General features: G+C 60.1%; 54 protein-coding genes and 2 pseudogenes (1 of these 56 cut by a window edge). 34 read left to right on the top strand and 22 right to left on the bottom strand.

Translation table 11 applies throughout. The annotated features are described in order from the left end of the window. The first annotated feature begins 108 nt into the window (after positions 1–108). A complete protein-coding gene (locus tag M5B97_RS08460; RefSeq protein WP_248731244.1) occupies positions 109–2,304 on the top strand; it encodes a hypothetical protein in 2,196 nt (731 codons plus the stop codon). A gap of 221 nt (positions 2,305–2,525) precedes the next feature. Here M5B97_RS08460 and M5B97_RS08455 read toward each other — a convergent pair whose 3' ends face one another. Then, positions 2,526–2,828 carry a DUF2288 domain-containing protein gene (locus tag M5B97_RS08455; RefSeq protein ID WP_123714947.1) on the bottom strand — a complete coding sequence of 101 codons (303 nt, stop codon included), beginning with the start codon at positions 2,826–2,828 and terminating at the stop codon, positions 2,526–2,528. A 354-nt stretch (positions 2,829–3,182) separates the two neighbouring features. Between M5B97_RS08455 and M5B97_RS08450 the strand changes: the two genes are divergently transcribed. The 9 genes from M5B97_RS08450 (at position 3,183) to M5B97_RS08410 (ending at position 10,863) form a co-directional block, all read left to right on the top strand. Further along, positions 3,183–4,310, top strand: coding sequence for a branched-chain amino acid ABC transporter substrate-binding protein (locus tag M5B97_RS08450; protein WP_123714946.1), 1,128 nt, complete (start codon positions 3,183–3,185; stop codon positions 4,308–4,310). A 228-nt stretch (positions 4,311–4,538) separates the two neighbouring features. Then, positions 4,539–5,462, top strand: a complete 924-nt coding sequence (gene livH, locus M5B97_RS08445) for a high-affinity branched-chain amino acid ABC transporter permease LivH (RefSeq protein WP_123714945.1) — start codon at positions 4,539–4,541, stop codon at positions 5,460–5,462. Next, complete coding sequence (locus tag M5B97_RS08440) at positions 5,459–6,712, top strand: high-affinity branched-chain amino acid ABC transporter permease LivM (protein ID WP_248731243.1); 1,254 nt, start codon at positions 5,459–5,461, stop codon at positions 6,710–6,712. The genes livH and M5B97_RS08440 overlap by 4 nt, the downstream gene beginning before the upstream one ends. Continuing rightward, positions 6,709–7,476: a high-affinity branched-chain amino acid ABC transporter ATP-binding protein LivG gene (livG, locus tag M5B97_RS08435; RefSeq protein ID WP_248731242.1), complete on the top strand. Its 768-nt coding sequence runs from the start codon at positions 6,709–6,711 to the stop codon at positions 7,474–7,476. Before M5B97_RS08440 ends, livG begins: the two co-directional genes overlap by 4 nt. Position 7,477: 1 nt before the next feature. Next, positions 7,478–8,179, top strand: coding sequence for an ABC transporter ATP-binding protein (locus M5B97_RS08430; protein WP_123714942.1), 702 nt, complete (start codon positions 7,478–7,480; stop codon positions 8,177–8,179). A 221-nt stretch (positions 8,180–8,400) separates the two neighbouring features. Beyond that, a complete protein-coding gene (locus tag M5B97_RS08425) occupies positions 8,401–8,706 on the top strand; it encodes a DUF2282 domain-containing protein (RefSeq protein ID WP_123714941.1) in 306 nt (101 codons plus the stop codon). A gap of 26 nt (positions 8,707–8,732) precedes the next feature. Next, positions 8,733–9,608 carry a DUF692 domain-containing protein gene (locus tag M5B97_RS08420; protein ID WP_248731241.1) on the top strand — a complete coding sequence of 292 codons (876 nt, stop codon included), beginning with the start codon at positions 8,733–8,735 and terminating at the stop codon, positions 9,606–9,608. Beyond that, entirely contained in the window at positions 9,605–10,381 is a 777-nt protein-coding gene (locus M5B97_RS08415) for a DNA-binding domain-containing protein (RefSeq protein ID WP_248731240.1), read from the top strand. Before M5B97_RS08420 ends, M5B97_RS08415 begins: the two co-directional genes overlap by 4 nt. After that, positions 10,378–10,863 carry a DoxX family protein gene (locus M5B97_RS08410; RefSeq protein ID WP_123714938.1) on the top strand — a complete coding sequence of 162 codons (486 nt, stop codon included), beginning with the start codon at positions 10,378–10,380 and terminating at the stop codon, positions 10,861–10,863. Before M5B97_RS08415 ends, M5B97_RS08410 begins: the two co-directional genes overlap by 4 nt. Here the strand turns inward: M5B97_RS08410 and M5B97_RS08405 are convergent. Next, complete coding sequence (locus M5B97_RS08405) at positions 10,854–11,768, bottom strand: LysR family transcriptional regulator (RefSeq protein WP_248731239.1); 915 nt, start codon at positions 11,766–11,768, stop codon at positions 10,854–10,856. The genes M5B97_RS08410 and M5B97_RS08405 overlap by 10 nt on opposite strands. Before the next feature lie 105 nt (positions 11,769–11,873). On the opposite strand from M5B97_RS08405, the gene M5B97_RS08400 reads away from it, so the two are divergent. The 3 genes from M5B97_RS08400 (at position 11,874) to M5B97_RS08390 (ending at position 14,961) form a co-directional block, all read left to right on the top strand. After that, a complete protein-coding gene (locus M5B97_RS08400) occupies positions 11,874–12,473 on the top strand; it encodes a short chain dehydrogenase (protein WP_134658063.1) in 600 nt (199 codons plus the stop codon). 96 nt (positions 12,474–12,569) lie between these two features. Then, positions 12,570–13,241 (top strand): hypothetical protein, encoded by a 672-nt coding sequence (locus M5B97_RS08395; protein ID WP_248731238.1) that lies wholly within the window; start codon positions 12,570–12,572, stop codon positions 13,239–13,241. Positions 13,242–13,347: 106 nt separating this feature from the next. Next, on the top strand, positions 13,348–14,961 hold the full coding sequence (locus tag M5B97_RS08390) for an NAD(P)/FAD-dependent oxidoreductase (RefSeq protein WP_248731237.1): 1,614 nt from the start codon (positions 13,348–13,350) through the stop codon (positions 14,959–14,961). 78 nt (positions 14,962–15,039) lie between these two features. Here the strand turns inward: M5B97_RS08390 and M5B97_RS08385 are convergent, their stop codons facing one another. Beyond that, positions 15,040–16,134, bottom strand: coding sequence for a PLP-dependent cysteine synthase family protein (locus tag M5B97_RS08385; RefSeq protein ID WP_248731236.1), 1,095 nt, complete (start codon positions 16,132–16,134; stop codon positions 15,040–15,042). A gap of 215 nt (positions 16,135–16,349) precedes the next feature. On the opposite strand from M5B97_RS08385, the gene nhaA reads away from it, so the two are divergent. Next, positions 16,350–17,525, top strand: coding sequence for a Na+/H+ antiporter NhaA (nhaA, locus tag M5B97_RS08380; protein ID WP_248731235.1), 1,176 nt, complete (start codon positions 16,350–16,352; stop codon positions 17,523–17,525). A 269-nt stretch (positions 17,526–17,794) separates the two neighbouring features. Further along, the gene (locus M5B97_RS08375) at positions 17,795–19,417 is read left to right on the top strand and encodes a methyl-accepting chemotaxis protein (protein WP_248731234.1); all 1,623 of its coding nucleotides are present in this window, start codon (positions 17,795–17,797) and stop codon (positions 19,415–19,417) included. Positions 19,418–19,489: 72 nt separating this feature from the next. On the opposite strand, the gene M5B97_RS08370 is transcribed toward M5B97_RS08375, so the two are convergent. The 6 genes from M5B97_RS08370 to dinG all read right to left on the bottom strand — a co-directional run bounded on the left by M5B97_RS08370 (position 19,490) and on the right by dinG (position 27,974). Continuing rightward, positions 19,490–19,954, bottom strand: coding sequence for a glycine zipper 2TM domain-containing protein (locus M5B97_RS08370; RefSeq protein WP_060753814.1), 465 nt, complete (start codon positions 19,952–19,954; stop codon positions 19,490–19,492). A 256-nt stretch (positions 19,955–20,210) separates the two neighbouring features. After that, positions 20,211–20,858 carry a pyridoxamine 5'-phosphate oxidase gene (gene pdxH, locus M5B97_RS08365; RefSeq protein WP_248731233.1) on the bottom strand — a complete coding sequence of 216 codons (648 nt, stop codon included), beginning with the start codon at positions 20,856–20,858 and terminating at the stop codon, positions 20,211–20,213. A gap of 27 nt (positions 20,859–20,885) precedes the next feature. After that, positions 20,886–22,064: an OmpA family protein gene (locus M5B97_RS08360; RefSeq protein ID WP_248731232.1), complete on the bottom strand. Its 1,179-nt coding sequence runs from the start codon at positions 22,062–22,064 to the stop codon at positions 20,886–20,888. A 142-nt stretch (positions 22,065–22,206) separates the two neighbouring features. Further along, positions 22,207–23,352, bottom strand: coding sequence for a serine hydrolase domain-containing protein (locus tag M5B97_RS08355; RefSeq protein ID WP_248731231.1), 1,146 nt, complete (start codon positions 23,350–23,352; stop codon positions 22,207–22,209). A gap of 82 nt (positions 23,353–23,434) precedes the next feature. Further along, complete coding sequence (locus tag M5B97_RS08350) at positions 23,435–25,732, bottom strand: beta-galactosidase (RefSeq protein ID WP_248731230.1); 2,298 nt, start codon at positions 25,730–25,732, stop codon at positions 23,435–23,437. Between the two features lie 97 nt (positions 25,733–25,829). Continuing rightward, a complete protein-coding gene (gene dinG / locus M5B97_RS08345) occupies positions 25,830–27,974 on the bottom strand; it encodes an ATP-dependent DNA helicase DinG (RefSeq protein ID WP_248731229.1) in 2,145 nt (714 codons plus the stop codon). 99 nt (positions 27,975–28,073) lie between these two features. Here dinG and M5B97_RS08340 point away from each other — a divergent pair, with 99 nt between their 5' ends. Next, on the top strand, positions 28,074–28,541 hold the full coding sequence (locus M5B97_RS08340; RefSeq protein ID WP_248731228.1) for a CopD family protein: 468 nt from the start codon (positions 28,074–28,076) through the stop codon (positions 28,539–28,541). A 129-nt stretch (positions 28,542–28,670) separates the two neighbouring features. Here the strand turns inward: M5B97_RS08340 and M5B97_RS08335 are convergent, their stop codons facing one another. Together M5B97_RS08335 and M5B97_RS08330 are read right to left on the bottom strand one after the other, a co-directional pair. Then, on the bottom strand, positions 28,671–29,429 hold the full coding sequence (locus tag M5B97_RS08335) for a collagen-like protein (protein WP_123714926.1): 759 nt from the start codon (positions 29,427–29,429) through the stop codon (positions 28,671–28,673). A 141-nt stretch (positions 29,430–29,570) separates the two neighbouring features. Then, positions 29,571–30,266, bottom strand: coding sequence for an OmpA family protein (locus tag M5B97_RS08330; RefSeq protein ID WP_134658079.1), 696 nt, complete (start codon positions 30,264–30,266; stop codon positions 29,571–29,573). Between the two features lie 190 nt (positions 30,267–30,456). Here M5B97_RS08330 and M5B97_RS08325 point away from each other — a divergent pair, with 190 nt between their 5' ends. The 4 genes from M5B97_RS08325 to M5B97_RS08310 are packed head-to-tail and all read left to right on the top strand — an operon-like array spanning position 30,457 to position 32,130. Next, positions 30,457–30,954: a DUF6231 family protein gene (locus M5B97_RS08325; RefSeq protein ID WP_248731227.1), complete on the top strand. Its 498-nt coding sequence runs from the start codon at positions 30,457–30,459 to the stop codon at positions 30,952–30,954. 4 nt (positions 30,955–30,958) lie between these two features. Then, positions 30,959–31,429, top strand: a complete 471-nt coding sequence (locus tag M5B97_RS08320) for a YchJ family protein (RefSeq protein ID WP_123714924.1) — start codon at positions 30,959–30,961, stop codon at positions 31,427–31,429. Between the two features lie 21 nt (positions 31,430–31,450). Further along, positions 31,451–31,933 (top strand): LEA type 2 family protein, encoded by a 483-nt coding sequence (locus M5B97_RS08315; protein WP_134658083.1) that lies wholly within the window; start codon positions 31,451–31,453, stop codon positions 31,931–31,933. Beyond that, complete coding sequence (locus M5B97_RS08310; protein ID WP_026136698.1) at positions 31,930–32,130, top strand: SEC-C metal-binding domain-containing protein; 201 nt, start codon at positions 31,930–31,932, stop codon at positions 32,128–32,130. The genes M5B97_RS08315 and M5B97_RS08310 overlap by 4 nt, the downstream gene beginning before the upstream one ends. 149 nt (positions 32,131–32,279) lie before the next feature. On the opposite strand, the pseudogene M5B97_RS08305 reads toward M5B97_RS08310, so the two are convergent. Beyond that, a pseudogene (locus tag M5B97_RS08305) lies at positions 32,280–32,504 on the bottom strand (ATP-binding protein); the annotation flags it as partial. Here M5B97_RS08305 and M5B97_RS08300 point away from each other — a divergent pair. The 12 genes and pseudogenes from M5B97_RS08300 to pdeM all read left to right on the top strand — a co-directional run. Beyond that, positions 32,502–32,690: pseudogene (locus M5B97_RS08300) on the top strand (ABC transporter ATP-binding protein); the annotation flags it as partial. The pseudogenes M5B97_RS08305 and M5B97_RS08300 sit on opposite strands and share 3 nt — an antisense overlap. 105 nt (positions 32,691–32,795) lie before the next feature. After that, positions 32,796–33,440, top strand: a complete 645-nt coding sequence (locus tag M5B97_RS08295) for a glutathione binding-like protein (RefSeq protein ID WP_123714922.1) — start codon at positions 32,796–32,798, stop codon at positions 33,438–33,440. 281 nt (positions 33,441–33,721) lie between these two features. After that, complete coding sequence (locus M5B97_RS08290) at positions 33,722–36,163, top strand: penicillin acylase family protein (RefSeq protein WP_248731226.1); 2,442 nt, start codon at positions 33,722–33,724, stop codon at positions 36,161–36,163. 131 nt (positions 36,164–36,294) lie between these two features. Next, positions 36,295–37,299, top strand: a complete 1,005-nt coding sequence (locus tag M5B97_RS08285) for a ligase-associated DNA damage response exonuclease (RefSeq protein ID WP_134658089.1) — start codon at positions 36,295–36,297, stop codon at positions 37,297–37,299. After that, a complete protein-coding gene (locus M5B97_RS08280; protein WP_248731225.1) occupies positions 37,296–38,930 on the top strand; it encodes an ATP-dependent DNA ligase in 1,635 nt (544 codons plus the stop codon). The genes M5B97_RS08285 and M5B97_RS08280 overlap by 4 nt, the downstream gene beginning before the upstream one ends. 235 nt (positions 38,931–39,165) lie before the next feature. Then, a complete protein-coding gene (locus M5B97_RS08275; protein ID WP_123714918.1) occupies positions 39,166–39,945 on the top strand; it encodes a transporter substrate-binding domain-containing protein in 780 nt (259 codons plus the stop codon). Positions 39,946–40,004: 59 nt separating this feature from the next. Beyond that, positions 40,005–40,733: an ABC transporter permease gene (locus M5B97_RS08270; RefSeq protein ID WP_060754068.1), complete on the top strand. Its 729-nt coding sequence runs from the start codon at positions 40,005–40,007 to the stop codon at positions 40,731–40,733. Continuing rightward, complete coding sequence (locus M5B97_RS08265) at positions 40,730–41,440, top strand: ABC transporter permease (protein WP_123714917.1); 711 nt, start codon at positions 40,730–40,732, stop codon at positions 41,438–41,440. The genes M5B97_RS08270 and M5B97_RS08265 overlap by 4 nt, the downstream gene beginning before the upstream one ends. Before the next feature lie 23 nt (positions 41,441–41,463). Further along, positions 41,464–42,582 carry a succinylglutamate desuccinylase/aspartoacylase family protein gene (locus tag M5B97_RS08260; protein WP_248731224.1) on the top strand — a complete coding sequence of 373 codons (1,119 nt, stop codon included), beginning with the start codon at positions 41,464–41,466 and terminating at the stop codon, positions 42,580–42,582. Between the two features lie 13 nt (positions 42,583–42,595). Then, positions 42,596–43,360, top strand: coding sequence for an ATP-binding cassette domain-containing protein (locus M5B97_RS08255; protein WP_123714915.1), 765 nt, complete (start codon positions 42,596–42,598; stop codon positions 43,358–43,360). 55 nt (positions 43,361–43,415) lie between these two features. Beyond that, positions 43,416–45,896 (top strand): ligase-associated DNA damage response DEXH box helicase, encoded by a 2,481-nt coding sequence (locus M5B97_RS08250; protein WP_248731223.1) that lies wholly within the window; start codon positions 43,416–43,418, stop codon positions 45,894–45,896. Further along, complete coding sequence (gene pdeM / locus M5B97_RS08245; RefSeq protein ID WP_248731222.1) at positions 45,896–46,546, top strand: ligase-associated DNA damage response endonuclease PdeM; 651 nt, start codon at positions 45,896–45,898, stop codon at positions 46,544–46,546. Before M5B97_RS08250 ends, pdeM begins: the two co-directional genes overlap by 1 nt. A 16-nt stretch (positions 46,547–46,562) precedes the next feature. Here pdeM and M5B97_RS08240 read toward each other — a convergent pair whose 3' ends face one another. Continuing rightward, positions 46,563–46,769: a hypothetical protein gene (locus tag M5B97_RS08240; RefSeq protein ID WP_060754062.1), complete on the bottom strand. Its 207-nt coding sequence runs from the start codon at positions 46,767–46,769 to the stop codon at positions 46,563–46,565. Positions 46,770–46,876: 107 nt separating this feature from the next. Then, positions 46,877–47,443, bottom strand: a complete 567-nt coding sequence (gene dcd, locus M5B97_RS08235; protein WP_016973172.1) for a dCTP deaminase — start codon at positions 47,441–47,443, stop codon at positions 46,877–46,879. Between the two features lie 401 nt (positions 47,444–47,844). Here dcd and M5B97_RS08230 point away from each other — a divergent pair, with 401 nt between their 5' ends. Continuing rightward, the gene (locus tag M5B97_RS08230) at positions 47,845–48,054 is read left to right on the top strand and encodes a cold-shock protein (RefSeq protein ID WP_002554837.1); all 210 of its coding nucleotides are present in this window, start codon (positions 47,845–47,847) and stop codon (positions 48,052–48,054) included. A gap of 205 nt (positions 48,055–48,259) precedes the next feature. Here M5B97_RS08230 and rpoS read toward each other — a convergent pair whose 3' ends face one another. From rpoS to M5B97_RS08190, 8 genes are all read right to left on the bottom strand, one after another. Further along, entirely contained in the window at positions 48,260–49,264 is a 1,005-nt protein-coding gene (gene rpoS / locus M5B97_RS08225; protein ID WP_123714912.1) for an RNA polymerase sigma factor RpoS, read from the bottom strand. Positions 49,265–49,370: 106 nt separating this feature from the next. Next, complete coding sequence (locus M5B97_RS08220) at positions 49,371–50,213, bottom strand: peptidoglycan DD-metalloendopeptidase family protein (RefSeq protein ID WP_123714911.1); 843 nt, start codon at positions 50,211–50,213, stop codon at positions 49,371–49,373. Positions 50,214–50,421: 208 nt separating this feature from the next. Beyond that, complete coding sequence (locus M5B97_RS08215) at positions 50,422–51,057, bottom strand: protein-L-isoaspartate(D-aspartate) O-methyltransferase (protein WP_169850588.1); 636 nt, start codon at positions 51,055–51,057, stop codon at positions 50,422–50,424. A 41-nt stretch (positions 51,058–51,098) separates the two neighbouring features. Next, positions 51,099–51,848: a 5'/3'-nucleotidase SurE gene (gene surE, locus M5B97_RS08210; RefSeq protein ID WP_123714910.1), complete on the bottom strand. Its 750-nt coding sequence runs from the start codon at positions 51,846–51,848 to the stop codon at positions 51,099–51,101. Next, positions 51,836–52,894, bottom strand: a complete 1,059-nt coding sequence (gene truD, locus M5B97_RS08205) for a tRNA pseudouridine(13) synthase TruD (protein WP_248731221.1) — start codon at positions 52,892–52,894, stop codon at positions 51,836–51,838. Before truD ends, surE begins: the two co-directional genes overlap by 13 nt. Then, positions 52,891–53,364 carry a 2-C-methyl-D-erythritol 2,4-cyclodiphosphate synthase gene (gene ispF / locus M5B97_RS08200; protein WP_248731220.1) on the bottom strand — a complete coding sequence of 158 codons (474 nt, stop codon included), beginning with the start codon at positions 53,362–53,364 and terminating at the stop codon, positions 52,891–52,893. The genes truD and ispF overlap by 4 nt, the downstream gene beginning before the upstream one ends. Positions 53,365–53,418: 54 nt before the next feature. Beyond that, positions 53,419–54,270, bottom strand: coding sequence for an S-formylglutathione hydrolase (fghA, locus tag M5B97_RS08195; protein ID WP_248731255.1), 852 nt, complete (start codon positions 54,268–54,270; stop codon positions 53,419–53,421). Between the two features lie 82 nt (positions 54,271–54,352). Continuing rightward, positions 54,353–55,465 carry an S-(hydroxymethyl)glutathione dehydrogenase/class III alcohol dehydrogenase gene (locus M5B97_RS08190; RefSeq protein WP_248731219.1) on the bottom strand — a complete coding sequence of 371 codons (1,113 nt, stop codon included), beginning with the start codon at positions 55,463–55,465 and terminating at the stop codon, positions 54,353–54,355. 108 nt (positions 55,466–55,573) lie between these two features. Between M5B97_RS08190 and M5B97_RS08185 the strand changes: the two genes are divergently transcribed. Continuing rightward, positions 55,574–55,828, top strand: the 5' end (the start) of a protein-coding gene (locus M5B97_RS08185; RefSeq protein ID WP_248731218.1) for a LysR substrate-binding domain-containing protein. It continues 642 nt past the right edge of the window; only the first 255 of its 897 coding nucleotides appear in the window; its start codon is at positions 55,574–55,576; its stop codon lies off the right edge, out of view.

Raw genomic sequence — 55,828 nt, 5'->3', positions numbered from 1 at the left:
GGGCTGAACCCCGCCGCCCCGGACTCAGACGCACTGTAAAGTCGCGAACTCTCATTCCGTGATGGCTCCTCGATTTTTGCGGCCATCCGTCCAGGTACATGGCGCCCAATGACTTCCAAAAACAGCTCCGCCACCGTAATCCCCGACGTGTTGCCTACAGCGCCTGCGGAAAAGCCCGCCGGTTACAACCCCGTGAGCAGCGCCCGCCCGCTGGCCACCCAACAGTACTTGTACTTCACCGAGACCAATACCGATCGCATCCTCGACAACCTCGACGGCCTGCGCGACATGGTGTTCCCACGCCCGCCCCAGCAGGAAGGTGACGGTGCCCCGGGCCATGAGCAGGAATTCCCGTCGGTGTGCCTGATCGGCCTGGGCCGCTGCGGCTCGAACATTGCCCTGGACGTGGCGGAGTTGGTGTACAACGCGCGCAAGTTTTACTTGAACGAATTCAGTGCCGAGGATAAGCCTCAATTCAAAAAGAGCCCTGTGGACAAGGGTTACAGCCCAACCCAATGGATTCGCAACAACCTGCGCCTGGGCGGCGGCAAGACCACCAAGCCGGTCTTCCTGGTGGAACCCTTGGTGATGCTGGGCGACCTGGACAAAGACATTGCCGGGCGCATCCGTTTCTCGCGCAAAGGTGAGAAAAGCGGCTTTTTGCGCGACTACAGCAAGATGAAAATCATGGACCTGTCGGAAGTCCATGCCGGTGGCGCCGGTAACGCGCCGATCCTGGGCCAGTACCTGGCCAAGATCATCCTCAACAAAGACACCCAGCGTTTCTCCAGCCCCGACTGGAAGATGATTCACTCGTACCTGATCGACTCCTGCGGCATCAAGGCCAACCAGTCGCGCCTGTACTTCTCGATCTTCAGCGCCGGCGGTGGCACCGGCTCGGGCATGGCTTCAGAGTTCGGCCTGGCCCAGCAACACTCGTACATGAACAAGACGTTCGACACCAAGCCCGCCGACGAACACGACAGCAAGAGCGGCCATGCGTTTGTGTTCGAGCCGATCTTCACCAGTGGCATCTGTGTGCTGCCGAATATCTCCGACCACCGCAGCGAAATGTCCGAAGCCCTGCACATCAACGCCGGCCGGCTGCTGTGCAAGTATCTGTCAGAAGAGTGGGATTTCTCGTACAACTTCGCCAATGAAGACAGCAGCGAAGCCAGTGTGAAAGGTCGCATCCGCCCATGGAACGCAATGATGCTGATCTCCAACGACATCATGCGTTACGCCGAAGAGAGCGATGACGGCAATATCCAGAACATTGATGTCAATGCCATGGAAAAACATGCCAACCAGTACATTTCCCAACAGATCTTCAACATTCTCACCGCGCAGGCGGTGACCACCGACTACGACCAGAACTACTTCCGGCGCGCCGGGATCGACATCGGCGAGACCATTCGCCTGGATGCCAACGACCTGTTCATGAGCCTGGCCGGCCCGGTGGCGATTGCCTACGCCGAATCCGTGGTGCCGGAAACCCCGGTACCATCGAACGACAAGTTCAAGGTGTTCGACAAAGAGCCGCAGCGCCTGAACATCGATGACCTGTTTTTCCGTTCCATCGACCTGCCGCACTTCAACAAGGTCACCCAGGCCATCGAAGGCATCAGCCTGCTGCCGATTGAGTCCAAGCGTTATCGGGCGTCGCTTGAGCAATACAAGAATTCCGGCTATGACGCGGCGGCGCTACATGACCTGCACTTCTTCAAGAACTGCTCGTCGGTAGTATCCATCGTATCGCTGCCCAAGGATTACAAGCTGTCCTACATGGACCTGAACCGGCTCAAGACCCATCTCAACAGCCTGTTTCCCAACACCACGCTCAAGCGCTATGCGTTGGTGATCGGCGCATCGGCCAACCTGTCGCTGACCACACTGATCGCCAAGAGCCCGTGCCTTTCGGATGACTTCCTGACGCTGATCGTCGCCTTTATCAAGCGCTGCTTTGCGCGTAATCCTTACCGCTTCGATGACACGCTGGACAATTCGATCCTGGACTTCATCATCCACGAGGACTTCGACGAAGACCGCATCGATGAGTTGCTCAATGAATTCGAGAACCCAGCGAAAATCCTCGATACCAACTGGTATGCGATCAAGCCGATGTATGAGAAGAAATACCGCGAGTTGATCAACGACAAGGAAAAGTTCGTGTCGATCAACGACATTCGCCTGTCACGGGATTGCGTGAAAAAGGCAATCAAATATCTGCGTGAGATTTATCGTCACCGGATTGGCAAGACCAAGGTTATTTCGTTGAATAATCATACCGGCAAGACGGCTTAGGCTTTTGTGGTGAGGGAGATTGCTCCCTCACCACGATGATTTGCTCATCTTCTGAAACAATTCGCCCGGCACTCAGCCAGCGTCAAAACTGTTCCCGTGACGTTTACGTCACCCTCACCTGTGACCTTTCTCCACGGCAAGATGCCATCACCGTGTCAGCGGTTACTCGGCTACACACTTCACCCATGAAAAAACGCGCACCTTTTTCGTGCAGACTTTTCTTACGCCGCCCTTTCCTGGATCAGAATCCACGGCGAAACCACCACTGCCCACAAGCCCGGATCACGCGCGACCAGGTCCAATGCCCGCGTCGCAGACACTTCGCCCAGGCTCCCCGCAGCCAGCCAATCAGCGACTTTCTCGCGGTTATCCTCGGCCATTGCCTCGGCTGCCTCGATCAAATCCAGGCCTGCATCGACCCACAATAGGGCACCCTTGGCAAAGAACGGCTCAAGCTCCTTCCAGGAAATTTCGGCGGTTTCACCGAGCAGCTTGGCATAGAGGGTGCTAGGTTCTTGCGTCATGGGAATCCACCTGAAGAAAAAATCGGCGCAATCATAACGTCGTGCCTTTCGTATAAAAAGCCAGGTAGAAAAACCCAGTTGCAAATGAGGCATCGATAGAAAGTGTCAGGAAAGCCAAGGATTGCCCGGAACTCTGGCATCACCGCGCCGCAATTCTGTCTTTTTCTTTCATTTAAGCGACACGCTCGAGCTTTGCCCCCAGCAGCCAGCTTTTCAAGCGATCAACCGGCGCTCTACACTGTACCGGTACAGTTGCCAGGGCACTGCCGGGGGATACTCGAGATATCCGATCCGGTTCTGCAGCTCACAAGGCCGCTAGAACTATAAAAAATACAACAGTAAGAGTGGAGCACTATGAATAAGGCTACTAAGCAGATTTCCAAACTGTTTGCCGCTATGGTCCTGGCTGGGGTTGCCGGCCATTCGTTCGCAGCCGACACCATCAAGATCGGCATCGCAGGGCCCAAGACCGGTCCGGTGACGCAATACGGCGACATGCAATTCATGGGTGCCAAGCAAGCCATCGCCGACATCAACGCCAAGGGCGGCGTAGACGGCAAAATGCTTGAAGCCAAGGAATACGACGACGCTTGCGATCCTAAACAAGCCGTTGCCGTCGCCAACAAAGTGGTCAACGACGGCGTCAAGTTCGTGGTCGGCCACCTGTGCTCCAGCTCCACTCAACCAGCCTCCGACATCTATGAAGACGAAGGCGTGATCATGATTACCCCGGCTGCCACCAGCCCGGAAATCACCGCCCGTGGCTACAAGCTGATCTTCCGCACCATCGGCCTGGACAGCGCCCAAGGCCCGGCAGCCGGCAACTACATCGCCGACCACGTGAAGCCGAAAATCGTCGCTGTACTGCACGACAAACAGCAGTACGGTGAAGGCATCGCCACCGCCGTTAAACAGACTCTCGAGAAAAAAGGCACCAAGGTTGCCGTCTTCGAAGGCCTGAACGCCGGCGACAAAGACTTCTCCTCGATCATCCAGAAGCTCAAGCAAGCCAACGTCGACTTCGTCTACTACGGCGGCTACCACCCTGAGCTGGGCCTGATCCTGCGCCAAGCCAAGGAAAAAGGCCTGAACGCCAAGTTCATGGGCCCAGAGGGCGTCGGCAACGACTCCATCTCGCAAATCGCCCAGGACGCTTCCGAAGGCCTGCTGGTGACCCTGCCTAAATCCTTCGACACCGACCCGGCCAACAAAGCCATCGTTGAAGAGTTCGCCAAGAACAAGCAGGACCCAACCGGTCCGTTCGTGTTCCCAGCCTACTCGGCCATTGAAGTGATCGCCGGCGGTATCACCGCTGCGAAGAGCGAAGACACCGCCAAAGTGGCAGCCGCCATCCACGCGGGCACCTTCAAGACTCCTACCGGCGACCTGAGCTTCGACGCCAAGGGCGACCTGAAGGACTTCAAATTCGTGGTCTACGAATGGCACTTCGGTAAACCAAAAACCGAAGTTTCCCCTCAGTAAGCCAGGCGTTACTGGTCCACAAGCCCACTGTGCAAGCAGTGGGCTTTGTTTTACGAGGTTTATGGGCCTGACACCCGCGATCCGGGCGCTGGCTCACCTGAAAATCTTAAAACCGTCACCAGCGGTTCGCTGGCAAACGCTCTGTGCAAATGTGCTCAAAGAACACAGCACGGGGCCGGAACATGACTCCACCAGTGAAATGCGTATCGGGTTTTTAGGAGCGCTGTAATGCCTGAGATCTATCATTTTTTCCAACAGCTGGTTAATGGCCTGACCATTGGCAGCACCTATGCCTTGATAGCCATTGGCTACACAATGGTTTACGGCATCATTGGAATGATCAACTTCGCCCATGGCGAGGTGTACATGATTGGTTCCTACGTGGCCTTTATCGCCCTTGCCGGGTTGGCCATGATGGGTATCCACTCCCTGCCGCTGTTGATGACCGCCGCGTTTATCGCGTCAATCGTTGTAACCAGTGCCTATGGCTACAGTATCGAGCGTGTTGCCTACCGTCCCTTGCGTGGCAGCAACCGCTTGATCCCACTGATTTCCGCCATCGGCATGTCGATTTTCCTGCAGAACACCGTATTGCTGTCTCAGGATTCCAAGGACAAATCCATCCCCAACCTGATCCCGGGGAGCATCTCCTTCGGCCCAGGTGGTGCGGAAGAAGTCTTGATTTCCTACATGCAGATCCTGGTCTTCATTGTCACCCTGGTGGCCATGCTGGGCCTGACCCTGTTCATCTCCCGCTCCCGTCTGGGCCGCGCCTGCCGGGCCTGCGCCGAAGACATCAAGATGGCCAACCTGCTGGGCATCAACACCAACAACATCATCGCCCTGACCTTCGTGATCGGCGCCGCATTGGCGGCTGTCGCGGCGGTACTGCTAAGCATGCAGTACGGCGTGATCAACCCCAACGCCGGCTTCCTGGTGGGGCTCAAAGCCTTTACCGCGGCGGTCTTGGGCGGCATCGGCAGTATCCCGGGCGCCATGCTCGGCGGGCTGGTGCTGGGTGTGGCCGAAGCCTTTGGCGCCGATATCTTCGGCGACCAGTACAAGGACGTCGTGGCGTTCGGCCTGTTGGTTCTGGTGCTGTTGTTCCGTCCGACCGGCATCCTGGGCCGTCCGGAGGTTGAGAAAGTATGAGCAAATATCTTAAATCGGCGTTTTTCAGCGCCTTGCTGGTATGGGCCGTGGCCTTTCCGGTACTCGGCCTCAAGCTGAGCATTGTCGGCATCAACCTGGAAGTGCATGGCACCGGTCCCGTGACGCTGAGCATCATCGCCCTGTGCTCGGTACTGATGTTCCTGCGCGTGCTGTTCACCCAGCAGGTCGGCGCCCTGTTCAAGGGCAACCGTGGGCCGTTGGTGTCGCCCAAGGTCAGCCAATTCCTGACCCTGCCGCGCACCCAACGCTACATTATCATCGGCCTGATCATCGCCGCCCTGATCTGGCCGTTCTTCGGCTCGCGCGGCGCGGTCGACATCGCCACCCTGATCCTGATCTACGTGTTGCTGGGCCTGGGCCTGAACATCGTGGTCGGCCTGGCCGGCCTGCTCGACCTGGGTTATGTGGGCTTCTACGCCGTGGGTGCCTACACCTACGCGCTGCTCTCGCATTACCTGGGCTGGAGCTTCTGGATCTGCCTGCCACTGGCGGGGATGGCAGCGGCGACGTTCGGCTTCCTGCTGGGCTTCCCGGTGCTGCGTTTGCGCGGTGACTACCTGGCCATCGTGACCCTCGGTTTCGGTGAAATCATCCGGTTGTTCCTGCGTAACCTCACCGATATCACGGGCGGCCCCAACGGCATCAGCAGCATTCCCAAGCCGACGTTCTTCGGGCTGTCGTTCGACCGCACCGCGGCCGAAGGCATGCAGACCTTCCACGAGTACTTCGGGATCGACTACAACCCGGTGAGCAAAGTGGTGTTCCTGTACCTGGTCGCGCTGTTGCTGGCACTGGCGGCCCTGTTCGTGATCAACCGCCTGCTGCGCATGCCGATCGGTCGCGCCTGGGAAGCTTTGCGCGAAGACGAAATCGCCTGCCGGGCATTGGGCCTGAACCCTACCGTCATCAAGCTTTCCGCCTTCACCCTGGGCGCCGCATTCGCCGGTTTTGCCGGCAGCTTCTTCGCGGCGCGCCAAGGGCTGGTGACGCCCGAGTCGTTCACCTTCATCGAGTCGGCGATCATCCTCGCCATCGTGGTGCTGGGTGGCATGGGCTCGCAGTTGGGCGTGATCCTGGCCGCAATCGTGATGATCCTGCTGCCGGAAATGATGCGTGAGTTCAGTGAATACCGCATGTTGATGTTCGGCGCCCTGATGGTGCTGATGATGATCTGGCGACCTCAAGGCCTGCTGCCCATGCAACGTCCACACATGGAGCTGCGCAAATGAGCCGCGAGATCCTGAAAGTCGAAAATCTGAGCATGCGCTTTGGTGGCCTGCTCGCGGTCAATGGCGTGGCCCTGACTGTTAAAGAGAAACAAGTGGTAGCCCTGATCGGCCCGAACGGCGCCGGCAAGACGACGGTGTTCAACTGCCTCACCGGTTTCTACAAGCCCAGCGGCGGCAGCATCCTGCTGGATGGGCAGCCGATCCAGGGGCTGGCCGGCCACGAAATCGCCCGCAAGGGCGTGGTGCGCACCTTCCAGAACGTGCGGTTGTTCAAGGACATGACGGCGGTCGAGAACCTGCTGATCGCCCAGCATCGCCACCTGAACACCAACTTCCTGGCGGGTCTGTTCAAGACCCCGGCGTTTCGCAAGAGCGAGCGTGAGGCCATGGAATACGCGGCGTACTGGCTGGACAAGGTCAACCTCACCGAGTTCGCCAACCGCCCTGCCGGCACGCTGGCCTATGGTCAGCAACGTCGCCTGGAGATCGCCCGCTGCATGATGACCCGCCCGCGGATTCTCATGCTCGACGAACCGGCCGCCGGCCTGAACCCCAAGGAAACCGAAGACCTCAAGGCGTTGATCAGCGTGTTGCGTGAGGAAAACAACGCCACGGTGTTGTTGATCGAGCACGACATGAAACTGGTCATGAGCATTTCTGACCATATCGTGGTGATCAACCAGGGCACGCCGCTGGCCAACGGAACGCCGGAGCAGGTCCGCGATAATCCGCAAGTGATCAAAGCCTATCTGGGGGAAGCGTAAAATGCTGCAATTCGAAAACGTTTCCACTTTCTACGGAAAGATCCAGGCCCTGCACAGCGTCAACGTGGAAGTGCGCCAGGGTGAAATCGTCACGCTGATCGGCGCCAACGGGGCCGGCAAGTCGACCCTGCTGATGACCTTGTGCGGTTCGCCCCAGGCTCATAGCGGCAGCGTCCGCTACATGGGTGAGGAACTGGTGGGCCAGTCGTCGTCACAGATCATGCGCAAGAGCATTGCCGTGGTACCGGAAGGTCGCCGCGTGTTCTCGCGCCTGACCGTGGAAGAGAACCTGGCCATGGGCGGGTTCTTCACCGACAAGGGTGACTATCAGGAGCAGATGGATAAAGTGCTGCACCTGTTTCCCCGGCTCAAGGAACGCTTCAGCCAGCGCGGCGGCACCATGTCCGGCGGCGAGCAGCAAATGCTCGCCATCGGCCGGGCGCTGATGAGCAAACCCAAGCTGTTGCTGCTGGACGAACCCTCCCTGGGCCTGGCGCCGATCATCATCCAGCAGATTTTCGACATCATCGAACAACTGCGTAAGGACGGTGTGACGGTGTTCCTGGTGGAACAGAACGCCAACCAGGCGCTGAAGATCGCCGACCGTGCCTATGTGCTGGAAAACGGCCGGGTGGTGATGCAGGGTACTGGCGAGCAGTTGTTGACCGACCCGAAAGTGCGTGAGGCCTACCTGGGGGGTTAAGAAACGGCTCTGAATGTGGGAGTGGGTTTGCTCCCGATAGCGGTGTATCAGTCAATGCGCAACTGACTGAACCACTGCTATCGGGAGCAAGCCCCCTCCCATTTTTTTTGCGCTGTCTGAAATTATTTTCGGCCGGCTTGTAACAAAAATCATTGTGCTACCTCTAGTGGAGTAAGCAGGCAATCAAGCCCGCCACAACCATCCACTGCTGGAGATACACCATGACCACCAAGACCCGTTCGCTGTCCGCCGCTACCCTCATTCTGGCCCTGGGCTCAGCCCTGAGCCTGTCCACCCTGGCCACCACCGCCCATGCTGCCGATGACATGCAGAAATGCTTCGGCGTCGCCGAAGCCGGCAAGAACGATTGCGCCGCGGGCGCCGGCACGACCTGCGCGGGTACCTCCAAAGTCAAGGATCAGGCCAATGCCTGGAAACTGGTCCCCGCCGGCACCTGCGCTAAAACCCCAAGCTCCACCTCGCCGACTGGTTTCGGCCAGGAAGCTGCATTCACCGCCAAGTCTTGAAACCCGCCACAACCTGAGTACGGACGATGACGCTTTCACACCAACACAGGGTCTCTCCCGCTCAGGTGCCCGGCCTTCCCCCCAAGGCCGGGCTGGGGCTGAAGAATGAGCACTTCATCGAAGTGCTCGAGACCTCGCCCGACATCGGTTTTTTTGAAGTACACGCCGAAAACTATATGGTGGCCGGCGGCCCGTTTCATCACTACCTGGGCTTGATCCGCGAGCAGTACCCACTGTCATTGCATGGCGTGGGCCTGTCCATCGGTGGCGAAGGCCCGCTGGACCGTGAGCACCTGGCACGGTTGGCCACGCTGATCGAGCGCTATCAACCCCACTCTTTTTCCGAACACCTGGCTTGGTCCAGCCATGGCCCGGTGTTTCTGAATGACTTGTTGCCCCTGGCCTACGACACCGTAACCCTGAACCGGGTGTGCGAACACGTCGATCAGGTACAGAACGCTCTGAAGCGCCCCATGCTGCTGGAAAACCCGTCGACGTACGTGCAGTTCCAGCGTTCGACCCTGGACGAGGCGGACTTCATCAGTGAAATCATCCGTCGTACGGGCTGCGGCCTGTTACTGGACGTCAACAACGTCTACGTATCGTGCATCAATCACCAACGTGACCCGCTTGCCTACATCAACGCACTGCCGTTGCATGCGGTGGGTGAGATCCATGTGGCTGGTTTCGCCGAAGACACTGACAGCCTGGGTGATCGCCTGCTGATAGATGATCACGGCGCGCCCATCGATAACGCGGTGTGGCAATTGTATGAGCAGGTACTGACACGCACCGGCCCGATCGCCACGTTGATCGAGCGGGATAACCAGGTACCGGCCTTCCGTGTGCTGCTGGGCGAAGCGCAACAGGCCGACTGGCATCTGTCGCAGGTCACCCCATGAGCCATCACGATGCGTTTACCCGTGCCCTGCTCTCACCTGACCTTGCCTGCCCGGATGGCCTGTTCAGCAGCAACGGCGCCGACCCGGTCAGCCGTTTTATGGTCTATCGCAACAACGTCCACAGCGCGTTGATCAACGCCCTGGTAACGGCTTACCCCGTGACGTTGCAACTGGTCGCAGAGGAATTCTTCCGAGCCATGGCGGGCCTCTTCGTGCAGGCGTGCCCTCCCACCAGTCCGCTGATCAGCGAATACGGCGGTGCGTTTGCCGCGTTCATCCAGGACTTCGAGCCGGCCGCCAGCGTGCCTTATCTGGCCGATGTCGCACGGCTGGAACGGCTACGGGTACGCGCCTATCACGCCGCCGATGCCACACCAATGGATCGACAAGCCATTTTGCGCGCACTGCAAGCTGAAACCGAATTGGGGAGCCTGCGTCTGCAGCTGCATCCGTCCCTTGCTACTTTGGACTCTGCCTACGCCATTGTCGGCATCTGGGCAGCGCATCAGTCCGAAGAAGCCACTACCGACTTCAACCCCTGGCATGCCCAAAGTGCCTTGGTGTTACGCCAAGGGTTGTCAGTCAACGTGTTCGCCATCGACCCAGCCACGGTCGCGTTCATCAACCATCTGAACCAAGGCGCGGAGCTTGAAACGGCAGTGGAATACGCCCTCGACGTGTCGGCCGAATTCGACCTGCACCAAAGCCTGAACCTGCTGATCAACCACGACGTCATCACTCATTTGCACACAAAACAAAAGGGTTCGCCATGAACATATCCCCCTCGTGCCTGGTTAAACAGGTCATTGCGCTGTTCGAGAAAATCCCCTACAGCCTGATCGCCTTTCTCGCACGCTTCTCCATCGCTGCGGTGTTCTGGAAATCCGGGCAGACCAAAGTCGAAGGCTTTGCCATCGACCTGATCAGCGGCACCTTCCAACTGGGCGAACCGCGCCTGGCCGCGTCCACCCTGCCGCTGTTCCGCAGCGAATACCACGTCCCCTTGCTGTCGCCGGAGGTGGCCGCGCATATGTCTGCGTTTGCCGAACACTTCTTCCCCGTACTGATCCTGGTGGGCTTTGCCACGCGCTTCTCGGCGTTAGCGCTGATTGGCATGACACTGGTCATTCAGCTGTTCGTTTACCCGGAAGCCTATCCGACTCACGGCACCTGGATCGCGATACTGCTGTTGTTGGTCGCCAAAGGCCCCGGTCGCCTGTCCATCGACCACCTGATCGCCCGTCGCTACCGCTGAAGTCGATCCAGGGCCTGGCCGCTGCGTTTGAACCACTCCACCAGGTAATCGGCCAACACCTGGGTACGACGCGGCAGCCCGCCCTGGTAAGGATGAACCAGGTACATCGGCATACTGCGTGTCGAATAGTCACGCAGCAGCCAGCGTAAACGGCCGTCAGCTAATTCAGCAGGCAATACGTAGGACGGTAACCGCGCGATACCCGCCCCCACCAGGGCAGCCTTTTTCAGCAGGTTGTAGTGGTTGGAGGCGAAGGTGCCGCTGACCCGCACCCGCAACAGCTCGTGCTGCTGGTGGTACAACCATTCCTCACGCCCGCTGTAGTGGCTGTTGAGCAGGCAGGTATGTGTCGCCAGATCCGCTGGGGTCAACGGCTCACCATGCTGTTCCAGATAGGCCGGGCTGGCGCAGGTCATCTCGTGCCAGGCGAGCAAGGGCTTGGCCACCAAGCGTTCATTCTCGATGGCGCCCGAACGTACGCCCAGATCAAAACCGTCCCGGGCCAGGTCCCGATAGCTGTTGTTCAGTTCCAGCTCGATCTGCACCTGCGGGTATTGCTTGGAAAACTCCAGCAGCAATCCATCAAAGAAGGTTTCCCCCAACGACACCGGAACCGTCATACGCACCGGCCCGGCGAGGTCATCCTTGAGTCGCGCCAATGCCTGACGGGCGCGCTCCACTTGCACCACCAGCGCTTGAGCCTGCGGCAACAATGCCGCGCCGGCGGCGGTGAGGCTGAGCTTACGGGTGGTGCGATGCAGCAACACCACGCAAAACTGCGCTTCCAACTGGCTGATACGCTTGGACAGTTGGCCCTTGCTGCACCCCAACTGCTCGGCTGCCACGGTAAAGCTGCCGGCTTCGATCAGAACGGCAAACGCCGCCAGGTCATCCATCTCGCTCATGTATTGTTTCCATTTGAAAACCAAAGGTTGCCCATTAGCGCGTTTATCCACTCAAAAAGCCACACTAGACTGAACCTTCATTTATCTCCCCGGAGGAACAGCACGATGAAAATCCTATTGATTGGCGCCAACGGTACGGTCGGTTCAGCCGTCAAGGCGGAACTGGCGCAGCGTCACGAAGTGATCAGCATCGGTCGCAGCAGCGGCGACTTCCAGGTGGACATCAGCGACAGTGCGTCGATCCGCAAGCTGTTCGAGCAGACCGGCAAATTCGATGCGCTGGTCTGCGCCGCCGGCAGTGTGAGCTTCGTACCACTGGGTGAGATGAGCGAAAGCGATTTTGAACTGGGCCTGCGGGACAAGCTGATGGGCCAGGTCAACCTGCTGCTGATCGGCCGTGAATACGCCAACGACGGTGCCTCGTTCACCTTCACCAGCGGCATCCTCAACCGCGACCCGATCCGCACCGGAGCCTCGGCGGCGCTGGTCAACGGCGCACTGGATGCCTTCGTCAAAGCAGCCGCGATCGAATTGCCACGCGGCCTGCGCATCAACTCCGTCAGCCCGACCGTCTTGTTGGAAGCCATGGGCAGCTACGCGCCTTACTTCCGTGGCTACAAGCCGGCTCCTGGTGCAGATGTAGCACTGGCCTACGCAAAAAGCGTCGAGGGACTGCAAACGGGGCAGACGTTTATCGTCGGCTGATTTTCAGGTCTGTAAGAATCTCCTGAAGCAGGGCGCGGGACTTGTGATGCCGCCCCAGCCTGCGTAACGTGACGGCACTTGTCTGGAGACCCGATAATGCGCGCCGCCCGTACCCTCGCCCTGTTTGCCTTGCTTCCCCTGTTCGCCGCCTGCCAGATGTTCGAAAGCGAACCGGCCAAGCCGTCTACCGCCGGCCTGACCCGTATGCAGGGTGAGCTGACGGCAGTAGGCGGCAAGCTGCTGTTCCAGCCGTGCAACGACCAGCGCAACTATGTGGTCAATGACACCGGCGGTACCAGCGTGCTGCAGGAAGCCGCCTCGCTGGCCGGCCAGCAAGGCAAGCTGTTTGCCGACTTGCGCGGCAAGTTCTCCGGGGTTGCCAGCGGCACCCAGGGCTCGGTGGAACTGCAACAGCTCTATCGCGTCGAGCGCTCGACGTCGGCCTGCAACGATCCGGATTTCAAACGCATGACCTTGCGCGCCAGCGGCCATAAACCAGCCTGGGCCATGAACGTCACCGCCAAGGGCATGGTGCTTGAACGCGAAGGCCAGCTGCCCTTGGCGGTGCCTTATGTCGAAGAGCAGATCGGTGATGGCCGCTTCAACCTGATGACCGAAGCCAACAACCAGCACGTCGAACTATGGGTGGCGCCGCAGCGTTGCGTGGACAGCGTCAGCGGCAGCCTGCAACACATGACCGCCGAATTGCGGGTCAACGGCCAGGTACAGCGGGGTTGTGCGGCGTTTGGTGGTTCGCGGGACGACTGATTCAGCCCTGCGCTGTTTTAACCTGACGGAAAACTGCCATTGGGGCTTATAATCGCCGGTTTGCAAAACAGCCGGCCTCCTTGCCCGCCGCCTACCGGACCCTGTCATGTTACGAATCACCGAACTCAAGCTGCCCATCGACCATCCCGAAGAAGACCTGCGGCTCGCCATCGTGCAGCGCCTGGGCATCGCCAGTGATGACCTGCTCGATTTCACCCTGTTCAAGCGCAGCTACGACGCGCGCAAGAAAACGTCGGAGCTGTGCTTCATCTACACCATTGACCTGAACGTAAAAGGCGAAGCCGCCCTGCTGCTCAAGTTCGCCGACGACCGCAACGTCAACCCGGCTCCGGACGTCAGCTACAAAATGGTCGGCCAGGCTCCACAAGACCTGGTCGAACGACCGATCGTGGTGGGTTTTGGTCCTTGCGGCATCTTCGCCGGCCTGCTGTTGGCGCAAATGGGCTTCAAGCCGATCATCCTCGAGCGCGGCAAGGAAGTCCGCCAGCGCACCAAGGACACCTGGGGCCTGTGGCGCAAAAGCGTGCTCAACCCTGAATCCAATGTGCAGTTCGGTGAGGGCGGCGCCGGGACCTTTTCCGACGGCAAGCTGTACAGCCAGATCAAGGACCCGAAATTCCACGGCCGCAAAGTGCTGCACGAGTTCGTCAAAGCCGGCGCACCGGAAGAAATCCTCTATGTCAGCAAGCCGCACATCGGCACCTTCCGCCTGACCGGCGTAGTGGAAAACATGCGCGAGCAGATCATCGCCATGGGCGGTGAAGTGCGTTTCGAGCAGCGCGTCACCGACGTGTTGATCGAAAATGGCCAGTTGAACGGCGTGGTGATCGATGGCGGCGAGCAACTGCTCTCCAAGCATGTGGTCCTGGCCTTGGGTCACAGCGCCCGCGATACCTTCCGCATGCTCCACGAGCGTGGCGTTTACATGGAAGCCAAGCCGTTCTCCGTAGGCTTTCGCATCGAACACCCGCAGTCGCTGATCGATGCCGCGCGCCTGGGCAAATACGCCGGGCATCCGAAACTCGGCGCCGCCGACTACAAGCTGGTACACCACGCCAAGAACGGCCGTTCGGTCTACAGCTTCTGCATGTGCCCGGGCGGAACAGTAGTCGCAGCAACGTCCGAGCCAAACCGCGTGGTCACCAACGGCATGAGCCAGTACTCGCGTAACGAACGCAATGCCAACTCCGGCATCGTGGTCGGCATCACGCCTGAAGTGGACTACCCAGGTGGCCCGCTGGCCGGTATCGAGTTGCAGGAGCGCCTGGAGTCTCACGCCTACATCCTCGGCGGCAGCAACTATGAAGCGCCGGCGCAGCTGGTGGGTGATTTCATCGCCGGCAAGCCCTCCACGGCCCTTGGCAGTGTGGAACCGTCCTACAAGCCCGGCGTAGCACTGGGTGATTTGGCCCTGGCCCTGCCGGACTTCGCCATCGAGGCCATCCGCGAAGCCTTGCCGGCATTCGAAAAGCAGATCAAAGGCTACTCGCTGCACGATGCGGTGCTGACGGGTATCGAGACCCGCACTTCGTCGCCGTTGCGGATTACCCGTAACGAGTCGTTGCAGAGTTTGAACGTAAAAGGCCTGTTCCCGGCCGGCGAGGGCGCGGGTTACGCCGGTGGGATTCTGTCGGCGGGTGTTGACGGCATTCGGATTGCCGAGGCGTTGGCGCGGGATATGTTGGGCAGCCAAGGCTGAAGTTGCGAGTTTTTAGCTGAAAGCTGCAAGTCAAAGCCGGTATTGAGCCTGTTCTTTCTTGCAGCTTTGCAGCCTTTCTCAGATGTTTGCGCGCAGGATGCTATCCGGCAACGGCTCGCCTCGCTCGACACTGGCCGCAACCGCGGCAATAAGCCCTTCCAATGCATATCCCTGGGCTGCCAGCCACGCTTGGTCGTAATACGTGGTGGCATAACGCTCTCCCCCATCGCACAAGATCGCCACGATCGACCCCGACTCTCCCGCCGCTTTCATCTGCTGCGCCGCCACCAGGGCGCCAACCAGATTGGTCCCGCTGGAGCCGCCGACCCGACGCCCCAGACGCTCGGCCAGGTAATGCATGGCCGCCAGCGACAAAGCATCCGGCACCTTGACCATCGCATCAATCACCTTGGGCAAAAACGACGCCTCGACCCGTGGCCGACCAATCCCTTCGATCCGAGAGCCACAGTCCAGGCGCAAACTGGCGTCGCCGCTTTGATAAAAGTCGAAAAATACCGAACGCTCGGCATCCGCGCACAGCACCCGCGTGCAATGCTGGCGGTAACGCACATAGCGTCCCAGCGTCGCGATGGTACCCCCGGTGCCGGGGCTTGAGATCAACCAGCTCGGTTCCGGGTGATGCTCGAAACGCATCTGCTGGAAGATCGATTCGGCAATGTTGTTATTCGCCCGCCAGTCCGTGGCCCGCTCGGCGTAGGTGAATTGGTCCATGAAGTGACCGCCGCTTTCCTTCGCCAGGCGTTCGGACTCGGCGTAGATCTGCGTCGGATCCTGTACCAAATGACTTTTGCCACCATAGAAGGCGATCTGGGCGATCTTTTCCTGGGACGTGGTAGCCGGCATGACCGCAATGAACGGCAGGCCAAGCAGGCGGGCAAAATAGGCTTCCGAGATGGCCGTCGAACCGCTGGAGGCCTCGATCACCGGTGCGCCCGGCTTGAGCCAACCATTACACAGCGCGTACAGAAACAGTGACCGGGCCAGCCGATGTTTCAGGCTGCCCGTGGGGTGGCTGGACTCATCCTTGAAGTACAACTCGATACCCGGAAGACCCGGCAATGGCAACGGGATCAGGTGCGTGTCGGCGCTGCGCTGGAAGTCCGCTTCAATGATGCGAATGGCTTCGCGGGCCCAGGTACGGTGGTCGCTCATAAGATGGTTCTCTAAAGATTTCAGCCGAATTCTAGGGGGTTTCCTACACTGCACACAGATACAGTGAGGACTCAATTAGACACACAATTGCTAGGCTTTGGCGCAGTCCCGGTCCTGCCCCTCGCTTATAACAAATAAGAATATAACTTTTGTTTTAACAACTAACGGTACGGGTTAGGGTACCCACCTATTGAACCTTGGATTGGAGAGCAACCTTGCCTCTGCGTAGCACTTTCACCCGTTTCTTCCAACTGGAAGCCGCCAGCGGTCTGTTGTTGATCGCCGCTGCCGCCTTGGCGCTGATCGTTAACAATTCTCCGCTGTCGCACCTGTATAACGCCTTTCTCGAGGTGCCGGTGGTGGCACAGATCGGCGCGCTGAAAATCGCCAAACCCGCCCTGCTGTGGATCAACGACGGCCTGATGGCCCTGTTCTTCCTGTTGATCGGCCTGGAAGTGAAACGAGAACTCCTCGACGGTCATCTGTCCAAGCCGTCGCAAGTGGTGTTGCCCGGTGCCGCGGCCATTGGCGGCATGGTGGTGCCGGCGCTGATCTACTGGGCGATCAACAAGGACTACCCTGCCGCCATGTCCGGCTGGGCGATCCCCATGGCCACCGATATCGCCTTTGCCCTGGGCGTCCTGGCGCTGCTGGGCAAGCGGGTACCGGTGTCGCTGAAACTGTTCCTGATGACCTTGGCCATCATCGATGACCTCGGTGCCATTATCGTCATCGCGTTGTTCTACTCCGCCGATCTGTCCGGTGCCTCACTGGCGGGCGCGGGCGCTTGCCTGATTGCGTTGATCGCGATGAACCGCCTGGGTGTGATCAAGCTGGGCCCCTACCTGATCGTTGGCCTGATCCTGTGGGTGTGCGTGCTCAAGAGTGGCGTGCACGCCACCCTGGCCGGCGTGACCCTGGCATTCTGCATCCCGATGCGCACCAAAAATGCCGAACCCTCGCCCCTGCTGACCCTGGAACACGCCCTGCATCCCTGGGTGGCCTACGGCATCCTGCCGCTGTTCGCATTTGCCAATGCCGGTGTATCTCTCGCGGGCGTCAGCCTGGACAGCTTCACCCACCACGTACCCCTGGGTATTGCCGCAGGCTTGTTGATCGGCAAGACCTTGGGCGTGTTCGGCCTCACCTGGCTCGCCATCAAGACCGGCCTCGCCGCCCTGCCCAGCGGCGCCAACTGGGGCCAGGTATTCGGTGTGGCGATCCTGTGCGGCATCGGCTTCACCATGAGCCTGTTCGTCGGCTCCCTGGCGTTCGTGCCGGGCGCCAGCGAGTTCGCGGGTGAAGACCGAATGGGAATCCTGACCGGATCGATCCTGGCCGCCTGTATCGGCTATGCGGTGACGGCGATGGCCAGTCGCAAGAAAGCCTGAGCCCGTTGCAGGAGCCGGTAGCCGGCTCCTGCTCTTTCCCTCTCATCCAGTCCCCCCGCCCCACATCCAGATGTTCACATAGCCCCGGTCGCGTGTTGTTTCACAACGGCGCCGCGGCAACCTGGCACGATCTGCCGATGCTTTGTCTTTAAGGCCCTAAAGACTTCCCTCCTCCCGCCGACTATCTGATGTGGCGATCTTGCTGTTCCTCCCCGGGACACCCGCCCGACCCTGCTCTCCAACGCGTTTCCAGCCCGAGCGACAATCCCATGTTCCTGAGAAATATAAGAATCGCAGCCAGAGCCTTCATCGGCTTCGCTGCTATTGCGTCACTGAGTGTGTTTCTCGGCCTGTTCGCCCTCAAGCAGATCGGCGAAGTGCAGTCCCAGGCTGCCGACATACAGAACAACTGGCTGCAGCGCGTCCGACTGCTGGCCCTGGCCAATGCCTCGCTCGACCGTTTCCGCCTGGGGGAAATGGCGCACATCCTGTCCTCAAGCGATGCAGACATGCAGACCTACGAAGACAAATCCGCTGGGCGCCTGAAGGCCGTCAAGGAACAGTTGGCGCAATACGCGGGGCTCCTGAACACCGCCGAGGAGAAATCCCGCCTCGACGCTTTCAACCAGAGCCTGGAAGCGTATGCGAAGAACCACGCCGAGATGCTCAAACGCTCACGTTCAGGCGACAAGACCGGCGCCCGCGACTTTCTCAACAGCATCCGGGAAAGCTACGAGCACATGACCAAGAACTTCGACCAACTGATCGACCTCGCCAATAAAGGTGCGGAACAAGCGGGTTTGACCTCGGTTGACGCTTATCAACACGCCGTGAAGGGCATCGCACTCGTCATCCTGCTGGTGAGTGGCGGCACTTTACTGGTTGCCTGGCTGCTGACCCGCAGCATCACCAGCCCCATCAACGAAGCGGTGCTGGTAGCCGAAACCATCGCCAAGGGCGATCTCACCCAGCCCATCAACCCAACGGGCAATGACGAGGCCACTCGCCTGCTCAGGGCGCAGGAGACGATGCGTAACAACCTGGTGCAGACCTTGCGGCAAATTACCGGTTCATCCAGCCAACTCGCCGCAGCCGCCGAAGAACTGAATGCCGTGACCGCCGAAGGCAGCCGCGACTTGCGGCAGCAGCATGGCGAAATCGAACAGGCCGCTACGGCCGTCACCGAGATGACTAGCGCTATTGAAGAGGTCGCGAGGAACGCCGCATCAACTTCCGACCTGTCCCAGGAGTCGCGCAGCATTGCCTTGAAAGGCCAGCAACGCATGGTGGAAGCCCTGGATGCCATCCTGGCACTGACCCGTGGCGTTGAAGTCAGCTCCGAGCAAGTGGGTAGCCTGGCCGAACAAGCCAAGGATATCGGCAAGGTACTGGATGTTATCCGCACCATCGCCGAACAAACCAACCTGCTGGCGTTGAACGCGGCCATCGAAGCCGCCCGTGCGGGCGAGGCCGGTCGCGGTTTTGCAGTAGTCGCCGACGAAGTCCGCGCCCTGGCTCATCGCACCGCTCAGTCGACCCAGGAAATCGAACACATGATCGGCAGTATTCAGTCCAACACTGCCAGCACCGTCAAGACCATGCTCGACAGCAGCAGCATGACCCAGCAAACCCTGTCACTGGCCGAGCTGGCACAACAGGCACTGGCGGATATTCTGGTAGCCAACAATGAGATCAACGACCGCAACCTGGTCATCACCACCGCTGCGGCCGAGCAAGCCGACGTTGCTCGGGCGGTCGACCGCAATTTGCTGAATATCCAGCAACTGTCGATTCAGTCCGCGGAAGGTTCGACCCAAACCACCAGCGCTTCGCAATCCCTCGCCAGCCTCGCGCATGAGCTGAATACGATGGTGAAACACTTTCAGGTTTGAAATCGCAGCCCGCAAAACCAAAAAACCCCAACCGGTCACCCGGCTGGGGTTTTGTATTTCTGCAACCGACGCTTACTGAGAAACGCGGCTTTGACCGTTAACACTCATGATGCGCACGCGTTGACCGATGCGGAAGATTTCATTCGGGTCAACGGCCTGGACGTAGGCGCGCATGCTGCCATCGTCTTCGCGAACGGTGATTTCGACGCCCTGAGTGCGGGTCAGGCCTTCTTCGGCCGCGGAACCCAGCAGGCCACCGGCAACCGCACCGATAACACCCGTGACGATACTGCCACGGCCACCGCCGATAGCACTGCCGCCAACGCCACCGACCACTGCACCGGCAACGCTGCCGATTGGGGTCTTGGTGCCTTCGATTTTCACTGGACGCAGGGATTCGATGGTACCCATGCGAACGGTTTGTACACGTCGCGCGTCATCACGGGAGTACGAGTCGCCGGTCAGACTCGAGGCGCAGCCACCCAACAGCAACGACAGGGTGGTAAAGCAGGCAACCAGTAAAACGGACTTACGCATAGCATCAACTCCAAAGGACAGGGTTTCATTAAACGCTGCGACTCGACGCCTGTCACGGCAAGCCCGGCAGAAAATTGCTTTCATTCAGCCCTAGTACAGACTGCCAGCACCATAAAAACCGACAAACGGTAGCAATTACCCTATTCCAAGGAATGTCATGAAGGCGCGTTTATCAGTGTGGCTGCGCAGTCGCAAACACCTGAAGCCTCTTTAACCGAGGCTCAGTATGAAAGGGTAAACCCTTGGAACGGAGAGCTCAGGGAGCCAGGCGCTCACGCACCCAGTCGGCCCCTTGCAGGCGGTAGTTCAGGCGGTCATGCAGGCGGCTGGCGCGGCCTTGCCAGAACTCGATGCGTTCCGGCAGCAAACGGTAACCACCCCAATGCTCCGGGCAATCGGGCTGGGTATCGCTGAAGCGCTGCTCGGTGACCTTAAGCAATTCCTGCAGTTCTTCACGGTCACGAATGACCTTGCTCTGCGGGGACGCCCAAGCCCCCAGGCGGCTGCCCAACGGGCGAACCTGGTAATAAGCATCGGACTCTTCAGGCGTGACCTTCACCACCCGTCCTTCGATACGCACCTGGCGCTCCAGGGTCGGCCAGAAGAATGTCATGGCCGCGAAGGGCCGCGCCGCGAGTTGTTCACCCTTGGCGCTCTGATAGTTGGTGAAGAAGGTAAAGCCCTGTGCATCCAGGCCCTTGAGCAGCAGGATGCGACAGTGCGGGCGACCTTCCTGGTCAACCGTGGCCAACGTCATGGCATTGGCCTCCACCGGTGGCTGCTCGGTCTTTACCGCCTCGCCGAACCACTGGTGGAACAAGGCAAACGGCTCGCCTGGGGCCTGGGCCTCACTCAAACCGTCCCGTGTGTAGTCACGGCGCATATCGGCCAGTGCCTGGGTCATGCGGCTTTATCCTTCTGGTTCACCGAATCAGTTCTTTGCCTGGTCGTTCGAAGCCGGTGCGGCGGCTTTGGCAGGGGCTGGCTTTTTAGCAGCGGGCTTGGCCGCCACTTTCTTGGCAGCCGGTTTGGCAGCCGCTTTCTTGGCCGGAGCCTTTTTCGCCGGCGCTGCTTTTTTGGCCGCCGGCGCTACCGGTGCCGGAACGTCCTGCACAGCGATCATTTCAGCCTTCGGCGGGTTAGCCGAGTTGTACTTGCTCAACAACGCCAACATGGTGGTGCGCTGGGTGAACATGATTTCCATACGACGGTTCAGGGCGCGGCCCTGGTTGCTGTCGTTGGCGGCACGCGGCATCAGGTCACCCATGCCACGCAGCATGAGGCGGTCCTGCTTCAAGCCGCTGAGGCTGAAAATCGAGGCGATGGATTGTGCACGTTCCTTGGTCAGCGCCTGGCTTTGCGGTTCGGCACCGTTAGCGTCGACATGGCCCAGTACCAGCACGGCAGTCTTCGGGTCACCTTCAACGGCCTTGGCAACACGGGTGAACGGCCCCAGGGTCACCGGCAGCAACATGGCCGGGCGTTTCGGGTTATAGGAACCGTCCACCGGCGCGATGATCACCAACACATTGTCGCGGCGCTCAAGTTGCAGGTTGCTGTCCTTGATCGCAGTGCGCAGGCGGGGCTCGTAGTCGTCGAGCCAGGCTTGGGTAATTTTCGGGTCAGGCATCGGCACGTTGGTCACATCGACCTTGGCCAGTGGTTTTGGCTTGCTTTCGAATGGCCACCACCAGTGAGCTTCGCTATCGGTCTTGGCGACGGCAGGTGCTGCAGCCGGCGTTGCTGTCGGCGTGGCGGCCTGCAGGTCGGCTTTCAGATCGGCCTTGGCATCGGCAGCTTTTTCATCGGCACTCTTGGAGGAGAACGGCCACCAGCTGGAACCCGTGTCGGCCTTGGCTACCGGGGCAGGCGTTGGCGCATTGGCTGCGGGGGCTGCAGGGGCTGCGGCGGCCACGGGTGCGGCAGGCTTGGCGCCAGCGGCAGGCTTGGCATCCGGTTTGGTTTCGGTTTGGGTCACTGCATCCTTGGTAGCGGCCTTGTCAGATCCAAATGACCACCAATGCCCACCTTCGGCATCATTTTGTGGAGTTTGTGCGCAGCCAGTAATAGTGAGGCACAGCGCCAGTGCCAAGGACTTGTTCGATAACATGAGATATCCACAAATGAGAAAAAACCGGAGGGTCTGGAGGACCCGTTAAACAGACACTTAAAGAACATTGAAGTTACTTCATTTCGTTCAGCGTCTTCTTATACATGCCTTTGTAACAAAAAATTGTGAAACAGCAAGCGGTTTACAGACAACCGGCCAATATTCCGACCAACTTCTGCGCACGCGGGTCCATAAGTACATAGGGGCCCAGCGTATTAGTCACAAAACCGAACGCTACATCATGTTCCGGGTCGGCAAAACCCACCGAGCCCCCTGCCCCAGGATGCCCAAACGCACGCGGGCCAAGGCCGAAGGTAGCGTTGGGCAACTGCGGTTGATCCAACATGCACCCCAGGCCGAATCGGGTTTGGGTCAATAAGGTTTTATCCGGCCCGATACTGTGTTCACGGGTCAATTGTTCGAGCATGTCGCTTTCCAGCAAACTACCGTCCAACAAACCGCTATAAAACCCTGCCAGGCTTCGTGCATTACCGTGACCATTTGCCGCTGGCTGCTGCATGCGTCGCCATTCAGGCTTATTAGTGCTGGTAAGAATAGACGGTGGATTGGCGAATGCGCGGGTCGTCATTGCCGCGGGTTCGCGCATCATTACTTGCAACAATCTTTGTGCCGCTTCGTCGCCCATGTTGCCTTTGCTGCGCGCTATATGGGCGACACGATAAAACTCTTCGTCCGCCAAACCTATATGGAAGTCCAGCCCCAGAGGCCGTGCAACCCGCGCCACGATGGATTCCCCAGGCCCGCGCCCGTCGGCACGGCGCAGCAGTTCGCCGACCAGCCAGCCATAGGTGATGGCTTCATAGCCATGTCCTTGGCCGGGCGTCCACCACGGGAACTCGGCCGCCAGGGTGTCGACCATCAATTGCCAGTCGTACAGGGCCTCGGCAGGCAGCATTTCGCGGATTGCCGGCAACCCGGCCTGGTGGCAGAGCAACTGGCGCAACGTCACCGCGTCTTTTCCGGCGGCCGCAAATTCAGGCCAGTAGTCGGCCACGGGGGCGTCCAGCTTCAGCTTGCCTTCGGCCACCAGTTGCAAAGCCGCGACGGCGGTGAAGGTCTTGGTGCAGGAGAACAGGTTGACGATGGTATCGCTGTGCCAGGCCTCGGCCCCGTCCTTATCGGCGGTGCCGGCCCACAGGTCGACCACGGTTTCGCCACCGATCTGGATGCACAGCCCCGCGCCTCGTTCCTGCGGGTCATCGAACAACGCGGCAAACGCTTCGCGCACCGCTTCGAACTGGAGTTCGTAATGACCCTGAATCTGCACCTGAGCGCCCTCGAAAAACACTGTAAAAAGTGGCCGACATTGTTCCAGCCATTATGGGTTTTGTGAACCCGTCAACGCTCAATCAGTGACCATTTCCAGAGTGCCCGCCGGCATGCCCGGTGCCCTGCCCTGCACCTTTGCCCTCGTGCCCGGACTTGCCGCCTTCGCTTTCACGCACCGCGCTGTCCGCCTTGGCTTTCTGCGCCTCCTTGCCCAGTTGATCGACGGCCGACAGGTTGCTTTTACGCACACTCTCGACAAAGCCCTGGTAGGGCACGTCAGTGATACCGACCAGGCCAAAATGGCCGTTCTCGCCGTCCAGCAAACGGCCGGTTACCGGCTGGTCCAGGTACTGGAACCAGTGCACACCGACGATCGACGGTTCAGCCATGGCCTGCTTGAGGAAGTTGCCGTACGCCGCGCCGCGGTCTTCTTCCTTGGCCAGTTGCGTTACGCCCCCCCAGAACGGGCCACGGTCCGCCGAGCCGAAATTGAACTCTGTGATCAACACCGGCTTATCAAGCGCACGCAAGGCGGCGAAGTCATAGCCGTCCTGGGGCTTGAGGGTGTACATGTTGAAACTCAGCACATCGCAATATTGCGCGCAGGACGCCACGGCTTCCGGCGTACTCACGGCGTAACGACCGCCCAGCAGCAGCTGGTTCGGTGCGTGCCATTTCAGCGAGTCGGAAATGGTCTTGAAGTAGGCGTCGGCGAAGGTCTTCTGGAAGTATTTGAAATCAGCTTCGATTTCCGGGTGTTCAGGGCTCGGCATCGGCGGTACGAAACCTGGGTCCTCCATCAGCTCCCAGCCGGTGAGGTGGATGCCCCAGGCTCTCGAAAGCCCCTCTTCGTTGCGATACTTGTCGCGCAATTGCTTGAGGAACGCGCGCTTGGCCGGCACGTCGGTGGTCAAGCGCAACGTGCCGTAGGCCAACGCGTAACGGGATTGCGGCGCATCTCCCGGGCCGGCCCAGGCCAGTTCGTTATCGGCGAAGTAGCCGATCAACCAGGGATCGTCACGATGATCACGCGTAGCAATGGCTACGGCACGTTCGGTGGCCATGGCGAAACGCGGGTCGAACGGGTCGGGCATACCGCCCCACCAGTCGGTGCCGGTGCTGATGCTGGCGTAATCGCCAACGATTGACAGCGGCAAGGTGTAAGGCACGCGATCAGCGGTGGCCAGGTCTGGATCGCTCCAGTTGCCTACGGTATTGAAGCCCCAGGCCTGCAGACGATCAAGGGTATGGCTGACCCAGCGCTTCTGGTCGAAACCTTCGGTGCCATAGGCACGTTGCAGGTTGGCACCATAGAAATCGTACCAACGCCCGGCAGCGAAGCCGCGGCCCTCACCCGATCCGTTGGCGGTGCGGTTATCGCCGCGGCCGTAGTATTTGTCGAAGGGCTCGCCGGCCTTGGGCAAGGCGGCGAACATCCATTCACGACCGGCCATATAGGTCTGGCTGTTATCCGGCGCCACAGTGTTGACCCCCAAGGAGTAGAACGGGTGGCCTTCTGGCGTCACCAGATACCAGCGCCCGTCGCGTTTCTGCGTGCGGAAGAAACCACTGGCGTCGAATGTCGGGCCTTTGCTCCAGCCGCCATATTGGTCCAGGGAAGACTTGTCACGTTCCGCCAGCCACCCCTTGAGTTGCTGCTGCTCCCTGGCCACGGCGGCCTTGAGCTGTTCGTCGCTGGCGACCTTTTCCGGCCAGCGCGCGCGGGTGGACTGGCCATAGGCGTCCACCAGGTCACTGTAGGCCGCCTTTACCACCGGCTCGCTGTCCTGCACGCCAAAACGCTCCAGCAGAATGCTCTGAGGCACATCGGGCTTGATCATCGACAGCGTCACCGATGCCACCTGGCTGCGGTCGATTTCGCCGGTACTGGCGGCCAGCAGCACACGCTGGCCATCCACGGTGATCGGCATCGGCGGGCCGGCCTTCATGCCCTGGCTCAACGGCGAGTTGGCTTGCAGCGGGATCAACAAGGTCTGGGCCGGACCGGCCGGCAGATCAACGCGACTGACCAGGGTCTTGCCATCTGTACTCTGTACTTTGACGTAGAGCGTCAGTGCCCAGTCCATGGCACTTTGGATGCGCAGGCTCATGGCACTGTTCTGGGACCAGTCCCATACGCCGGATTGTGGGCTGAGCACCAAACTCGGTTCCGCGACCGGGTTGAAGGTGATGCGGCGCAACACCTCGCCTTCGGGGGTTTGTTCGGCGTTGTATTGCGGCAGGCTGGCGTCCTGGGTCGCCACCTTGACCACATCGGCAGGACGGACGAAGTTGAACAGCGTTTGTTGCCCGGCAGGCGCGGCCATCAAAGGCGCAGCAAACAGCAGGGCAAAAAGGGCAGGCAGCGTGCGAATCATACGAACAAGACTCTCCAATCGGCCGATGAATGGCCTGATGACTTAAATCGACAGCGTTGACATAGACCACGAAATGGGCGAATCCGCCCACAGTGGCTTAGGAAATTTCGCGTCTGAACGGCGGTAAGGCATTCAGAATAGCCTTGCCGTAGCGCTGGGTGACCAGACGACGGTCAAGCAACGTGATGGTGCCCCGGTCCTGTTCCGTGCGCAGCAAGCGCCCGCAGGCCTGCACCAGTTTGAGGGAAGCGTCAGGCACCGAAATCTCCATGAACGGGTTGCCGCCCCGGGCTTCGATCCATTCGGCCAGCGCAGCTTCAACCGGATCATCCGGCACCGAGAACGGGATCTTGGCGATCACCACGTGTTCGCAGTAGGCGCCGGGCAAGTCCACACCTTCGGCGAAACTGGCCAGGCCGAACAGCACGCTGGAATCGCCGCCATCGACCCGTGCCTTATGTTTGTTCAGGGTTTCCTGCTTGGACAGGTTGCCCTGGATAAATACCTGCTTGCGCCAGTCGCGGTCGAGGCCGTCGAACACGTCCTGCATCTGCTTACGCGAGGAGAACAGCACCAGGGTGCCCCGTGAACCTTCTACCAGTTCCGGCAGGTCACGGATGATCGCGGCCGTATGCGCCGCCGCATCCCGTGGGTCAGCCTTGAGGTCCGGCACCCGCAGCACACCCGCGTCGGCGTGATGGAACGGGCTCGGCACCACTGCCGTGACGGCTTTTTTCGGCAGGCCGGCACGCATGCGGAAGCGGTCGAAGGTGCCCAGGGCGGTCAGCGTGGCCGACGTCACCAGGCAGCCGTAGGCCACGTTCCACAGGTTGCGCCGCAGCATTTCGGCGGCCAGGATGGGGCTTGCGTTGACTTCGATATCGAACAACGCGCCGCTCTCCGACAACGTCAGCCAACGGGCCATGGGCGGGTTGTCTTCCGGGTCTTCGACGGTAAAGGCGGTCCACAACTCCCAGTTGCCCTGGGACCGGGACAACAGGCTGCCAAACAGTGGGTACCATTCTTCGGCCTGGTTGCTGGCGATACCGATGTTGACCTCGCCGTCCATACCCTCCTTGAGCAAATCGGTCAGACGGGTGAACAGGTCTGTAAGGCGTGAGAAGCCCTTCTTCAGTTCGATACCCATTTCGCGCATATGCTCGGGAATCAACCCGCCGACAAAACGATGGCGTGGCCGCTCACGGCCTTCCACGTCTTCGCCGGGCTTGAAGTCAGCGACCTGTTCGCAGGCGCTGAACATGAACTGCTGCTGGGTCTTGATCTCCCGCGCCAGCTCCGGCACCTGTTCGATCAACTTGCCCAGGTCGCCCGGCAACGGGTGCTGGGCCAGCAACTTGGTGAGGTTCTTGGCGGTGGTTTCCAGCCAATCGGCGGTGGAGCGCAGGCGCGTGTAATGGGCGAAGTGGCCGATGGCCTTGTCCGGCAGGTGGTGGCCTTCGTCAAAAACGTAGAGGGTGTCCCGTGGGTCCGGCAGCACGGCGCCGCCGCCCAAGGCCAGGTCGGCCAGGACCATGTCGTGGTTGGTGACGATCACATCGACCTTGCCCATGCCTTCGCGGGCCTTGTAGAAGGCGCACTGGCCGAAGTTGGGGCAATGGCGGTTGGTGCACTGGCTGTGGTCGGTGGTCAGGCGCGCCCAGTCGGAATCTTCCAGGGCGGTGGGCCAGCTGTCGCGGTCGCCGTCCCATTTATTACCGGCCAGTTTCTCGATCATGCTGGTGAACAGCTTCTGGCTGGCTTCATCGACTTCGATCTTGAAGCCTTCTTCTTCAAACAGTTGCGCGGTAGCGGTTTGTGCGTGACCTTCCTGCAATAACACGTCGAGCTTGGACAGGCACATGTAGCGGCCACGCCCCTTGGCCAGGGCGAAGGTGAAGCTCAGGCCGCTGTTGCGCATCAGGTCAGGCAGGTCTTTGTAGACAATCTGCTCCTGCAGGGCGACGGTCGCGGTGGCGATCACCAGGCGCTTGCCGGCGGCCTTGGCCGTGGGGATCGCCGCCAGGCTGTAGGCCACAGTCTTGCCGGTACCGGTGCCGGCCTCGACGGCCACGACCGCAGGCTCACCCTCACGGCGGCCTTCGTCGTCGGTGTCGATATCCCCGAGGACCTTGGCCACTTCGGCGATCATCAGGCGCTGCCCGTACCGCGGTTTCAAGCTCTTGGCTTCGAGAAAACGCGAATAGGCGCCCTGGATCGTGGTTTTGAGTTCAGTGCTGATCATGAATAGTCGGGCGCAAAAAACGCTGGATAAATTTTCAGTGGTTCGGATCGGCCGCTATCATACCCCGCTAATTAATCCCGCGCAGAACGGAGAACCACAATGACCGTATTCAGCCTCACCTATACCCTGCATGTACTGGCCGCCCTGATCTGGGTCGGCGGCATGTTTTTCGCCTGGATGATCCTGCGCCCCGCCGCCATGGCGGCACTTGAGGGCCCCGCACGGCTCAAGCTGTGGGCAAATGTGTTTCAACGTTTTTTTGTGTGGGTGTGGGTCGCGGTGCTGATTTTGCCGATCAGCGGTGTCGGCCTGCTGCAATTGCGCTTCAGTGGTTTTGAGACGGCGCCGCGTTATGTGCAGGTAATGATGGGGCTGTACCTGGTGATGACGGCACTGTTCATCCGCATTCAGGCGTTGAAGTTCCCGGCATTGCGCGCGGCGGTGGCCGCTGAGGACTGGCCGGCGGGCGCAGCGGTTCTGGGGCGGATCCGCAGGCTGGTGGGCATCAACCTGATAGTGGGGTTGGTGGTGGTGGCGATTGCTTCGGCCCGGCCGATGTTCCAGTGAGCAGGCTTGCTCCGCGCGGGGATGCCTGGCGGCCCCAAACCCGGGCACCTCGAGCGTACTGAAACACCGCGGCGTCTGTGCTGGGGCGACTTCGCCACCCAGCGCGGGGCAACCCCGCTCACTACACCATTACAGGCGTTGGATGGTCACAGAACCGGCGGGCCCAGCCGGCCCCGGTTGGCCTTCCAAACCTGGACGGCCCTTCTCGCCGCCTTCGGCGCGGTACACCAGGCAGCCTTTGGATTGCCCACCTTTGCCGGGTTTGCCTGCCGTACCGGCCGCACCGCCAGCACCGCCATCCACCCAGACCTTGATCTGTTCCGCCGGGTAGCTTTGCGGCAGCTCAACACGCACCTGCGCACCTGCCGCCCCCGGCAGGCCGTCGCCACCGTTATCACCATTGGCTCCACGCCCGGCCGAACCCCAAGTGCAACCCGGATCCACGCCGTTGGCGCCATCCAGGCCGACATAGCCTTGGGCTCCGGCGCCACCACGGGCATCCACCGACAATTCGTCGGCGGTCAAGGCATTGATGCGCAAGGTCAGGTCACGCCCCGCCTTGGCAGGACGCTCATGGGTGCCGGGGGCACCACGGGACGTGATCTGGCTGCCATGCTCCAGTTGCGCATGGCGCACCTGCAATTGCAGCCCGGTGCTTCCCGGTGCGATAGCGATACGCGCGTCACGCCCCAGATGCAGCTCATCCACCGAGACCTGGCTGATAGTGGCCGGAATCAACAGCGTGCCGTAGTCCGCCACATCCAGGCGTTCCAGCTGTAAAACGCTGGTGCTGCTGGGCAAACGCATCAATGAATTGGTTTCGACGCTGACGCTCTGGGCCAGAGCAATGGGGCTGGCCAACAGGGCCAACAGAAAAACCTTACGCATGAATGGCCTTCTTATTTTGTGCATGGACGCACGCACAGTAACGACTTCCACAGGCGATAAGCCAGTGAAGGATAAAAAAAGCCGTGATTTCGGCGAAGATCGCCAGAGAAGCCCCTGTGGTATCCACAGGGGCAAGGGCCGTCAGCGGTTGATCTGGATTTCCACGCGACGGTTCAAAGCGCGGCCTTCAGCGGTTTTGTTATCGGCCACCGGATGGCTTTCACCGGCACCGGTCACCGACACGAAATTACCGCGAGGCACGCCCTGGCTGATCAGGTACTCAACCACCGAGTGGGCGCGTTTATCCGAGAGTTTCTGGTTGTAGGCATCTTTGCCGACGCTATCGGTATGCCCGCTGACGCGCAGTTGCGCACCGGGGGCTTCTTTTTTCAGGCGAGTGGCAATGAGATCGAGCTTGGTTTTGTCCGCAGCGGTCAGCTTGGCCGAATCGAACTGGAAGTGCACATCACGGATCACGATGGTTTCTTCCTTGACGACGACCACCTCTTCCACCACGGCCGGCTGCGCGACAGGTGGGCAACCATTGGCATCGACCTTCACACCTTTAGGTGTTCCCGGGCATTTGTCGCGGCTGTCCGGCACCCCATCGCCATCTTCATCACCGTCGCCGTGTACCCAGCAATAGGCTCCCGCCATGCCGCCAACCAGCAGGGCACCGTAGCCTGCGTAGGTCGAACTTTGCGTCGCACCGATCGCCGCACCCGTCACACCGCCGACGGCGGCACACGTGGGCCAATCGGTTTTCTGCAAGCCTGCGCACCCTGTCAATACTCCGGTTAGCAGAACCAAGGGTAGAGCTGTCCGCATGATGCTCATCTGATTTCTCCTGAGGGGATCGGCGGGGGCCGATGGGTGGAGTAAAGACGGCTCTTTTCATCTGCGCCAGTACGTCGCACCCCCGTATTCATTGAAGATCACCGCACTTTCAGGGGTTTCAGCCCCCACCCGCTCTAGGCCCGCACGCTCAGCCGCGCTAGTCTCTACAGTCCTGATGTGAGGATCTCTGATGACTGCCGGTATTTCTTCCCGTACTCCCCAGCAAGCGTTGGCCGCCCTGCTTGACCTTCATGCTCCAAAACGCCTGTTGCTATTGGGGGCCAGTCAGTTCCCGGCGCTGGACGCCTTCAAGCAGGCGCATCCTGATACGCAGGTATTCTGCGCCGCTCCAGGGCCATTGCCGGAAGAACTGGCGGCGCAACGGTTTGACCTGGCCCTGGTGGTTGACTGCCTGGAGCACCTGTCAAAACCGCAAGGCCTGACCTTGCTCGGTGGCATTCGCAACCTCAATGCCAGCCGTATTGCGGTGCTGGCGGACCTGAGCGTCTGCGGCTGGAAAGAAACCGACTTTTTCTCCCTGGCCCTGCAGGCCGGCGAACGGTTCCAGCGCGACGAGCAGGAACTGACGCTGTTCACCTATGATCTGCTTGACTATAAACAGGTGCCGGACTGGCTCAACGCCCGCTTCTGGGCCAACCCGGAAAACTTCGGAAAGTACTGGTGGTAACGTCATGAGCACATCCATTTGCCCTTGCGGCAGCGGCAACCTTCTGGATGCCTGCTGCGGCCATTATCACGCCGGCCATCCGGCGCCCTGTGCCACCGCGCTGATGCGCTCGCGCTACAGCGCCTATGTGCTGGGCCTGGTGGACTATCTGGTTGCGACCACCCTGCCTGCGCAACAAGCCGGCCTGGACCGCGCGGCCATCGCCGCCTGGAGTGCCCAGAGCACCTGGCTGGGCCTCGAAGTGGAAAACTCCGAGGTCTTTGGCGGCCAGCCGGAACACGCCTTCGTGACCTTTACCGCACGCTGGCATGACAGCAATGGCGAACACAGTCACCGTGAGCAGTCCTCTTTCGTACAGAACGAGGGGCGCTGGTACTTCATCGACCCGACAGTTGAGGTGAAGGCCGGGCGTAATGATGTATGTTTGTGCGGCAGCGGACAGAAGTTCAAGAAGTGCTGTTCCAGCTACCTCTAATCACCTGACAGGGATAACGCCATGTTTCGGATCTGCAGCTTGTTGCTGGCGTTAACCCTGGGTCTCACCGGCTGTGCCTCCTGGTTCGAGGACGACTCACCACCGCCCCACGTAGCCCTGGTAAAAGTCGAAGTGGTGCGCGCCAAGCTGCTGGAACAGAAATTCAAACTGTACTTTCGCGTGGATAACCGCGACGACGCCGACCTGACGGTACGCGGCCTGATCTACAAGGTCAGCCTGGGCGACTTCGTGCTGACCGAAGGCGAGTCCAACGAATGGCTGACGGTACCGCCGCGCAGCCACGGTTTTTTCCGGGTGACGGTGCGCACCAACCTCTGGCCACAGATTCGTGATGTGGTGCAAATGTTGAAAAACCCTACCAAGCCCGTGCCCTATCGGCTTGAGGGTGAGCTGAAAACCGGATTATTCATCGGTAATGACGTGCAGGTCGCCCACAATGGCGAGATAATCCCCGGCGATTTTATTCCGGAGCGACATCGATGACCCAGCAACCCCATGTCCATGGTCCTGACTGCAACCACGACCACGATCACCATGATCACGACCACGGCCATGTCCACGGTCCGAACTGCGGCCATGCCCACCAGGAGCCGGTGCGCAACGCCTTGAAGGACGTTGGTCGGAACGACCCTTGCCCGTGCGGCAGTGCGAAGAAATTCAAGAAGTGCCACGGGGCGTAAGCCACCTGACACCGTTTGAGCAGCGCTGAAAACCCAATGCAGGGGGGTGGCCTGCTCCCGGCTGCGGTACGTCAGCCACCCGATGCGGTGGCTGTCACCCGGTAATCGGGCGCAAGCGCCCTCCTGCATTTTCAATCGCATTCCCCCACTCAGGATTTGCGTTGAAGCTGCAGTTGCACCTCAAGCTCCCCACCCTCGCGATGACTCAATCTCAACCGCCCCTCATGCGCCCGGGCAATCGTGTGCGCAATACTCAAACCCAGCCCATACCCGCCAGTCTCGGCATTGCGTGAACCCTCCACGCGGTAGAACGGCTCCGTCACCTGTTCCAACTGCTCCTGGGGAATTCCCGGCCCACCGATGATGGTGCGCACGACATCAACCTCGCCGCACGCTTTGCCGACCCTATCGCCCTGCTCCGCCAGGGATGGTTATAGGCCAGTGGCACAGCGGATAACGTATGGGACCCGCTGATGTTCGCCGAGGTGTATGGCGTGCAGGCGCGTATTGAAAGGTGTTCGCTGCAGTCGTTACAGGGAGTGGTGGACAGAGCGGTATGAAAAGCTTCTAAGGGTATGCGCAAATGTTTCATTGAGTTTTCGTACGCCGAACATTACCTATACCTACAGGCATCCGCTCAAGCATCACCCACTTTGGAGAGCTTCATGATCGACCTGTACTACTGGACTACCCCCAACGGTCACAAAGTATCGCTGTTCCTGGAAGAAGCGGGCCTGCCCTACAAGGTGCATCCGATCAATATCGGCCAGGGCGAGCAGTTCAAGCCGGACTTCCTGAAGATCGCTCCCAACAACCGCATCCCCGCTATCGTCGACCACAACCCGACCGACGGTGGCGCGCCGATTTCGCTGTTCGAATCGGGTGCCATCCTGCTGTACCTCGCGGAAAAAACCGGTCAGTTCATTCCCAAAGACCTGCGCGGCCGTCAGGAAACGTTGCAGTGGTTATTCTGGCAAATGGGTGGGCTGGGGCCGATGGCTGGGCAGAATCATCATTTCAGCCAGTTCGCAGCGGAGAAAATCCCCTACGCGATCAAGCGCTATGTGGATGAAACCGCCCGCCTGTATGGCGTGCTGGACCGGCGTCTGGCCGACCGTACTTTTGTGGCGGGAGAGGACTACAGCATCGCCGACATGGCGATCTACCCGTGGATCGCTTCCTACCAGCGGCAAAGCCAGCGCCTGGAAGATTTCCCCCACGTGCAGCGCTGGTTCAACAGCATCAAGGCACGGCCCGCGACGGTCAGGGCCTATGAGCTGGTACAGAAAGTGAACCCGCCCACGGCATGACTTGAAACCATCCACGCTCAAAAGGTGGGTGGGGACTTAAGCCCGGCAGGGGGTGAATCAGTCACAGAGTCATTGACTGAACCCCCTCTACCGCAAGCCAGCCCCCTGCCCTGATGCCAGTCAGTCAAGGCTTTTTGGTAGGAGCGAGCAAGCTCGCTCCTACAGACGACACTGTGCAAGTTTCAAGATCTCACGCTTTACCAAAACTCCCGCTTGCGTCGTTTCGCCGCGCTCACTAACGTAGCGCCTTTACTGACGCTACCCCCCGCAGGAGCTTTGCCATGGCCTCGCCAGCCCTCTCACATTTTCTTCCCCGGTTCGGCGTTGCCGCGGCAGTGGCCAGTGCCTTGAGCCTGGCCGGTTGCCAGCTCCAGAGCACCCAGGACACCCTGCCCCCGGCTGCCGGTGTGCAGCCGCTCAAGGGCCTCGCGCAGAATGTGTCGGTACGCCGCAATGCCCAAGGCATGCCGCTGATCGAAAGCAACACCTTTCATGACGCGCTGTTCAGCCTGGGCTACGTGCACGCCGGCGATCGCATCACGCAGATGGTGACCTTGCGCCTGCTGGCCCAGGGCCGTCTGGCGGAAATGTCCGGCCCTGAAGTACTGGATGTCGACCGTTTCATGCGTGCGGTCAACCTGAAAAAAAGCGCCGGTGAGCTATACAACGCCTCATCGCCCCGCCTCAAGCGCTTCTTTGAGGTGTACGCCCGCGGCGTCAACGCCTACCTGTTCCGCTACCGCGACAAGCTGCCGCCGGACCTGGCGCAGACCGGTTACAAGCCCGAGTACTGGAAGCCGGAAGATTCGGCGCTGTTGTTCTGCCTGCTGAATTTCAGCGAATCGAGCAACCTTCAGGAAGAACTATCGTCCCTGGTGCTGGCGCAGAAAGTCGGCGTCGACAAGCTGGCCTGGCTCACCCCAAGCGCGCCGGATGAAGCCATTCCGACCGCAGAAGCCGAGAAACTCAAGGGGCTGAACCTGAGCCAGATCACCGGCCTCGCCGGGTTGGACGCGGTCAGCCAGCAACTGGGCAGCTTGAATGCGCTGGCCGTCACCACATCCAACAACTGGGCTATCGCCCCCCAGCGCAGCCGCAGCGGCAAAAGTCTGCTGGCAAGCGACCTGGCGGCCCAGCCACAAGCGCCATCGGCCTGGAGCTACGTGCAGATCCGCGCGCCGAAATACCAGGCCGTGGGCGCCTCGATCGCCGGCCTGCCATCGCTGCTGTCGGGCTTCAACGGCAAAGTCGCGTGGAGCATGAGCGCGGTGAAAGGCGATACCCAGGACCTGTTCCTGGAGAAGGTCAAACGCCAAGGCAGCGCGTTGTACTACGAGAGCAACGGCAAATGGCTGCCCGCAGGCGTGCGCAACGAAACCTTCTTCGCCAAGGGCCAGCGGCCGATTCGCGAAGTGGTGTATGAAACTCGTCACGGCGCCCTGCTCAACAGCAGCCAGGCGCTCACCAGTGGTTTCGGGCTGGCCCTGCAGACCGCCGACCTCAAGGACGACAAGAGCCTGGATGCGTTCTTCGACCTGTCCCGTGCACAGAACGCCGGCAAGGCCTCGGACGCCACCCGGGAGATTCGCGCGATTGCGCTGAACATGATCTTCGCCGACGCCAGCAATATTGGCTGGCAAGTCACTGGCCGCTTCCCCAACCGTCGCGAAGGCGAAGGCCTGCTGCCTTCACCGGGCTGGGATGCGCGCTTTGACTGGGACGGCTACGCCGATGCGATGCTGCACCCTTATGATCAAGATCCGCTCCAAGGCTGGATTGGCACCGCCAACCAGCGCACCGCGCCCCGCGGCTATGGCATGCAATTGTCCAACTCGTGGGATGCGCCGGAACGCAGCGAGCGCCTGGCGCAACTGGCCAACGCCGGCAAGCATGACAGCCGCAGCATGATCGCCATGCAGTACGACCAGACCACCACCTTCGCCGCCAAGCTCAAGACCATGTTCCAGGCGCCGGGCATGGCCCAGCCACTGAAGCAGGCGATTGACGCGCTACCCGCCGCCGAGCGGGCCAAGGCGCGCGAGGCGCTGGACCGCCTGATGGCCTTCGATGGTCGCCTCACGGCCAGTTCCGCCGACGCGGCGATCTATGAATTGTTCCTGCAGGAAAGCGCCAGGCAGATCTTCCTCGACAAGCTCGGCCCGGAAAACAGCGCCACCTGGAAAGCCTTTGTCAGCAATGCCGGCCTGTCTTACTCGGCCACGGCCGATCACTTGCTGGGCCGCGAAGACAGCCCGTTCTGGGATGACACCCGCACGCCGCAAAAAGAAGACAAGCCGGCGATTCTCGCCCGCAGCCTCGCCGCCGCGATCAGCAGCGGTGACAGCCTGCTGGGTGGCGATCACAAAGCCTGGCAATGGGGCAAGTTGCACAGCACCACGTGGAAAAACACCCATGGGCAGGTGATTCGCGGCCCGCTTGCCAGTGGTGGCGACCACAACACCTTGAATCCGGCGCCCTACAGCTGGGGGCAGGACTTCAACACCACCCAGGTGCCGGCGCTGCGCATGATCGTCGACTTCGGCCAGGCGGAACCGATGATGGGTCAAGGCGGCATCGGCCAGTCCGGCAACCCGGCCAGCCCGAACTATGCCAATGGCATCGACGCGTCGCTCAAGGCGCAATACCTGAGCTTCCCGATGCAACCGCAGAACTTTGACAAGGCCTACGGCAAGACCCGGTTGACCCTCACTCCCGGAAAATAACTGGAATAAACCGGCTCCAACCGTGGGAGGGTGTAGAACCCCCTCCCACGGTTGGGACGGTCTGCATTTAGATAGAACTTCTGTGCTGTGCCCCGCCTCCTACCTGATAAGCCCATTGCCCCGGCACGTCCATGGACCTTGTCATTGCCCGCCCCGAAGGTCTCTACTGCCCAGCCGGAGACTTCTATATCGATCCCTGGCGCCCGGTAGAGCGCTCCGTCATCACTCACGCCCACGGCGACCACGCCCGCACCGGTAACCAGCATTATCTGGCTGCCGCACCCGGCGAAGGCATCCTGCGCTCGCGGCTGGGCCAGGACATCAATCTGCAAACCCTCGCCTACGGTGAGCAACTGGTGCACCACGGCGTGACCTTGAGTTTCCACCCGGCCGGCCACGTGCTCGGCTCGGCCCAGGTACGTTTGGAATACCAAGGCGAAGTCTGGGTGGCGTCCGGCGATTACAAGGTCGAACCCGATGGCACCTGTGCGCCCTTTGAGCCGGTGCGTTGCCACACCTTCATCACCGAATCCACCTTTGGCCTGCCGATCTACCGCTGGCAGCCTCAGGCGCAGATTTTTGCCGGGATCAACGATTGGTGGCAGGCCAACATCGCAGCGGGTAAGGCCAGCGTGTTGTTCTGTTACTCCTTCGGCAAAGCGCAACGCATTCTCCATGGTATCGACGCCGGCATCGGCCCGATCCTCAGCCATGGCGCGGTCGAGCCGTTGAACCGGGTGTACCGCGAGGCCGGCATCTATATTCCCGAGACCCTGTATGCCGGCGATTTCAAAAAGACCGACCCACTCTTGCGTCAGGCGCTGATCATCGCCCCGCCTTCCGCGGGTGGCAGCAGCTGGATACGCCGCTTCGGCGACTACAGCGATGCGTTCGCCAGCGGCTGGATGCGCCTGCGCGGCACCCGACGGCGGCGGGGTGTCGATCGGGGTTTTGTGTTGTCGGACCACGCCGACTGGCCCGGCCTGCTATGGGCGATCGAGCAAACCGGTGCCGAACGGGTGATGGTCACCCACGGTTCCGTAGACGTGTTGGTGCGCCACCTGAGGGAAAAAGGCCTGGATGCCCAAGGTTTCACCACGGAATACGGCGATGACGAAGAAGAGGCCACGGCATGAAAGCCTTCGCCGAGCTGTACACCCAACTCGACGCCACCACTTCCAGCAACGCCAAGCTCGCGGCGCTGCAAGCCTATTTTCTGCAGGCACCGCCGGAGGATGCCGCATGGGCCGTGTACTTTTTATCCGGCGGCCGGCCACGGCAACTGGTGCCGACACGCCTGCTACGGGACTTGGCCACGCAAACATCAGGGATCGAGCCCTGGTTATTCGAAGAGAGCTACCAGTCGGTGGGTGATCTGGCCGAGACGGTGTCCTTGCTGTTACCCGAATACGCTTACAGCTCGCAGGACGGCCTGGCGACATGGCTTGAAGACAAGCTCCTGCCGCTGCGCGGCCTGCCCCCCCTGGAACTGATGGAGCGCCTGCCTGCACTGTGGGCGCAACTGGATCAACCGAGCTTGATGGTGTGCATCAAGTTGATCACCGGCAGCTTTCGTGTCGGTGTGTCCAAGCTGCTGGTCACCCGTGCCCTCGCCGCCATGGCCGGCCTGGACAGCAAACGTGTGGCCCAGCGCCTGGTGGGCTATACCGACTTGTCCAACCGCCCGACGGCCGAAGGCTACCTCAAGCTGATCGCCGCCGAGTCTAGCGATGAACACGCGCAACGGGGCGGGCAGCCTTATCCGTTTTTTCTCGCCCACGGACTGACGCAACCGCTGGAGCAATTCGACGCGCTGCTCGGCTCGCCCGATGATTGGCAGGTGGAGTGGAAATGGGATGGCATCCGCGCGCAGTTGGTCAAGCGTGAGGGCCGGTTATGGATCTGGTCCCGTGGCGAAGAATTGGTTACCGAGCGTTTTCCCGAGCTCAACAGCTTGGCCGGCGGCCTGCCGGATGGCACGGTGATCGACGGCGAAATCGTGGTGTGGAAGGACACGGTGCAACCCTTTGCCCTGCTGCAACAGCGTATCGGGCGCAAAACCCTGAGCAAAAAAGTCCTCGAGGACGCGCCGGTCGCCGTCCTCGCCTATGACTTGCTCGAATACCAGGGCCACGACTGGCGCAACCACACCCAGGCCGAGCGGCGTACCCAACTTGAGCAGGTCATCGCCCAGTGCAACCGCCCCGTGCTGTTGCCCTCGCCATTGCTGACGGCCACGTGTTGGACGGAATTGGCCAAGCAACGAGAAGACTCTCGCCGCCTCGGGGTGGAAGGCATGATGCTCAAGGCGCGTGACGGTTTGTATGGCGTGGGACGCACCAAGGACATGGGCGTGTGGTGGAAATGGAAAGTCGACCCGTTCAGCGTCGATGCAGTGTTGATCTACGCCCAGCGCGGCCACGGACGGCGTGCCAGCCTCTACAGCGACTACACCTTTGCGGTGTGGGACGGCCCGCCAGGCACAGAGCGCACGCTGGTGCCATTCGCCAAGGCCTATTCGGGGCTGACCGACGAAGAAATGCGCAAGGTCGACGCCATCGTGCGCAAAACCACGGTAGAGAAATTCGGCCCGGTCAGCAGCGTGACGCCAAGCATGGTGTTTGAACTGGGGTTTGAGGGGATCGCCTTGTCCAAACGGCACAAGAGCGGGATTGCGGTGCGTTTTCCCCGGATGTTGCGGTGGCGGCAGGATAAGTCGGTGGACGAGGCGGACACGCTGGTCACTCTGCAGGACTTGCTGAGCTGACAGGCAACCTCAGTTTTTATCTGCACAAGCCTCAAAATGGTGCACTGAAAAATCAGTGCCCATTTTCGGGCATCTCCTACACTCACAACTCCCCTGTCCTTCCTTTTAAAACGATCATTCGGAACTACATTCGGAACTATGGTGCAGAAATTGCTACTTGTGATCCGTCTGACACCGTTCAGTAACAGTCCTAAACGCGCCACAAGCGCTTATCTTGGTTTCCAGGGAATACATAATGAAAAAAGCATTGCTGACCCTTTCTGCACTGGCTCTGTGCATGGCTGCAGGTACCGCGCTGGCCAAGGAATACAAGGAATTGCGTTTTGGTGTCGATCCGTCCTACGCGCCATTCGAATCCAAGGCCGCCGACGGCAGCCTGGTGGGCTTCGATATCGACCTGGGCAATGCGATCTGCGCCGAGCTGAAAGTGAAGTGCAAGTGGGTTGAAAGTGACTTCGACGGCATGATTCCAGGCCTCAACGCCAACAAGTTCGACGGCGTGATTTCCTCCATGACAGTGACTGAAGCCCGTGAAAAGGCGATCGACTTCTCCAGTGAACTGTTCTCCGGCCCGACGTCGCTGGTGTTCAAGAAAGGCGCGAACTACTCCACACCTGAGTCCCTCAAGGGCAAATCCGTGGGCTACGAGCAAGGCACCATCCAGGAAGCCTACGCCAAGGCGGTACTGGACAAAGCCGGTGTCACCACCAAGGCCTACGCCAACCAGGACCAGGTCTACGCCGACCTGACCTCCGGCCGTCTCGACGCGTCGGTACAAGACATGCTGCAAGCCGAACTGGGCTTCCTGAAGTCGCCGGCGGGCGCTGACTACGAAGTCAGCAAGGCCATTGATGACCCACTGCTGCCATCCAAAACTGCGGTCGGTATCAAAAAAGGTAACAAAGAGCTCAAGGCGCTTCTCGATAAAGGTATCAAAGCGTTACACGATGATGGCACCTACGCCACCATTCAGAAGAAACACTTCGGCGATCTGAACCTGTACAGCGGTAAATAACACCCTGGCGCCCACCGTTTTCAGGTGGGCGCTTTTTTATCGCCATAGGTCCTGAATTCATGTTTGAAGATCTTTTACAAACCCTGGGGCTGAGTGCCTTCAGTTTGAAGGGGTTCGGCCCGCTGTTGCTGCAAGGTACGTGGATGACCGTAAAACTGTCGGTCGCCTCCCTGGCCGTCAGCGTCCTGCTGGGCCTGCTCGGCGCCAGCGCCAAATTGTCCAGCGTGCGCCTGCTGCGCATTCCCGCCCAGCTCTACACCACCCTGATCCGTGGCGTGCCCGACCTGGTGCTGATGCTGCTGATTTTCTACAGCCTGCAAATCTGGCTGACCGGCTTTACCGACTTCATGGAGTGGGACTACATCGAGATCGACCCATTCAGCGCCGGGGTCATCACCCTGGGCTTCATCTACGGTGCCTACTTCACCGAGACCTTTCGCGGCGCAATCCTCGCCGTGCCCCGCGGGCAACTGGAAGCGGCGACCGCTTATGGCCTCAAGCGCGGGCAGCGGTTTCGCTACGTGACCTTCCCGCAGATGATGCGCTTTGCCCTGCCGGGCATCGGCAATAACTGGATGGTGATGCTCAAGGCCACGGCACTGGTGTCGATCATCGGCCTGGCCGACCTGGTCAAGGCCGCACAGGATGCGGGCAAAAGTACCTATCAACTGTTCTATTTCCTGGTGCTTGCCGCGTTGATCTACCTGCTGATTACCAGCGCCTCCAACTTCGTCCTGCGTCGGCTTGAACGTCGCTACTCCGCTGGGTCCCGGGAGGCCGTGCGATGATCGAACTTCTGCAGCAATACTGGCGGCCCTTCCTGTATAGCGACGGCCAGCACATCACCGGGCTCGCGATGACAATGTGGCTGCTGAGCCTCTCGCTGGTGTTCGGTTTTGTGGTGTCGATCCCGCTGTCCATCGCCCGGGTGTCACGTAAGCGCTGGGTGCGCTGGCCGGTGCAGTTCTACACCTACTTGTTTCGGGGCACACCGCTGTATATCCAGTTGTTGATTTGCTACACCGGCATCTACAGCATCGCCGCCGTGCGGGCACAACCGGTGCTGGATGCATTCTTTCGCGATGCAATGAACTGCACCATCCTCGCCTTCGCCCTCAACACCTGCGCCTACACCACCGAGATTTTCGCCGGGGCGATCCGCAGCATGGCGCATGGCGAAGTCGAAGCAGCCAAAGCCTATGGTCTTACCGGCTGGAAGCTTTATGCCTACGTGATCATGCCATCGGCCCTGCGTCGCTCGTTGCCGTACTACAGCAATGAAGTGATCCTGATGTTGCACTCGACCACGGTGGCCTTCACCGCAACGGTGCCCGACATTCTCAAAGTGGCCCGGGATGCCAACTCGGCCACCTACATGACCTTTCAATCGTTCGGTATCGCTGCGCTGATCTACTTGACGGTGACGTTTGCCCTGGTGGGCCTGTTTCGTCTCGCGGAGCGCCGTTGGCTGGCCTTCCTGGGGCCAAGCCATTAAGCCGTTTTCATGTAGGAGCAGTCATGCGACATCAGGTACATGATCTGATCGCACCGGTGCCAGGCACGGCGCGACAGATTCACAGCTTTCACTTCGGCCCGGAACAGGCTGAAGGCAAGATCTACATCCAGTCATCGCTGCATGCCGATGAACTGCCGGGCATGCTGGTGGCCTGGCACCTGAAAGCGCGCCTGGCACAGTTGGAGGCGGCCGGCCGCCTGCGCAGCGAGATCGTGCTGGTGCCCATTGCCAATCCGGCAGGCCTGGAACAAGTGTTGATGGACACTCCGCTGGGCCGCTACGAACTGGAAAGCGGGCAGAACTTCAATCGCCGGTTTGTCGACCTCAGTGAAGAGGTGGGTGACCGGGTCGAGGATCTGCTCGGGGACGATCCGCAGCACAACGTCGACCTGATCCGCACCGCGCTGTTCAACGCGCTCGCCGCGCAGACGGCCGACACACAGCTGCACTCCCAACGCCTGGTGCTGCAACGCCTGGCCTGCGATGCCGACATGGTGCTCGACCTGCATTGCGACTTCGAGGCCGTGGCGCACCTGTACACCACACCCGAAGCGTGGCCGCAGGTGGAGCCGTTGGCGCGCTATCTCGGCTCGGAAGCCAACCTGCTCGCCACCGATTCCGGCGGGCAATCCTTCGATGAATGTTTCACCCTGGTGTGGTGGCAGTTGCAGCAACGTTTTAGCGAGCGCTTTCCAATTCCCATGGGCAGCTTCTCGGTGACCGTCGAGCTGCGTGGGCAGGGCGACGTCAACCACGGCCTGGCGGCCCTCGACTGCCAGGCAATGATTGATTACTTGATTCACTTCGGTGCGATTGAAGGCGACATCGCGCCATTGCCCGAACTGCCTTACCCGGCCACCCCGCTGGCGGGCGTGGAGCCTGTGGCCACGCCAGTCGGCGGCTTGCTGGTGTTCACCGCCCTGCCCGGTGAGTATCTGGAAGCCGGGCAACTGATCGCCGAAATCATCGACCCCATTACTGACCGCGTAACACCCGTGCATTGTAAAAGCGCCGGCCTGCTTTACGCCCGTTCGCTACGGCGCATGGCCACTGCCGGGATGGTAATCAGCCATGTCGCTGGCACAGAGGCCTACCGCAGTGGCTACCTACTTTCGCCTTGAGGATGCACGCTCCATGTACAAATTGACTGTTGAAGGCCTGCATAAAAGCTATGGCGACAATGAAGTGCTCAAAGGTGTCTCGCTCAAGGCCAGGACCGGCGACGTGATCAGCCTGATCGGCGCCAGCGGCTCTGGCAAGAGCACCTTTTTACGCTGCATCAATTTCCTTGAAACACCCAATGACGGGGCCATGACCCTGGACGGTCAACAGATCCGTATGGTCAGCGACCGCCACGGCATGCGCGTGGCCGACGACGCCGAACTGCAGCGCTTGCGCACGCGTTTGGCGATGGTGTTCCAACACTTCAACCTGTGGAGCCACATGAGCGTGCTGGAAAACATCACCATGGCCCCGCGCCGGGTGTTGGGCTGCAGCAAGAAGGACGCCGAAGACCGCGCCCGTCGCTACCTGGATAAAGTGGGGTTGCCGGCACGTGTGGCCGATCAGTACCCGGCGTTCCTGTCCGGCGGCCAACAGCAACGGGTAGCCATTGCTCGCGCCCTGGCCATGGAGCCCGAGGTGATGTTGTTCGACGAACCCACCTCGGCCCTCGACCCGGAGTTGGTCGGCGAAGTGTTGAAGGTGATTCAGGGCTTGGCCGAAGAAGGCCGCACCATGATCATGGTGACCCACGAGATGAGCTTTGCGCGCAAAGTGTCGAGCCAGGTGCTGTTCCTGCACAAGGGCCTGGTGGAAGAGCAAGGCGCGCCGGAAGACGTGTTGGGCAACCCGAAGAGCGAGCGCTTGCAGCAGTTCTTGAGTGGCAATTTGAAGTAAACCTTTGCAGTACCTGGAGGGTCTTTGACTTAGAGCCTCCAGAGCACCTGCCCCCATGGCAAAACCCCTCGACTTCGCCAAGACATGGTTTGCCGCCAAGGGCTGGAAGCCGTTTACCTTCCAGAAAGACGTCTGGGCTGCCGTCAAGGCGGGTCAATCGGGGTTGCTGCACGCCAGCACCGGCGCCGGTAAAACCTATGCATTGTGGTTCGCCGCGCTCAACCGCTTCGCCAAGGTGCGCCCGCCCGCCACTGGCAAACGCAAAGTGCCCGCGCAGCCGCTGACCGTACTCTGGATCACGCCGATGCGCGCCCTGGCCGCCGATACGGCGCGCGCCCTGGAAGCGCCGCTGGAAACCTTGCAGATTCCCTGGAGTGTCGGCCTGCGCACCGGCGATACCAGCAGCAGCGAGCGTGCACGCCAGACCCGACGTCAGCCCACGGCGCTGGTCACTACCCCGGAAAGCCTGACCCTGATGCTCGCCCGCGCCGACAGCGAAACGAGCCTGGCGCATGTGCGCATGGTGGTGGTGGACGAATGGCATGAACTGATCGGCAACAAGCGCGGCGTGCAGCTGCAACTGGCGCTGGCGCGGTTGCGCCGTTGGCATCCGGAATTAATGGTGTGGGGGATCTCGGCAACTTTGGGCAATCAGGCACACGCGCTTGAGGTGTTGGTCCCACAAGGCAACGGGATCAATGTGCAGGGGCAGACGGCTAAGCAACTGAAGGTCGACACCCTCTTGCCTCCCATTGCCGAACGCTTTCCCTGGGCCGGGCATATCGGCCTGAAAATGCTCCCGCAAGTGGTCGCCGAAGTCGACACCAGCAGCAGTTGCCTTGTGTTTACCAACACGCGGGCGCAGTCGGAGATCTGGTATCAGGCGCTGCTGGATGCCCGACCGGATTGGGCCGGTGTGATTGCCCTGCACCACGGCTCGCTGTCCCGGGAAACCCGTGACTGGGTAGAGCGAGCCTTGAAGGACGGCCAGCTAAAAGCAGTGGTGTGCACCTCCAGCCTGGATCTGGGCGTGGACTTTTTGCCGGTGGAACGCGTGCTGCAAATCGGCTCGGCCAAAGGCGTGGCGCGCCTGATGCAGCGAGCCGGGCGCTCCGGCCATGCGCCGGGAAGGCCATCGCGGGTAACGCTGGTGCCCACCCACAGCCTCGAGCTGGTGGAAGCCGCCGCCGCGCAGGATGCGATTGCAAAACGCCGTATCGAAGCGCGCCAATCGCCTGAAAAGCCTTTGGATGTGCTGGTGCAGCACCTGGTGAGCATGGCCCTGGGCGGAGGCTTTACGCCGCACGCCTTGTTGGCGGAAGTACGCGGCGCCTGGGCTTACCGCAACCTGACCGATGCTGACTGGGCCTGGGCCTTGGGCTTTGTGCGCCATGGCGGGCTGTCGCTGACGGCGTATCCGGATTACCGCCGGGTGGAGCCGGATGAGCACGGTATCTGGCGCGTTCCGGACGCGCGCCTGGCGCGTCGGCATCGTATGAGCGTGGGGACCATCGTCAGTGACGCCAGCATCCAGTTGAAGTTCTGGAGCAAGGGCGGCGGCGGCAAGAACCTGGGCAGCGTTGAAGAAGGCTTTATTGCACGGCTCAAACCGGGGGATGGCTTCCTGTTTGCCGGGCGGCTTCTGGAGTTGGTGCGTGTGGAAAACATGACCGCCTATGTCAAACGCAGCACGGCCAAAAAAGCCGCGGTACCGCGCTGGAATGGTGGGCGCATGCCGCTTTCCAATGAGCTGGCCCAAGCCGTGATCGAGCGCTTCGATGCGGCGGCGCACGGGCATTTCGACGGGCCGGAAATGCAAGCGGTACAACCCTTGCTGCAAACACAGCTGCGCTGGTCGGGCCTGCCGACACGCAATCACCTGCTGGCAGAGGCGTTGAAGTCACGCGAGGGCTGGCACCTATTTCTCTATCCCTTTGCCGGGCGCCAAGTGCATCTGGGCTTGGCGAGCCTGTTGGCGTGGCGGGTCAGCCGGCAACAGCCGGTGACGTTCTCGATTGCGGTCAATGATTATGGGCTGGAACTGTTGAGTGCAACGCCGCTGGATTGGCCAGCCTTGCTCACCCCGACCTTGCTGAGCCCGCAAAACCTGCTGACGGACGTGGCGGCCAGCCTGAATGCCGGGGAACTGGCCCTGCGCCGCTTTCGCGAGATCGCGCGCATCGCCGGGCTGGTATTTGCCGGTTATCCCGGTGCACCAAAAAGCACGCGACAGGTGCAGGCCTCCAGCGGTTTGTTCTTCGAAGTGTTCAAGCAATATGACCCGCAGAACCTGCTGCTGACCCAGGCGGGGGAAGAAGTCCTGCGTGATGAGTTGGATATTCGTCGACTGGAAGAAACGTTGCTGCATCTGTCCGAGTTGGAACTGGACATGTACCGGATCGAACGGCCAACGCCCCTGGCCTTTCCCCTGTTGGTTGAGCGCATGCGCGAAAGCATGAGCTCGGAAAAGCTATCGGAGCGTATTGCGCGGATGGTCAAGGATCTGGAAAAGGTCGCAGATAACGGGAAGCGCTGATGGTTTGCTCGATAACGCTTGAGAAAGAAGAGTTGTGGCTGTTGGCTGACAAAGCGATCTACTGGCCTGCACGCCGGTGCCTGTTGATTGCCGATGCGCATTTTGGCAAGGCGTCGGCTTATCGCAGCCTCGGCCAGCCGGTGCCACAAGGCACGACCCGAGAGAACCTGACAAAACTGGAGCACCTGCTGGCAACCTTTGCCTGTGAGCAGGTGATCTTTCTAGGCGACTTCCTCCATGGGCCAGGCTCACACGCCAGCGGCACACTGGGTGCGCTCAGAGCCTGGCGTGAGCGCCATCCCCACCTGGCCATGACGTTGATTCGCGGTAATCACGATAAACGCGCGGGTGACCCACCTGCCGACCTGCGGATCGAAGTGGTCGCGGAACCCCTGCTGATGGGCCCGTTTGCCCTGCAGCACGAACCCGACGCCCACGCCAGCCACCATGTATTGGCGGGGCATGTGCACCCGGTGTATCGCTTGCGGGGCAAAGGCCGACAGAGCTTGCGCCTGGCGTGTTTCAGGATCGGCAGGCGAATCAGCCTGCTGCCAGCGTTTGGCGCATTTACCGGCGGGTATTCAGTGACGTCGAGCGACGATGAGCAGGTTTTCGTAATAGCCGATCAGAACGTATGGCCAGTTCGTTGAGAGCTGGCCACAAGGCTCAAGCCACCGGTACGGGTGGAGGCTCATCGTGAGGTGGAACTCCAGCAGGCTCGTTAGGCTCATCAGGCTGCGGAGAGTCTGGATCAGGTTGGCCAGGGATACCGCCCGCATAAGCAGGGTCGGCCATCAGGGACCAGGCTAGAACGCCAATCTGGTTAGGCTCAAGCCGGGCGAGTTCGGCGCTGATTCGCGGGTCGATCTTCATAAAGCACTCCTCAAGCATGGCCCGACGTGTTTCACACACGCCGAGGCTGTACACCTAATAGAGTCGATTCCCGCAGACTAATTCCCTTTACGTGTAAGACCTTTCGATCAAGCGCGTGGGAGAGTAACGCCCCGCTGGCCCTGGTACTTGCCTCCACGGTCCTTGTAAGACACTTCGCAGGCCTCGTCGGACTGCAGGAACAGCATCTGCGCCACGCCTTCGTTGGCGTAGATCTTCGCCGGCAAGGTGGTGGTGTTAGAGAACTCCAGGGTGACGTGCCCTTCCCACTCAGGCTCAAGCGGCGTCACGTTGACGATGATGCCGCAGCGCGCGTAGGTGCTTTTGCCCAGGCAGATGGTCAATACGTCGCGCGGGATGCGGAAGAACTCCACGGTGCGCGCCAGGGCGAAGGAGTTCGGCGGGATGATGCAGACGTCGCTCTTGATGTCGACGAAGCTTTTTTCATCAAAGTTTTTCGGATCGACGGTCGCCGAGTTGATGTTGGTGAACACCTTGAATTCATCAGCGCAACGCACGTCATAGCCATAGCTGGAAACCCCGTACGAGATCAGGCGTTCGGCGCCTTCGCCACGCATCTGGCGCTCTACGAAGGGCTCGATCATGCCGTGCTCTTGCGCCATGCGGCGAATCCACTTGTCCGATTTGATGCTCATGGCGGGTGTCCTGAATAGCGAGGTGGAAAAATTCTGTTGGGCATCTTACCGGGGCCGGCCTAAGGGTTCAAAGGGCGTGGGGCTTTTCTTGATGATGCCCTTCCTTACGTGCTGGCCTGTATAAAGCCAATGCCAGCCGGACTGGGGCCTGAGTAGGCGCCGCAGGTGACCGTAAATACCACCGCCAGTCACGAAAATAGAGAAACCTAAGGAAATATCATTGGCACGTTCCAGAAAAAGGGTTAAGGTGACGTCACTGTGTTGCTTGTGTCACTGAGAATCTCTACACGATATGTTGAATTTCGATCCAACCATCTCCAAGAATTTTTCCTGCTCTTTGCACTCAGTCTCGGCCAGGGCATTTCCTGAGTCGCAGTTAACTTTGTCCAAGGAGATACACCATGTCTAATCGCCAAACTGGTACCGTTAAGTGGTTCAACGATGAAAAAGGCTTCGGCTTCATCACTCCACAATCCGGTGACGACCTGTTCGTTCACTTCAAAGCTATCCAATCCGACGGCTTCAAAAGCCTGAAAGAAGGCCAACAGGTTTCTTTCATCGCTACCCGCGGTCAGAAAGGCATGCAAGCTGAAGAAGTTCAAGTTATCTAACTTGTACTGACTTAGTCGAAAAAACCCCGCCCTCAAAGCGGGGTTTTTTTATGCCTGCCATTTGGTGCTGCCGCCGATGCAATGGCCAGGCATAAAAAATGCGGGAGCGGGCTTGCTCGCGAATGCGGTGAGTCAGTCTCTACGTATCTCGACTGACACTTCGCATTCGCGAGCAAGCCCGCTCCCACATCAGGTACTGCGTCGCTTATTGAAACAACGACTCACTCGACAAGCCATTCTTCTCAAGGATCTCACGCAGGCGCTTGAGCCCCTCCACCTGGATCTGCCGCACCCGTTCACGGGTCAGGCCGATTTCCAGGCCTACATCCTCCAGGGTACTGCTCTCGTGACCGCGCAGGCCAAAGCGGCGAATTACCACCTCGCGCTGCTTGTCCGTAAGCTCCGATAACCACTGGTCAATACTTTGGGAAAGATCATCGTCCTGCAACAGCTCGCAAGGATCTGTAGGACGATCATCCGTCAGGGTGTCCAGCAGGGTTTTATCCGAATCCGGACCCAGCGAGACATCGACCGAAGACACGCGTTCGTTCAGGCCGAGCATGCGCTTGACCTCCCCTACCGGCTTTTCCAGCAGGTTGGCGATCTCTTCAGGCGAAGGTTCATGATCGAGTTTTTGTGTCAGCTCACGCGCCGCCCGCAGGTAGACGTTGAGCTCCTTGACGACATGGATCGGCAAACGGATCGTGCGGGTCTGATTCATGATCGCCCGCTCGATGGTCTGGCGAATCCACCAGGTAGCGTAGGTAGAAAAACGGAACCCCCGCTCGGGATCGAACTTCTCCACCGCCCGGATCAAGCCCAGGTTGCCTTCCTCGATCAGGTCCAACAGGGACAAGCCACGATTGACGTAGCGTCGGGCGATCTTCACCACCAGGCGCAGGTTGCTCTCAATCATGCGCTTACGCCCAGCCGGATCACCCTTTTGCGACAAGCGCGCAAAATGGACTTCTTCTTCGGGAGTCAGCAGAGGGGAAAAGCCGATTTCATTGAGGTACAGCTGGGTCGCATCGAGCGCCCGCGTGTAGTCAATGTACTTGTGCTGCTTCAACGCGGTGGAGTTCTTGGATTTGGTGCGAACTGAAGGTGCAGACCCTTCATAATTCGACATCGATTCCGTATCGATGCTGGACTCCATAAGGAGAACCTCATCGTCGATGTCAAACTCCGGCGCTTCTTTACTGAGAGCCATTGTTATAGTCCTTTGGTGAGTTCGACCTCAAGCTCAAGCGACGCCTTTATCCTTGGCAACGCTGGAGCCTGTTCCTTCTACGTGAGGGAACAGGCTGTGCAACACATCAACGACGGGGCAGGAATTGCAGCGGATCTACAGGTTTCCCTTGGCGGCGAATCTCAAAGTGCAGTTTCACCCGGTCTGTACCAGTTGATCCCATTTCGGCAATTGTCTGTCCGACTTTGACTTGCTGCCCCTCCCGAACCAACAGCCTGCGGTTATGACCGTAGGCACTGACGTAGGTATCGCTGTGTTTGATGATGACCAGCTCGCCGTAGCCCCGTAAACCACTCCCGGCGTACACCACTGTCCCATCAGACGCAGCTAAAACAGGCTGTCCCAAATCCCCGGCGATATCAATGCCTTTATTCAAACTACCGTTTGAAGAGAATTTTCCAATCAACACGCCGTTCGAGGGCCATCCCCAACCCGTTGGCGCAGGGCCTGGAGGTGGCAGCGGCGCGGGCGCCGGTTTGCTCGCAACCGTAGGCGCGGCGCTGCCTGCAGGCCGGGTGATGATGGTTGTCTTGCTCGAAGAAGATGGCGAAGATCCGGTGTTTGTCACAACTGTCGTAGGCGCAGAGCCCGTGCGACCATCGAAACGGATGGTTTGTCCCGGATGTATCGTATATGGCACAGGAATACTGTTACGAGCGGCGAGCGCTTTGTAGTCCCAGCCGTAACGGAAGGCGATCGAGAACAACGTGTCGCCCTTTCGTACGACATATTGCCCGGTGGTAACCATGGGTTTTTGCGGCACTGAACTTGCGTTAGTACGGTCGACAACCCGCGCACCACTTGACGGTGAGCTTGAACAGCCCGCCAACAAGGAACTCAAGACAAGGCCAAGCACCAGTCGCTGAAAACTTGTTTTACTCATACGCTGCGCAAGACCTGTGAGACTCACCCGCCGCTCCCTTTGTGGTGGCTGAACATTAACGCCTGTATCAGGCCTGAAATATGACGCAATTATAACTGGGCACTGGATTTTTACCGGCAGACGGATAAAACGAAAAACCCATCATGTTTAATCCGGCTTCCGATCATGTTGACACGATAGACCCCGCCGTAAGACACATCGCCACCAACAGAATTCACTGCCAGCGAATAAATGATCAGGCCAGCGGGCCATTGAGCAAGGGTACAAAGCGCACGGCACCCAATACATGCCGAGAAAAGCCTTCGTCTTCTCGAATAATGAGCATCAATTGTTGCACTTCACCGGAGCCCACCGGGATGACCAACCGCCCGCCAGGCGCCAGTTGATCGAGCAAGGCTTGCGGCACATCGGTGGCCACCGCGGTGACAATGATGCCGTTATACGGCGCCAGGGCCGGCCAGCCTTCCCAACCATCGCCCCAACGAAACACCACGTTGCGCAGGTTCAGTTCCACCAGGCGTTCCTTTGCGCGGTCCTGCAGCACCTTGATGCGCTCCACCGAGAACACCCGCTCTACCAATTGAGACAGCACCGCCGTCTGGTAGCCCGAACCGGTGCCGATCTCCAGCACCTTGTCCAGCGGCCCCGCCGCCAACAACAGTTCGCTCATGCGCGCAACCATATAAGGCTGGGAGATGGTCTGGTTGTGGCCAATGGGCAATGCCGTATCTTCATAGGCACGGTGCGCCAGGGCTTCATCGACAAACAGATGCCGAGGCGTACGTCGGATCACTTCCAGCACCTGGGCATTGGACAAGCCCTCTTCGTACAGGCGCTGGATCAAACGCTCGCGGGTACGCTGGGAAGTCATCCCGATACCACGGCGCAACAGGTCGTCTTGTTCACGCGCCATCAACGCAGCCCCTCGAGCCAACCGTCGAGGCTACTGAAGGCATCACTGAAGGTGCGATCAAGTTGCAACGGAGTAATCGAAACATAACCTTGCATCACCGCATGAAAGTCCGTGCCGGGGCCACCGTCTTCGGCATCACCGGCCGCAGCGATCCAGTACCCTTCCTTGCCACGCGGGTCGACCACCTTCAAGGGCGCCGCCGCACGGGCACGATGGCCCAGGCGGGTGAGCTGGATGCCACGAATATGATCGAGCGGTAAATTGGGCACATTGACGTTGAGCACGGTACGCGGCGGCAACGCCAGAGAACCGTGGGCCTCCACCAGCTTGCGTGCGAAGTAGGCGGCGGTCGCCAGATTATCCAACTGCCGCGAGGCGAAGGAAAAAGCGAACGACGTCCGGCCGAGAAAGCGCCCCTCAAGGGCCGCCGCCACGGTGCCGGAATACAGCACGTCATCTCCCAGGTTTGCACCGAGGTTAATGCCCGATACCACGAGATCCGGCTCTTGATCCAACAAACTGTTGATCGCCAGGTGCACGCAGTCGGTGGGAGTACCGTTTACGCTGATAAAGCCATTAGCCAGAACCTGCGGGTGCAGCGGACGGTCGAGCGTCAGCGAACTGCTGGCGCCGCTCTTGTCCTGATCCGGGGCGACCACCACGCATTCGGCGTAATCCTGCAGCGCAGCATAGAGCGCGGCAAGACCGGGTGCGGTGGCACCGTCATCGTTTGATATCAGAATACGCATGGGTTGTCCGTCGGCCCCACCGGCACCAGATCAACAAGCTCGCGCACCAAGACAGTGGCGAAGCATCCGGCCGGCAGGACGAATTCCAATTGCAGAATGTCAGGTCCGGGATAATGCCACGTCAACCCGCCAATGGGCAGTCGCAGAATGCGACGTTCCTGGCTCATACCGGCCTTCACCAGCCAGTCACGCAGATCGGCTTCACTGGCGGCGACCGCCTGTTCCAAGGCATGAGTGGTCCCCGTGGCGGGCGAGTCACCCTCGCCCCACTGCGGCCCGGTCGGGTGCAGGTCCAGGATGGCCAGGCGCGGATCGCTGCATTCAGCCTCCCCCGCCGGAAAAAAACTGCGGCTGTCGGTAAACGCCAGCAGGTCGCCGACTTGGGCACGCTGCCAGGAACCGTCGGCGACGCGCGCGGCCAGCACTTTGTTGAACAGGAAGCTGCGCGCCGTAGACAACAGCCGCGAACGCACATTGCGCTGCTCCGGCAAGGCTTTACGCGCCGCCCACTCACGGGCGTCCACCACGTTGCCGCCGTTATGACCGAAACGCTGGGCGCCGAAGTAGTTGGGAACGCCGTGCGACGCAATCAATTGCAAGCGTGCATCAATGGCGGCCGTATCGCCTTCCAGTTGCGTCAGGCGCAATGTAAAGCCGTTGGCCGAATGTGCGCCGCGTTGCAGCTTGCGCTTGTGGCGGGTCATTTTGAGAATCTTGAGGGTGTCGTTTTCCGCACTGCTCATGTCCGGGTCGGCCTTCCCCGGCAGTTGCACGCTGAACCACTGGCGAGTCAACGCCTGACGGTCCTTGAGGCCGGCATAACTGACGGTGCGCAACGGCACGCCGGCAGCCTTGGCAATGCGCCGGGCAGCCTCTTCCGTATTCAGGCCGCGTTTTTCCACCCATAGCCACAGGTGCTCACCGTCACCGGTCAGCGGGATATCCAGCACTTCGTCGACCTGGAAATCTTCAGCCGTCGCCTTCAGCACAGCGCGGCCCAACGCCTCGCCGTAGGCCCGCGGGCCCAGCAGTTGCAGGTCATTCATGCGCGCAGCAACAAGGCAACGGAGTGCACTGCGATGCCCTCTTCACGACCGGTAAACCCGAGTTTTTCGGTGGTGGTGGCTTTCACGTTCACTTGATCCAATTCAATGTGCAGGTCAGCGGCGATCAACGCTCGCATCGATTCGATATGCGGGGCCATTTTCGGTGCCTGGGCGACGATGGTGTTGTCGACGTTGCCGACCTTCCAGCCCCTGGCGTGAATCAGGCCGACCACGTGGCGCAACAAGACACGGCTGTCCGCGCCCTTGAACGTCGGGTCGGTGTCCGGGAAATGCTTACCGATGTCACCCAGTGCCGCAGCGCCCAGCAAGGCATCGCTCAAGGCGTGCAGCAAGACATCGCCGTCGGAATGAGCCAGCAACCCATGGTGGTGCGCGATCCGCACGCCGCCCAAGGTGATGAAATCGCCTTCGGCGAAACGGTGCACATCGTAGCCATGGCCAATACGCATAAAAAAACGCCCCGATTTAATTCAGGGCGTGATTCTACCTACTTTTGCCTCACTTTAACCGAGCAAAGCACGACCATGATGTCGCAAATGGTCTTCGATGAAGCTGGCGATAAAAAAGTAGCTATGGTCGTAGCCAGGCTGCAGGCGCAACTCCAGTGGATGGCCGGCGGCCTTTGCGGCTTGTACCAGGGCCTCAGGCTTAAGCTGTACGGCGAGAAAATCGTCACGGTCACCCTGATCCACCAGCAATGGCAGCTTTTCAGTCGCTTCACCGATCAGCACGCAGGCATCCCATTCACGCCACTTTGAGCGCTCCTCACCCAGGTAACGCGAGAACGCCTTCTGGCCCCAGGGGCAATCCATCGGATTGTTGATCGGCGAAAACGCTGACACCGACTGGTAACGTCCCGGATTGCGAAACGCACAGACCAACGCACCATGCCCCCCCATGGAGTGGCCGCTGATGCCACGTTTATCCGATGCGGGGAAATGCGCTTCAACCAGCGCCGGCAATTCCTGCACCACGTAATCATGCATCCGATAGTGCTTGGCCCAAGGTTCCTGGGTGGCATTGAGGTAGAAGCCCGCGCCCAGGCCGAAATCCCAGGCGTTATCCGGATCGCCCGGCACACCCGGCCCACGGGGGCTGGTGTCCGGCGCGACGATGATCAACCCCAACTCGGCGGCTATGCGCTGGGCACCGGCCTTCTGCATGAAGTTCTCGTCGGTGCAGGTCAGGCCGGACAACCAGTACACCACCGGCAGCTTAGTGCCCTGCTCGGCTTGTGGCGGCAGGTAGACAGCGAAGGTCATGTCGCAGCCGAGCACGTGGGAGTTGTGTTTGTAGCGTTTGTGCCAGCCGCCAAAACTCTTTTGGCACGAGATATTTTCCAGGGTCATGGGAATGCTCCCAGTTACAAGCGGCACGCTCCAAGCTGCAAGTAAGGCGCGCTCACTTTCAGCTTGTAGCGTGTAGCTTGCAGCTGCTTCAAAAATGAATGACGGTACGAATGCTCTTGCCTTCATGCATCAGGTCAAACGCTTTGTTGATGTCTTCCAGACCCATGGTGTGAGTGATGAACGTATCCAGCGGAATCTCGCCGGTCTGAGCCATCTCCACGTAGCTTGGCAGTTCGCTGCGGCCATGCACGCCGCCGAAGGCCGAACCACGCCAGACGCGGCCGGTGACCAGTTGGAATGGACGGGTGGCGATTTCCTGGCCTGCCCCGGCCACACCGATGATCACCGACTCGCCCCAGCCTTTGTGGCAGCACTCAAGGGCGGCACGCATCAGTTGCACATTGCCGATGCACTCGAAGGAAAAGTCCACACCGCCGTCGGTCAAGTCGACGATGACGTCCTGGATCGGGCGATCATAGTCTTTCGGGTTGATGCAGTCGGTGGCACCCAGTTGCTTGGCGATTTCGAATTTGGCTGGGTTGATGTCGATGGCAATGATGCGACCCGCCTTGGCCTTGACCGCGCCGATGACTGCCGACAGGCCGATGCCACCCAGACCGAAGATCGCCACGGTATCACCCGGCTTGACCTTGGCGGTGTTGATCACCGCACCGATACCGGTGGTGACGCCGCAGCCGAGCAGGCAGACTTTTTCCAGCGGCGCTTCTTTTGGGATCTTGGCCACGGAGATTTCCGGCAACACGGTGAACTCGGAGAATGTCGAGGTGCCCATGTAATGGAAAATTTCCTGGCCCTTGTAGGAGAAACGCGTGGTGCCGTCGGGCATCAACCCTTTGCCTTGGGTGGAGCGGATCGCCTGGCACAGGTTGGTCTTGCCCGACAGGCAGAACTTGCACTTGCCGCACTCCGGCGTGTACAGCGGGATCACATGGTCACCCACGGCCACCGAGGTCACGCCTTCACCGATCGCTTCAACCACCGCACCGCCTTCGTGGCCGAGGATCGATGGGAAGATGCCTTCCGGATCAGCACCCGACAGGGTGTAGGCATCGGTGTGGCACACGCCCGACGCGACCACCCGCAGCAGCACCTCGCCGGCCTTGGGCATGGCCACATCCACTTCAACGATCTCAAGGGGCTTCTTGGCTTCAAAGGCTACGGCGGCGCGGGACTTGATCATCCGGGTTTCTCCATGGGTTAAAAACTGAGGGAGTGAGTGTAAAACATGGCTCATTGATAAATAATCCAGGCAAAAGCAAAACTTTATTGCCGTACAGGGATAATCAACATGCTGGAAAACCGCTGGGAAGGCATCGATGAGTTTGTCGCCGTCGCCGAATGCAACCAGTTCACGGCAGCAGCTGAACGCTTGGGCGTATCGTCGTCCCACATCAGCCGGCAGGTGGCACGCCTGGAAGAACGTCTGCAGACGCGGCTGCTGTATCGCAGTACGCGCAAGGTGACCCTGACCGAAGCCGGCCAGACCTTCCTGCAGCACTGCCAGCGCTTGCAAGACGGTCGCGAAGAAGCCCTGCGCGCTGTG

This window comes from Pseudomonas sp. MWU13-2517 (assembly GCF_023242545.1).
GTDB lineage: Bacteria > Pseudomonadota > Gammaproteobacteria > Pseudomonadales > Pseudomonadaceae > Aquipseudomonas.
This window is presented reverse-complemented; position numbering and strand designations above follow the sequence as displayed.

What these genes read in the sequence shown, in the direction of transcription:
- M5B97_RS08375 (WP_248731234.1), top strand. Translation starts at nt 17,795, where the DNA reads ATGTTCCTGAGAAATATAAGAATCGCAGCCAGAGCCTTCATCGGCTTC.
- M5B97_RS08385 (WP_248731236.1), bottom strand. Translation starts at nt 16,134, where the DNA reads ATGAGCGACCACCGTACCTGGGCCCGCGAAGCCATTCGCATCATTGAA.
- M5B97_RS08370 (WP_060753814.1), bottom strand. Translation starts at nt 19,954, where the DNA reads ATGCGTAAGTCCGTTTTACTGGTTGCCTGCTTTACCACCCTGTCGTTG.
- M5B97_RS08310 (WP_026136698.1), top strand. Translation starts at nt 31,930, where the DNA reads ATGACCCAGCAACCCCATGTCCATGGTCCTGACTGCAACCACGACCAC.
- rpoS (WP_123714912.1), bottom strand. Translation starts at nt 49,264, where the DNA reads ATGGCTCTCAGTAAAGAAGCGCCGGAGTTTGACATCGACGATGAGGTT.
- M5B97_RS08450 (WP_123714946.1), top strand. Translation starts at nt 3,183, where the DNA reads ATGAATAAGGCTACTAAGCAGATTTCCAAACTGTTTGCCGCTATGGTC.
- M5B97_RS08240 (WP_060754062.1), bottom strand. Translation starts at nt 46,769, where the DNA reads ATGAAGATCGACCCGCGAATCAGCGCCGAACTCGCCCGGCTTGAGCCT.
- ispF (WP_248731220.1), bottom strand. Translation starts at nt 53,364, where the DNA reads ATGCGTATTGGCCATGGCTACGATGTGCACCGTTTCGCCGAAGGCGAT.
- pdxH (WP_248731233.1), bottom strand. Translation starts at nt 20,858, where the DNA reads ATGACCCAGGCACTGGCCGATATGCGCCGTGACTACACACGGGACGGT.
- M5B97_RS08250 (WP_248731223.1), top strand. Translation starts at nt 43,416, where the DNA reads ATGGCAAAACCCCTCGACTTCGCCAAGACATGGTTTGCCGCCAAGGGC.
- dcd (WP_016973172.1), bottom strand. Translation starts at nt 47,443, where the DNA reads ATGAGCATCAAATCGGACAAGTGGATTCGCCGCATGGCGCAAGAGCAC.
- M5B97_RS08430 (WP_123714942.1), top strand. Translation starts at nt 7,478, where the DNA reads ATGCTGCAATTCGAAAACGTTTCCACTTTCTACGGAAAGATCCAGGCC.
- M5B97_RS08410 (WP_123714938.1), top strand. Translation starts at nt 10,378, where the DNA reads ATGAACATATCCCCCTCGTGCCTGGTTAAACAGGTCATTGCGCTGTTC.
- M5B97_RS08290 (WP_248731226.1), top strand. Translation starts at nt 33,722, where the DNA reads ATGGCCTCGCCAGCCCTCTCACATTTTCTTCCCCGGTTCGGCGTTGCC.
- M5B97_RS08330 (WP_134658079.1), bottom strand. Translation starts at nt 30,266, where the DNA reads ATGAGCATCATGCGGACAGCTCTACCCTTGGTTCTGCTAACCGGAGTA.
- M5B97_RS08425 (WP_123714941.1), top strand. Translation starts at nt 8,401, where the DNA reads ATGACCACCAAGACCCGTTCGCTGTCCGCCGCTACCCTCATTCTGGCC.
- M5B97_RS08280 (WP_248731225.1), top strand. Translation starts at nt 37,296, where the DNA reads ATGAAAGCCTTCGCCGAGCTGTACACCCAACTCGACGCCACCACTTCC.
- M5B97_RS08275 (WP_123714918.1), top strand. Translation starts at nt 39,166, where the DNA reads ATGAAAAAAGCATTGCTGACCCTTTCTGCACTGGCTCTGTGCATGGCT.
- M5B97_RS08295 (WP_123714922.1), top strand. Translation starts at nt 32,796, where the DNA reads ATGATCGACCTGTACTACTGGACTACCCCCAACGGTCACAAAGTATCG.
- M5B97_RS08360 (WP_248731232.1), bottom strand. Translation starts at nt 22,064, where the DNA reads ATGTTATCGAACAAGTCCTTGGCACTGGCGCTGTGCCTCACTATTACT.
- M5B97_RS08315 (WP_134658083.1), top strand. Translation starts at nt 31,451, where the DNA reads ATGTTTCGGATCTGCAGCTTGTTGCTGGCGTTAACCCTGGGTCTCACC.
- M5B97_RS08400 (WP_134658063.1), top strand. Translation starts at nt 11,874, where the DNA reads ATGAAAATCCTATTGATTGGCGCCAACGGTACGGTCGGTTCAGCCGTC.
- M5B97_RS08455 (WP_123714947.1), bottom strand. Translation starts at nt 2,828, where the DNA reads ATGACGCAAGAACCTAGCACCCTCTATGCCAAGCTGCTCGGTGAAACC.
- M5B97_RS08335 (WP_123714926.1), bottom strand. Translation starts at nt 29,429, where the DNA reads ATGCGTAAGGTTTTTCTGTTGGCCCTGTTGGCCAGCCCCATTGCTCTG.
- M5B97_RS08460 (WP_248731244.1), top strand. Translation starts at nt 109, where the DNA reads ATGACTTCCAAAAACAGCTCCGCCACCGTAATCCCCGACGTGTTGCCT.
- dinG (WP_248731229.1), bottom strand. Translation starts at nt 27,974, where the DNA reads ATGATCAGCACTGAACTCAAAACCACGATCCAGGGCGCCTATTCGCGT.
- M5B97_RS08390 (WP_248731237.1), top strand. Translation starts at nt 13,348, where the DNA reads ATGTTACGAATCACCGAACTCAAGCTGCCCATCGACCATCCCGAAGAA.
- surE (WP_123714910.1), bottom strand. Translation starts at nt 51,848, where the DNA reads ATGCGTATTCTGATATCAAACGATGACGGTGCCACCGCACCCGGTCTT.
- M5B97_RS08325 (WP_248731227.1), top strand. Translation starts at nt 30,457, where the DNA reads ATGACTGCCGGTATTTCTTCCCGTACTCCCCAGCAAGCGTTGGCCGCC.
- livG (WP_248731242.1), top strand. Translation starts at nt 6,709, where the DNA reads ATGAGCCGCGAGATCCTGAAAGTCGAAAATCTGAGCATGCGCTTTGGT.
- M5B97_RS08440 (WP_248731243.1), top strand. Translation starts at nt 5,459, where the DNA reads ATGAGCAAATATCTTAAATCGGCGTTTTTCAGCGCCTTGCTGGTATGG.
- M5B97_RS08395 (WP_248731238.1), top strand. Translation starts at nt 12,570, where the DNA reads ATGCGCGCCGCCCGTACCCTCGCCCTGTTTGCCTTGCTTCCCCTGTTC.
- pdeM (WP_248731222.1), top strand. Translation starts at nt 45,896, where the DNA reads ATGGTTTGCTCGATAACGCTTGAGAAAGAAGAGTTGTGGCTGTTGGCT.
- M5B97_RS08320 (WP_123714924.1), top strand. Translation starts at nt 30,959, where the DNA reads ATGAGCACATCCATTTGCCCTTGCGGCAGCGGCAACCTTCTGGATGCC.
- truD (WP_248731221.1), bottom strand. Translation starts at nt 52,894, where the DNA reads ATGAATGACCTGCAACTGCTGGGCCCGCGGGCCTACGGCGAGGCGTTG.
- M5B97_RS08215 (WP_169850588.1), bottom strand. Translation starts at nt 51,057, where the DNA reads ATGACTTCCCAGCGTACCCGCGAGCGTTTGATCCAGCGCCTGTACGAA.
- M5B97_RS08270 (WP_060754068.1), top strand. Translation starts at nt 40,005, where the DNA reads ATGTTTGAAGATCTTTTACAAACCCTGGGGCTGAGTGCCTTCAGTTTG.
- M5B97_RS08350 (WP_248731230.1), bottom strand. Translation starts at nt 25,732, where the DNA reads ATGATTCGCACGCTGCCTGCCCTTTTTGCCCTGCTGTTTGCTGCGCCT.
- M5B97_RS08190 (WP_248731219.1), bottom strand. Translation starts at nt 55,465, where the DNA reads ATGATCAAGTCCCGCGCCGCCGTAGCCTTTGAAGCCAAGAAGCCCCTT.
- M5B97_RS08340 (WP_248731228.1), top strand. Translation starts at nt 28,074, where the DNA reads ATGACCGTATTCAGCCTCACCTATACCCTGCATGTACTGGCCGCCCTG.
- M5B97_RS08260 (WP_248731224.1), top strand. Translation starts at nt 41,464, where the DNA reads ATGCGACATCAGGTACATGATCTGATCGCACCGGTGCCAGGCACGGCG.
- M5B97_RS08255 (WP_123714915.1), top strand. Translation starts at nt 42,596, where the DNA reads ATGTACAAATTGACTGTTGAAGGCCTGCATAAAAGCTATGGCGACAAT.
- M5B97_RS08285 (WP_134658089.1), top strand. Translation starts at nt 36,295, where the DNA reads ATGGACCTTGTCATTGCCCGCCCCGAAGGTCTCTACTGCCCAGCCGGA.
- livH (WP_123714945.1), top strand. Translation starts at nt 4,539, where the DNA reads ATGCCTGAGATCTATCATTTTTTCCAACAGCTGGTTAATGGCCTGACC.
- M5B97_RS08420 (WP_248731241.1), top strand. Translation starts at nt 8,733, where the DNA reads ATGACGCTTTCACACCAACACAGGGTCTCTCCCGCTCAGGTGCCCGGC.
- M5B97_RS08405 (WP_248731239.1), bottom strand. Translation starts at nt 11,768, where the DNA reads ATGAGCGAGATGGATGACCTGGCGGCGTTTGCCGTTCTGATCGAAGCC.
- M5B97_RS08265 (WP_123714917.1), top strand. Translation starts at nt 40,730, where the DNA reads ATGATCGAACTTCTGCAGCAATACTGGCGGCCCTTCCTGTATAGCGAC.
- M5B97_RS08415 (WP_248731240.1), top strand. Translation starts at nt 9,605, where the DNA reads ATGAGCCATCACGATGCGTTTACCCGTGCCCTGCTCTCACCTGACCTT.
- M5B97_RS08230 (WP_002554837.1), top strand. Translation starts at nt 47,845, where the DNA reads ATGTCTAATCGCCAAACTGGTACCGTTAAGTGGTTCAACGATGAAAAA.